Origin of the sequence: Pseudomonas sp. PDM32 (assembly GCF_019219225.1) — a bacterium.
In the GTDB taxonomy this organism is placed as follows: Bacteria; Pseudomonadota; Gammaproteobacteria; order Pseudomonadales; family Pseudomonadaceae; genus Aquipseudomonas; species Aquipseudomonas laurylsulfatiphila.
Genome location: NZ_JAHUWE010000011.1, coordinates 172,374 through 230,044, shown reverse-complemented (window position 1 = coordinate 230,044; position 57,671 = coordinate 172,374). Strand labels below are relative to the sequence as shown.

Annotated in this window: 47 protein-coding genes (2 of these 47 cut by a window edge); 22 read left to right on the top strand and 25 right to left on the bottom strand. The window is 61.6% G+C overall.

Translation table 11 applies throughout. From position 1 onward, the window contains the following. The 8 genes in view from KW846_RS21610 to arnB are tightly spaced (each overlapping or abutting the next) and all read right to left on the bottom strand, a layout consistent with a single transcriptional unit that may run on beyond the window. Positions 1–1,287 carry the 5' portion of a UDP-glucose/GDP-mannose dehydrogenase family protein gene (locus KW846_RS21610; RefSeq protein ID WP_218485089.1) on the bottom strand. 93 nt of this gene lie to the left of the window's left edge, so the window shows 1,287 of its 1,380 coding nt (coding positions 1–1,287); it begins with the start codon at positions 1,285–1,287; the stop codon falls past the left edge of the window. Next, a complete protein-coding gene (arnF, locus tag KW846_RS21605; RefSeq protein WP_218485087.1) occupies positions 1,284–1,685 on the bottom strand; it encodes a 4-amino-4-deoxy-L-arabinose-phosphoundecaprenol flippase subunit ArnF in 402 nt (133 codons plus the stop codon). Before arnF ends, KW846_RS21610 begins: the two co-directional genes overlap by 4 nt. Further along, on the bottom strand, positions 1,682–2,026 hold the full coding sequence (gene arnE / locus KW846_RS21600; RefSeq protein ID WP_218485084.1) for a 4-amino-4-deoxy-L-arabinose-phosphoundecaprenol flippase subunit ArnE: 345 nt from the start codon (positions 2,024–2,026) through the stop codon (positions 1,682–1,684). The genes arnF and arnE overlap by 4 nt, the downstream gene beginning before the upstream one ends. Next, complete coding sequence (arnT, locus tag KW846_RS21595) at positions 2,023–3,672, bottom strand: lipid IV(A) 4-amino-4-deoxy-L-arabinosyltransferase (RefSeq protein ID WP_218485082.1); 1,650 nt, start codon at positions 3,670–3,672, stop codon at positions 2,023–2,025. Before arnT (KW846_RS21595) ends, arnE begins: the two co-directional genes overlap by 4 nt. Next, complete coding sequence (arnD, locus tag KW846_RS21590) at positions 3,669–4,553, bottom strand: 4-deoxy-4-formamido-L-arabinose-phosphoundecaprenol deformylase (protein ID WP_218485080.1); 885 nt, start codon at positions 4,551–4,553, stop codon at positions 3,669–3,671. The genes arnT (KW846_RS21595) and arnD overlap by 4 nt, the downstream gene beginning before the upstream one ends. Beyond that, a complete protein-coding gene (gene arnA, locus KW846_RS21585) occupies positions 4,553–6,544 on the bottom strand; it encodes a bifunctional UDP-4-amino-4-deoxy-L-arabinose formyltransferase/UDP-glucuronic acid oxidase ArnA (protein ID WP_218485077.1) in 1,992 nt (663 codons plus the stop codon). The genes arnD and arnA overlap by 1 nt, the downstream gene beginning before the upstream one ends. Next, positions 6,541–7,560 (bottom strand): undecaprenyl-phosphate 4-deoxy-4-formamido-L-arabinose transferase, encoded by a 1,020-nt coding sequence (gene arnC / locus KW846_RS21580; protein ID WP_218485075.1) that lies wholly within the window; start codon positions 7,558–7,560, stop codon positions 6,541–6,543. Before arnC ends, arnA begins: the two co-directional genes overlap by 4 nt. Next, a complete protein-coding gene (gene arnB, locus KW846_RS21575) occupies positions 7,557–8,705 on the bottom strand; it encodes a UDP-4-amino-4-deoxy-L-arabinose aminotransferase (RefSeq protein ID WP_218485072.1) in 1,149 nt (382 codons plus the stop codon). The genes arnC and arnB overlap by 4 nt, the downstream gene beginning before the upstream one ends. A 391-nt stretch (positions 8,706–9,096) precedes the next feature. Here arnB and xerC point away from each other — a divergent pair, with 391 nt between their 5' ends. Next, entirely contained in the window at positions 9,097–10,035 is a 939-nt protein-coding gene (gene xerC, locus KW846_RS21570; protein ID WP_218485071.1) for a tyrosine recombinase XerC, read from the top strand. A gap of 4 nt (positions 10,036–10,039) precedes the next feature. Here xerC and KW846_RS21565 read toward each other — a convergent pair whose 3' ends face one another. The 12 genes from KW846_RS21565 to KW846_RS21510 form a co-directional block, all read right to left on the bottom strand. Continuing rightward, positions 10,040–11,110 carry an ABC transporter ATP-binding protein gene (locus KW846_RS21565; protein ID WP_218485069.1) on the bottom strand — a complete coding sequence of 357 codons (1,071 nt, stop codon included), beginning with the start codon at positions 11,108–11,110 and terminating at the stop codon, positions 10,040–10,042. Next, on the bottom strand, positions 11,107–12,705 hold the full coding sequence (locus tag KW846_RS21560) for an iron ABC transporter permease (protein WP_218485066.1): 1,599 nt from the start codon (positions 12,703–12,705) through the stop codon (positions 11,107–11,109). The genes KW846_RS21565 and KW846_RS21560 overlap by 4 nt, the downstream gene beginning before the upstream one ends. 3 nt (positions 12,706–12,708) lie before the next feature. After that, positions 12,709–13,722 carry an iron ABC transporter substrate-binding protein gene (locus tag KW846_RS21555; protein ID WP_218485064.1) on the bottom strand — a complete coding sequence of 338 codons (1,014 nt, stop codon included), beginning with the start codon at positions 13,720–13,722 and terminating at the stop codon, positions 12,709–12,711. Positions 13,723–14,146: 424 nt separating this feature from the next. Next, the gene (gene arnT / locus KW846_RS21550) at positions 14,147–15,868 is read right to left on the bottom strand and encodes a lipid IV(A) 4-amino-4-deoxy-L-arabinosyltransferase (protein ID WP_218485063.1); all 1,722 of its coding nucleotides are present in this window, start codon (positions 15,866–15,868) and stop codon (positions 14,147–14,149) included. A gap of 173 nt (positions 15,869–16,041) precedes the next feature. Next, entirely contained in the window at positions 16,042–16,698 is a 657-nt protein-coding gene (locus tag KW846_RS21545; RefSeq protein ID WP_218485060.1) for a histidine phosphatase family protein, read from the bottom strand. 528 nt (positions 16,699–17,226) lie between these two features. Next, positions 17,227–17,784 carry a membrane integrity-associated transporter subunit PqiC gene (locus KW846_RS21540; protein ID WP_007974319.1) on the bottom strand — a complete coding sequence of 186 codons (558 nt, stop codon included), beginning with the start codon at positions 17,782–17,784 and terminating at the stop codon, positions 17,227–17,229. Between the two features lie 17 nt (positions 17,785–17,801). Further along, on the bottom strand, positions 17,802–19,478 hold the full coding sequence (locus KW846_RS21535; RefSeq protein WP_218485058.1) for an intermembrane transport protein PqiB: 1,677 nt from the start codon (positions 19,476–19,478) through the stop codon (positions 17,802–17,804). After that, positions 19,459–20,115 (bottom strand): paraquat-inducible protein A, encoded by a 657-nt coding sequence (locus tag KW846_RS21530; protein WP_102700071.1) that lies wholly within the window; start codon positions 20,113–20,115, stop codon positions 19,459–19,461. The genes KW846_RS21535 and KW846_RS21530 overlap by 20 nt, the downstream gene beginning before the upstream one ends. Continuing rightward, positions 20,112–20,708 (bottom strand): paraquat-inducible protein A, encoded by a 597-nt coding sequence (locus KW846_RS21525; protein ID WP_218485056.1) that lies wholly within the window; start codon positions 20,706–20,708, stop codon positions 20,112–20,114. Before KW846_RS21525 ends, KW846_RS21530 begins: the two co-directional genes overlap by 4 nt. A gap of 243 nt (positions 20,709–20,951) precedes the next feature. After that, positions 20,952–22,253 carry an FAD-binding oxidoreductase gene (locus tag KW846_RS21520; protein ID WP_218485054.1) on the bottom strand — a complete coding sequence of 434 codons (1,302 nt, stop codon included), beginning with the start codon at positions 22,251–22,253 and terminating at the stop codon, positions 20,952–20,954. Then, positions 22,250–23,338 (bottom strand): polyamine ABC transporter substrate-binding protein, encoded by a 1,089-nt coding sequence (locus KW846_RS21515; RefSeq protein ID WP_218485051.1) that lies wholly within the window; start codon positions 23,336–23,338, stop codon positions 22,250–22,252. The genes KW846_RS21520 and KW846_RS21515 overlap by 4 nt, the downstream gene beginning before the upstream one ends. Before the next feature lie 77 nt (positions 23,339–23,415). Further along, positions 23,416–24,774: a glutamine synthetase family protein gene (locus KW846_RS21510; RefSeq protein ID WP_218485048.1), complete on the bottom strand. Its 1,359-nt coding sequence runs from the start codon at positions 24,772–24,774 to the stop codon at positions 23,416–23,418. A gap of 161 nt (positions 24,775–24,935) precedes the next feature. On the opposite strand from KW846_RS21510, the gene KW846_RS21505 reads away from it, so the two are divergent. Beyond that, positions 24,936–25,868 carry a helix-turn-helix domain-containing protein gene (locus tag KW846_RS21505; protein WP_218485046.1) on the top strand — a complete coding sequence of 311 codons (933 nt, stop codon included), beginning with the start codon at positions 24,936–24,938 and terminating at the stop codon, positions 25,866–25,868. On the opposite strand, the gene KW846_RS21500 is transcribed toward KW846_RS21505, so the two are convergent. Both KW846_RS21500 and KW846_RS21495 read right to left on the bottom strand, forming a co-directional pair. Then, on the bottom strand, positions 25,865–26,461 hold the full coding sequence (locus KW846_RS21500) for a cupin domain-containing protein (protein WP_007974332.1): 597 nt from the start codon (positions 26,459–26,461) through the stop codon (positions 25,865–25,867). The genes KW846_RS21505 and KW846_RS21500 overlap by 4 nt on opposite strands. Positions 26,462–26,638: 177 nt before the next feature. Next, positions 26,639–28,600 carry an FAD-dependent oxidoreductase gene (locus KW846_RS21495; protein WP_218485044.1) on the bottom strand — a complete coding sequence of 654 codons (1,962 nt, stop codon included), beginning with the start codon at positions 28,598–28,600 and terminating at the stop codon, positions 26,639–26,641. A 314-nt stretch (positions 28,601–28,914) separates the two neighbouring features. Between KW846_RS21495 and KW846_RS21490 the strand changes: the two genes are divergently transcribed. From KW846_RS21490 to KW846_RS21395, 20 genes are all read left to right on the top strand, one after another. Continuing rightward, complete coding sequence (locus KW846_RS21490) at positions 28,915–29,964, top strand: ABC transporter substrate-binding protein (protein ID WP_218485041.1); 1,050 nt, start codon at positions 28,915–28,917, stop codon at positions 29,962–29,964. A gap of 74 nt (positions 29,965–30,038) precedes the next feature. Beyond that, a complete protein-coding gene (locus KW846_RS21485; protein WP_218485039.1) occupies positions 30,039–30,827 on the top strand; it encodes a class II aldolase/adducin family protein in 789 nt (262 codons plus the stop codon). A 217-nt stretch (positions 30,828–31,044) separates the two neighbouring features. After that, positions 31,045–31,692 (top strand): TetR family transcriptional regulator C-terminal domain-containing protein, encoded by a 648-nt coding sequence (locus KW846_RS21480; RefSeq protein WP_007974341.1) that lies wholly within the window; start codon positions 31,045–31,047, stop codon positions 31,690–31,692. A 92-nt stretch (positions 31,693–31,784) separates the two neighbouring features. Beyond that, positions 31,785–32,501, top strand: a complete 717-nt coding sequence (locus tag KW846_RS21475) for a response regulator (RefSeq protein WP_218485037.1) — start codon at positions 31,785–31,787, stop codon at positions 32,499–32,501. 5 nt (positions 32,502–32,506) lie between these two features. After that, entirely contained in the window at positions 32,507–33,280 is a 774-nt protein-coding gene (locus tag KW846_RS21470) for an ABC transporter substrate-binding protein (RefSeq protein ID WP_218485034.1), read from the top strand. Beyond that, positions 33,277–35,532, top strand: coding sequence for an ATP-binding protein (locus KW846_RS21465; protein ID WP_218485032.1), 2,256 nt, complete (start codon positions 33,277–33,279; stop codon positions 35,530–35,532). The genes KW846_RS21470 and KW846_RS21465 overlap by 4 nt, the downstream gene beginning before the upstream one ends. 208 nt (positions 35,533–35,740) lie before the next feature. After that, complete coding sequence (locus KW846_RS21460; protein ID WP_218485029.1) at positions 35,741–37,165, top strand: amino acid permease; 1,425 nt, start codon at positions 35,741–35,743, stop codon at positions 37,163–37,165. A 360-nt stretch (positions 37,166–37,525) separates the two neighbouring features. Next, entirely contained in the window at positions 37,526–38,317 is a 792-nt protein-coding gene (locus KW846_RS21455) for an enoyl-CoA hydratase/isomerase family protein (protein WP_116579358.1), read from the top strand. Positions 38,318–38,357: 40 nt separating this feature from the next. Next, complete coding sequence (locus tag KW846_RS21450; RefSeq protein WP_007974349.1) at positions 38,358–39,518, top strand: acyl-CoA dehydrogenase family protein; 1,161 nt, start codon at positions 38,358–38,360, stop codon at positions 39,516–39,518. 18 nt (positions 39,519–39,536) lie between these two features. Continuing rightward, positions 39,537–41,636, top strand: a complete 2,100-nt coding sequence (locus KW846_RS21445; RefSeq protein WP_218485026.1) for an acetate--CoA ligase family protein — start codon at positions 39,537–39,539, stop codon at positions 41,634–41,636. Positions 41,637–41,646: 10 nt separating this feature from the next. After that, on the top strand, positions 41,647–43,254 hold the full coding sequence (locus tag KW846_RS21440; RefSeq protein ID WP_218485024.1) for a 5-guanidino-2-oxopentanoate decarboxylase: 1,608 nt from the start codon (positions 41,647–41,649) through the stop codon (positions 43,252–43,254). A gap of 24 nt (positions 43,255–43,278) precedes the next feature. Beyond that, a complete protein-coding gene (locus tag KW846_RS21435) occupies positions 43,279–44,469 on the top strand; it encodes a pyridoxal phosphate-dependent aminotransferase (protein WP_218485021.1) in 1,191 nt (396 codons plus the stop codon). After that, positions 44,462–45,877 (top strand): aldehyde dehydrogenase family protein, encoded by a 1,416-nt coding sequence (locus KW846_RS21430; RefSeq protein WP_218485019.1) that lies wholly within the window; start codon positions 44,462–44,464, stop codon positions 45,875–45,877. The genes KW846_RS21435 and KW846_RS21430 overlap by 8 nt, the downstream gene beginning before the upstream one ends. Positions 45,878–45,976: 99 nt before the next feature. Beyond that, positions 45,977–47,578: an ABC transporter substrate-binding protein gene (locus KW846_RS21425; protein WP_218485017.1), complete on the top strand. Its 1,602-nt coding sequence runs from the start codon at positions 45,977–45,979 to the stop codon at positions 47,576–47,578. A gap of 170 nt (positions 47,579–47,748) precedes the next feature. Beyond that, the gene (locus tag KW846_RS21420) at positions 47,749–48,708 is read left to right on the top strand and encodes an ABC transporter permease (RefSeq protein ID WP_218485016.1); all 960 of its coding nucleotides are present in this window, start codon (positions 47,749–47,751) and stop codon (positions 48,706–48,708) included. 3 nt (positions 48,709–48,711) lie between these two features. Beyond that, on the top strand, positions 48,712–49,539 hold the full coding sequence (locus tag KW846_RS21415; protein WP_218485013.1) for an ABC transporter permease: 828 nt from the start codon (positions 48,712–48,714) through the stop codon (positions 49,537–49,539). Positions 49,540–49,541: 2 nt separating this feature from the next. Then, the gene (locus KW846_RS21410; protein WP_218485011.1) at positions 49,542–51,188 is read left to right on the top strand and encodes an ABC transporter ATP-binding protein; all 1,647 of its coding nucleotides are present in this window, start codon (positions 49,542–49,544) and stop codon (positions 51,186–51,188) included. A gap of 9 nt (positions 51,189–51,197) precedes the next feature. Then, complete coding sequence (locus KW846_RS21405; RefSeq protein ID WP_218485009.1) at positions 51,198–51,908, top strand: NAD(P)H-dependent oxidoreductase; 711 nt, start codon at positions 51,198–51,200, stop codon at positions 51,906–51,908. Positions 51,909–52,254: 346 nt separating this feature from the next. Then, positions 52,255–52,710, top strand: a complete 456-nt coding sequence (locus KW846_RS21400) for a YMGG-like glycine zipper-containing protein (RefSeq protein ID WP_218485008.1) — start codon at positions 52,255–52,257, stop codon at positions 52,708–52,710. A 343-nt stretch (positions 52,711–53,053) separates the two neighbouring features. Further along, on the top strand, positions 53,054–54,670 hold the full coding sequence (locus KW846_RS21395) for a mechanosensitive ion channel family protein (RefSeq protein ID WP_218485006.1): 1,617 nt from the start codon (positions 53,054–53,056) through the stop codon (positions 54,668–54,670). Positions 54,671–54,752: 82 nt separating this feature from the next. Here the strand turns inward: KW846_RS21395 and KW846_RS21390 are convergent, their stop codons facing one another. From KW846_RS21390 to KW846_RS21380, 3 genes are all read right to left on the bottom strand, one after another. After that, the gene (locus KW846_RS21390; RefSeq protein WP_218485004.1) at positions 54,753–55,253 is read right to left on the bottom strand and encodes an outer membrane beta-barrel protein; all 501 of its coding nucleotides are present in this window, start codon (positions 55,251–55,253) and stop codon (positions 54,753–54,755) included. 70 nt (positions 55,254–55,323) lie between these two features. Further along, positions 55,324–56,919 (bottom strand): EAL domain-containing protein, encoded by a 1,596-nt coding sequence (locus KW846_RS21385; RefSeq protein WP_218485002.1) that lies wholly within the window; start codon positions 56,917–56,919, stop codon positions 55,324–55,326. Positions 56,920–57,153: 234 nt separating this feature from the next. Then, a protein-coding gene (locus KW846_RS21380; protein WP_218485001.1) for a helix-turn-helix domain-containing protein crosses the window boundary here: on the bottom strand, positions 57,154–57,671 show its 3' portion. Its footprint extends 505 nt past the window's final position; only the last 518 of its 1,023 coding nucleotides appear in the window; its start codon lies off the right edge, out of view; its stop codon occupies positions 57,154–57,156.

Here is a 57,671-nt window from a genome sequence, read left to right as displayed (position 1 = left end):
GCGCGCCAGTCGGTCCGCGTCGTACAGGTTACGGCCATCGAAGATCACCGGGGCGTTGAGGCGTTGGCGGATAAACTCGAAGTCCGGTGCCTTGAACTGTTGCCATTCGGTGCAGATGATCAGCGCATCGGCGGCGGACAAGACTGACTCAGGCGTCCCCATGAGCATCATTTTCGACTCATTCGGGTACAGCTTCTGGGTTTCCTGCATGGCTTCCGGATCGAACGCACGGACATTCGCCCCGGCGGCCCACAACGATTCGAGCAATACCCGGCTCGGTGCGTCGCGCATGTCGTCGGTATTGGGTTTGAAGGCCAGGCCCCAGACGGCAAAGGTCTTGCCACGCAGGTCGCCCTTGTAGAACGCGTTGATGCGCTCGAACAGCTTGTGCTTTTGCCGCTCGTTGATGGCTTCCACCGCTTGCAGCAGGTCGCTGGAGCAATGAGCCTCTTCGGCGCTGTGGATCAGGGCGCGCATGTCCTTGGGGAAGCACGAGCCACCGTAGCCGCAACCGGGGTAGATGAAGTGGTAGCCGATACGCGAGTCGGCGCCGATGCCCAGGCGTACCGATTCGATGTCTGCACCCAGGTGTTCGGCCAGTTCGGCGATCTGGTTGATGAAGCTGATCTTGGTCGCCAGCATGCAGTTGGCGGCGTATTTGGTCAGTTCGGCGCTACGCAGGTCCATGAACATGATGCGTTCGTGGTTGCGGTTGAACGGCGAGTACAGGTCACGCATCACCTCACGCACTTCATCGCGTTCGCAGCCAATGACGATACGGTCCGGGCGCCGGCAGTCGGCCACGGCAGAACCTTCTTTCAGGAACTCCGGGTTGGAGACGATATCGAACTGCAATACACGCCCGACGCTGAGCAGGCATTTGTCGATGTGTGCACGCAAGGCGTCGCCGGTCCCGACCGGGACGGTGGATTTCTCCACCAGGATCGCCGGCTGCTCGCGATGACGCGCCACGGCTTCGCCCACCGACATCACGTAGCGCAAGTCCGCCGAGCCGTCTTCCCGAGAGGGAGTACCGACGGCGATGAACAGGACCTGCCCGTGCTGGACGGCGAATTTTTCATCGCAGGTGAACTGCAACCGCTTGGCGTCAAGGCCTTCGCGTACCAGGCTGGCCAGGCCGGGTTCGAAAATGCTCACGTGTCCCTGTTGGAGCAGTTCGACTTTCTTCTCGTCAACGTCCATGCAGACCACGTCGTGGCCGACTTCCGCCAATACCGCTGCCTGCACCAGGCCAACATAACCGCTACCAAACACACTGATTTTCATGGGGCACTCCTTGATTCGGGCGCACGAGCAGGTCGGGAATTGATGGTAATGACGCCGAGGATGACCAATGCCACGCCTAGGCTTTTTGTAAGGCTGAACGCTTCGCTGAACAGCGGCAGGCTGGCGGCCAGCAGGTACACCAGCGCGTAGCTGATGCTCAGCAACGAGTAGGCACGTCCCAGGGGCAGGTCCCGCAGGGCGGCGAGCCAGCACAGCATCGACAAGGCGTAGGCGAGGATGGCCACGAGCACCACGGCAATGGCTGTGAGGTCGATGTGTGCGCTGAGCCACTGTTCCGGCGATGGCAGGTGACTCATGCTCCAGCGCATGCCCAGTTGGGCGGCACTGACCAGCAACACGCTGCCCAGGGCGAAGGTGATGCCGCGGCTGCGGTTCATGCGTGTTGCCCCAACAGAGCCACGCCACCGATCACCAATGCCACACCGATCCAGTGGCGGCGGTCGATGGTTTCGTGGAACACGAAACGCGCAACAAGGGTGATCAGCACGAAGTTCAGGCTCAGCATCGGATAGGCAACCCCGACTTCCAGGCGTTGCAGCACCAGCAGCCATACCAGCAGGCCCAGGCCCAACGCAGCCAGAGCCAGCCACAGCCAGGGCGAACGCAGTTTGTCCATCCACCCGGAAGGTTTGCCGCGCCAGCTTTCCACCGCATATTTCTGGGCGATCTGGCCCAGGCAGGTCAGCAGGCAGGCCATCAGTAGCAATAGCAGGCTCATGGTGCCGCCTGCGGGATAATCAAAATCACCAGATTGCCTTGTTCATAGCGCTTGCCCTCTTTGGGCAACTGTTCGAGTTCACGCAGCTCTTCCTCGCCCTTGACCCGCATCACCACACCGACCGAGCCTTGCTGGCGGGCATCGTGCATCCACTGCTGCACCTGATCCGGGTCGACGCGCTGCTTAAGCGAATCAGGATAGGCAAGGCCATATTTCAATTCGCCTATCGTGTTGAAAAAAGCCACTTGCGGCCGTTTCATCCGCCAGGACAGCGCCGAAGCGGCGCCCAGGTCGTTGCTCAGCAATTTGACGCTTTGGCCGAGCTCCTGGGCGTGATCGAGGATGAACTGGTCAGGTGTTTTATTGGCGACCACGGAATTGGGCAGACCGGCAGGCAACAGGCCGGCGAACAGCAGGCTGCCAAAAGCCGGGGCGGCCCAGCACTGCAATGGGCGGAAAGCTTGCAGCAGGTTGGCCATGATCCAGCCGATCAAACCGATGAACACCAACACCAGGTTGTGCAGTTCATGATCGTAGATCGGCTTTTTCAGTTGCACGTAAACCAGGGCCAGCAGGGTAACCACGCCCACCACCAGGTTCAGCAGGCCGTTGATGCCGAGCACGCGGCCTTGTTCGAGCTTCAACCGGTCAGCCAGCGCATGGCCGAGCAACAAGGCCAGGGGTAACAGGCACGGCAGGATGTAGGCCGGCAGTTTGCCTTTGCTCAGGCTGAAGAAGATCAACGGCATCCACAGCCATAGCAGCAGGAAGCCGATACCGGACTGACGTCGGGTCTGCCAGGCTTGCTTGAGCGCGGGCGGCAACAAGGCAACCCACGGCATGCTGAAAGCCACCAGCAACGGCAGGTAGTACCACCAGGGCGCGTTATGCTGGGCATCTTCCCCGGCAAAACGGCGGATGTGTTCGTGCCAGAAGAAAAACCGCCAGTAGTCGGGCTCCTGGGCGTGCACGGCGAACGCCCACGGCAGGCTGACGGCGATGGCGACCACGACCGCCACCGGGCCGTAGACCAGTAGTTCACGCCAGCGCTTTTGCCAGATCACCCAGGGCAGGGCGACCAACACGGGCAGCAACCAGGCCAGGAAACCCTTGGTCAGGAAACCCATGCCACAGGCCAGGCCCAGCACCGCCCACGCCGCCAACCGTTGACGGCGGCCGACACTGTCCAGCGCAAACCACAAGGCGACCAGGCTGAGGTTGACCCAGAAGGTGAATTGCGGATCGAGGTTGGCGTACCCGGCCTGCCCGGCGATGACCGTAAAGCTCATGTAAAGCAAGGCGCAGGCAAAACTCTTGCGCGGTTCGTTCCACAGGCGGCGGGCGATCAGGTAGCACAGCAGCACGCTCAAGCCGGTGCTCAGGGCCGAAGCGAAGCGCACCCCGAAAAGGTTCTGGCCGAACAGCGCCTGCCCGAGGGCAATCATCCAGTAGCCGGCCGCCGGTTTTTCGAAATAGCGTACGTCCATGAAATGCGGCGATACCCAGTTGCCGCTCAGGAGCATGCCCTGGCTGATCTGGGCGTAGCGGGTTTCGTCGGGAATCCACAAGCCATGACTGCCCATTGGCAGCAGGTACGCCAGCGCCACCATGGCCAACAACAACGGCAAAGCCCAGCGTTTGCTCATTCGCCTTGCACTCCCAGCCAGCCTTCGCGACCTTCGAGCGCACCGCGTACCACGCGGCCGACCGGCAGACTGTCAGGGGCCTGGGGCAACAAGTCGCCCAGGGGTTGAAAACGGATGTCCCGCTGACGCGCATCGCTCAGCAGTTGACGGAAATCGTTGGCCATCAGAATCCCTTCTACCTCGGCATGGATCGTGTAGACGTTGAGTGTTTCCGGAGTGAACCGGTCCAGGATGAACCTGTTGAAGTCCTTGGCGGCGACGCTCGGTCCGACCACCTCGTCGAAGGTCGGCAGGTCCACCGGAATTTGCGGTGCGCCCAGGCAACCATTGGCCAATCGCGGCTGGAACAGACTCTGGCCACGGCAATCGCTGTTGTAGCGAAAGCCGAACCCTTGCTTGGCCTCGATCACACGCTCGTCGGCACGCCAGCCGGCGGAGGCCGAGCAGGTGATCTTTGCCCCGAGAATGTCGCTGAGGGTGTCCACGCCACGGCGTATCTGTTCGACCAGTTGTGCATCGCTCCAACGCCCGGCATTGGCTTGCCAGCCGTGGTGGTCCCAGGCGTGCAGGCCGACTTCATGCCCGGCATCCCGGGCCTGCCGCATCAAGTGCCCCAGGTCGCGGCCGATCGGTTTTCCGGGCCATGCGGTGCCGGCCAGCAGAATGTCCCAGCCATACAGGCCGGCTGCATTGGAACGGAGCATTTTCCAGAGAAACCGTGGACGGATGAGACGCCACAAGTGGCGTCCCATGTTGTCCGGCCCGACACTGAAGAAGAACGTCGCCTTGACCTGTGCTTCATCAAGGATTTCCAGCAACCGGGGCACCCCTTCACGGGTGCCTCGGTAGGTGTCGACATCAATCCGCAGTCCCGCCTGCATCAACGCTTGTCCGCGATTTCGAACATGGCCTCACGCAGGAAGAAGTCCAGCGTGTTGCCGATGGTTTCGCTCATCTCCACGGTCGGCGTCCAGTCCAGCAGGCGCTTGGCGTTGGCGATGCTCGGTTTGCGATGGGACACGTCCTGGTAACCGGTGCCGTAGAACGCCTTGCTCTCGATATCGCGGAAGCCGGCGAACGGAGGGAAGTTGGCGCGCAGCGGGTGAGCTTCGAACTGGCGCAGCAACTCTTCGCCCAGCTGACGGATGCTGGCTTCGTTGTCCGGGTTACCGATGTTGATGATCTGGCCGTTGCAGACATCGTTGTCGTTGTCGATGATCCGTGCCAGGGCTTCCACACCGTCGGCGATGTCGGTGAAGCAGCGTTTTTGCTCGCCACCGTCGAACAGGCGAATCGGCGTGCCTTCCACCAGGTTCAGGATCAGCTGGGTAATGGCGCGGGAGCTGCCGATACGGGCCGAATCCAGGCGGTCCAGACGTGGGCCCATCCAGTTGAATGGACGGAACAGGGTGAAGTTCAGGCCCTTCTGGCCGTAAGCCCAGATGACGCGGTCGAGCAATTGCTTGGAGACCGAGTAGATCCAGCGCTGCTTGTTGATCGGGCCGACCACCAGGTTGGAGCTGTCTTCGTCGAAGTTAGGGTCCTGGCACATGCCATAGACTTCCGAGGTCGACGGGAAGATCACGCGTTTGTTGTACTTGACGCAGTAACGAACCAGTTTCAGGTTCTCCTCGAAGTCCAGTTCGAATACGCGCAACGGGTTGCGGGTGTATTCGATTGGCGTGGCGATGGCCACCAGCGGCAGTACCACGTCGCACTTCTTGATGTGGTATTCGATCCACTCGGAGTGGATGCTGATGTCGCCTTCGACGAAGTGAAAGTTCGGGTGGCTGCGCAGGCGCTCGATGGCGTCCGAACCGATGTCCAGGCCGTAGACTTCGTAGCGGTCGTCACGCAGCAGGCGCTCCGACAAGTGGTTGCCGATGAAGCCGTTGACGCCGAGGATCAGCACGCGGGTGCGACGCGGGGCACGACCGGATTCGGCACCGCGCAGCACGGAACCGTCCACCAGGCCCAGTTCGTTGGCCAGTTGCGGACCGCTCAGGTACAGGCCGTTGTCGTTGCGCTGACCGGCGTTGATGATCAGCGAGTCTTGACCGCAGGCGATGCGCAGAGGATCGACGCTGATCACACGGCCCGGTGCCTGGCCTTCGTTGCCCTTGGCGACTTCGGCGCTCCAGACAATCAGCTTGTGCTCGCCCACCGCGCAGAAGGCGCCCGGGTACGGCTGGGTCACGGCGCGCACCAGGTTGAACAATTCTTCGGCCGGCTTGGCCCAGACCAGTTTGCCGTCAGCCGGCGTGCGACGGCCGAACACCGTAGCCTTGGATTCGTCCTGTGGTGTTTCGCTGACTTTGCCTTGCAGCAGCGCCGGCAAGGTATCGCGCAACAGATCGGCGGCCGCCGTGCGCAGTTTTCCATGCAGGCTCAGCGCCGTGTCGCTGCGCTCGATTGCAACTTTTTGCTGGGCAACGATGGCGCCGGCATCGGCACGCTTGACCATGCGGTGCAGGGTCACGCCGGTTTCGGTTTCGCCGTTGACCAGCACCCAGTTGGCCGGTGCGCGACCACGGTAGCGCGGCAGCAGCGAACCGTGCAGGTTGAACGCGCCGTTGCGCGCCGTGGCCAGCAGCGGCTCGCTCAGCAGGTTGCGGTAGTAGAACGAGAAAATGTAGTCGGGATCGAGCTTGGCGATACGTTCGATCCACAACGGGTGGTTGGCGTCCTCCGGTGCATGCACGGCAATGCCGTGGCGGGCGCACAGCTGCGCGACGGAGCCGTAGAAGGCGTTCTCCTTCGGGTCGTCGGCGTGGGTGAACACCGCAGCGATCTCGAAACCTGAGGAGAGCAGGGATTTGATGCCGGCACAGCCAATATCGTGATAGGCGAAGACAACAGCTTTTGCACTCATGAAGGAACCTGATCTGAAGAAGTGGAAGTAAGGCCGTCGACGGTGACAACGGAAGCAGGGGAGGCGGGCTGGCTGCGCAGCACCTTTTCAATGAAGAAGCGCGGGCGTGCGCGCACATCGCTGTACATGCGGCCCAGGTATTCACCCAACAGACCCATGCCGATGAATTGCCCACCGGTGAAGACGAACAGCACGGCGAACAGGACGAAGGTACCGCCACCGGCCCAACCGGCGCCGAACACCAGGCGCAGCAGGACCAGGGCGATGGCGAACAGCATGCCCAGGGCAGCCATGCCGACGCCGACGATGCTCAGCAGTCGCAGGGGCGTGGTGGTCATGCAGGTGACCAGATCGAACATCAGGTTGATCAGGCGCATCGGGCTGTACTTGGAATCGCCGTGTTCACGCTCGGCGTGGGTCACGGGGATTTCCGTGGTGTGGCGAGCAAAACTGTTGGCCAGGATCGGAATGAAGGTGCTGCGTTCACGGCAGGCGAGCATGGCGTCGACGATGGTGCGGCGGTAGGCACGCAGCATGCAGCCGTAGTCGCTCATGGCCACGCCGGTGGAGCGTTGCACGGCGAGGTTGATCAGCTTCGATGGCCAGCGGCGCAACGCCGAGTCCTGGCGGTTGTTGCGCACCGTCGCGACGACGTCATAACCCAGCTCGGCCTGTTCGATCAGCCGCGGGATTTCTTCGGGCGGGTTTTGCAGGTCGGCATCGAGGGTGATGACGACATCGCCCTTGCACTGTTCGAAACCGGCCATGATCGCCGCGTGCTGGCCATAGTTGCGGTTAAGGATGACGGCCACCACCGGGCTGCCTTCGCGGGACGCGGCGTCTTCCAGGATCTGTGCGGAGTCGTCGCGGCTGCCGTCGTCGACCAGTACGATTTCGTAGGCATGGTGCAACTGCTGGCAGGCTGCTTCGGTGCGACGTAGCAACTCCGGCAGGCTGTCCTGTTCGTTGTAGACCGGAATGACGATCGACACGAAGTTGATTGGGTAAGGTCTCAAAGGCTTCTATCCATGCAGTTTTCAATGGCGCCGACGACGCGTTGGACATCATCGGTGGTCATGTCGGGGAACAACGGGATCGAACACAGCCGTGTCGAATTCCATTCGGTGTTGGGCAGGTGCAGGTTGGGGTAGCGCTGGCGGTAGTAGGTGTGCAAGTGGGTGGCAATGAAGTGAATGCCGGTGCCGATATGCTGCTCCTGCAGGGCTTTCATGAACGCTTCGCGATCCAGCCCGCACTGCTCGGCATCAATACGCAGGATGAACAGATGCCAGGCGTGCTGTTGCGAATAAGCGGGAACGGCCAGCGGTTGCACCGGCAGACCTTCCAGGCACTGCAGGTAGGCCTGGGCCAGTTGAGTGCGCTTGGCGTTGATCTCGCCCAGGCGTTCCAGTTGCACCAGGGCGATGGCTGCGTTGATATCGGCCAGATTGTACTTGAAGCCGGGCTCGACCACTTGGGCCTGGGGCATGCGGCCGTGGGTCAGGCGGTCGTAGGCATCGACCCCCAGCCCGTGAAACTTGAGCATGCGCACCCGGGACGCCAGGGCTTCATCGTCGCTGACGAACATGGCGCCTTCGGCGCAGGTCATGTTCTTGATCGCGTGGAATGAGAAGATGGCTGTGCCTTTGGCGCCGACGTGACGACCTTTGTAGAGCGTGCCTGCGGCGTGGGCGGCGTCTTCGATCACGGTAATGCCGTGCTTGTCGGCCAGGGCATAGAGCGGATCGAGATCGAATGCCGCACCGGCGTAATGCACCGGGATGATGGCTTTGGTGCGCGGCGTGATCGCAGCTTCGATGGTGCTCACATCGGTCATCAACGTGTTGCGGTCAACGTCGACGAACACCGGCGTGGCACCCAGCAGGGTGATCATGTTGGCGGTGGACACCCAGGTCTGCGACGGTGTAATGACTTCATCGCCGGGACCGATACCCAATGCCAGCAGGGTGATGTGCATGCCGCCCGTGGCCGAGGAAAGTGCCACGGCATGTCGGCAACCGACGTAGTTGGCAAAGTGTTCTTCCAGTGCCTGGTTCTTCGGCCCGGTAGTGATCCACCCGGAACGCAATACTTGCTCGACGGCGGCGATTTCCTCGTCACCGATACTGGGACGGGAAAAAGGGAGAAACGCCTGACTCATGGGCACCTCTGGGGCTGTCAACGTAAATAGCCTTTGAGGCTAAAGGGATCCAGAAATCAGCGTAGACGCTAAATCAGAACCTGCATCAAATCAAATAGTTACCGGTCGGCGGTAAAAAACTGCATCGGTTGACTTTTTTCGCCATGGGCGGCAGGTTGGACATCCATTCGGGTTGCGCCGACTTTATAGGAGGTTATGCCCGATTTTGTGAAAGGAACATGAAAAAACGGTTGGGGAATCGTTTTATCTGAAGCCCATTAAGCCGCTGTTCAGACTTCTTCCGTTTATCGTGAATTTTAGGAAAAGTCCTACAGCTGTAGTGCAATTTACATCATCGTTATTTCTCTTCTTAGTTGTTTCATTGAACTGTTTACATTCAAGGCCGTTTCGTTTGATTGACTTACCTGGTACTGATCCACGCACACCTCTCACCAATCCGCTGACCCTGTATCTGGCGCGACTGGCACCCTCCAGCCAGCTGACCATGCGCTATGTGCTGCAGGACGCCGCCGACCGCCTGGGCTTCGAAGACTGCGATATCGAGGAGATACCCTGGCACAACCTGCAGCCCGAAGACGTGATCGCTCTCGTGGCCACATTGCGATCAGACGGCTATGCGCCGAACACGTCTTCACTGTATGTCAACGCGGTGCGCGGAGTGATGAACGAAGCGTGGCGCATGAGCCTGATCTCTCAGGAGCACCTGTTGAAGATGCGCTCGGTGAAGGGCATCGCCGGTACACGGCTGTCCCAGGGACGCAACCTCAGGCGTACGCTGATCCAGGAACTGATGGCGGTCTGCGCCGCCGATCCGCGGCCACAAGGCTTGCGGGACGCCGCGATCATCGGGATTTTGTACGGCTCGGGAATGCGCAAGTCCGAATCGGTGAACCTGGAGCTGAATCAGGTCGACTTCACCCAGCGCAGCTTGCAGGTGACGGCCAAGGGCAACAAGCAGTTGATCAAGTACGCACCGGCCTGGGCCTTCGCCAAACTGCAAGCCTGGCTTGAATTGCGCCGCTCCCTGCTTAAGGACGGCGAGCCGGACGATCCGTTCCTGTTCAACCGCATCCGCCGTGGCAGCCACATCACCCGTGAGCGCATCACCAAACATGCGATCTACTACATCGCCCGGCAACGGGGCGCGCAGGTCGGGGTGAAAATCATGCCCCACGACTTCCGGCGTTCATTCATTACCCGGGTGATCGAAGAGCATGACTTGTCGATTGCGCAGAAACTGGCGCACCACAGCAACATCCAGACCACGGCCAACTACGACGTGCGCGACGACAACGAGCGGCGTCGGGCAGTGGATCGATTCGACTTGTGAACCATTACAGCTCGCTCAACACGTGGGCGTGGCCAATGGTCGAGACCTGAACCGCGCTGCCGGCGGGTGGTGCGTACATGCCGGAACTGCGCACCAGCAGTGATCGCCCAGGTTGCTCGCCGCTGGTCAATGACTGGAGTTCGACCGTCAGCGTGCAAGTGTTGCCGCTGAAATCCCGATCGGTGACCACGGCCCGGCAACCACCGGCTTCCGGGTCGCCGGGGTGGATACTGGCCAATTGCAGTTGTTCGGGGCGCAACATGATCTGCGCCGAGTTGTTGTTGCGGTGGTTGTTGACCGGGATCCGTCCCAGGTCGCAATGAGCCCAACCGGCCTCGATGCGTGCCGGCATCACCACCGCATCCCCCAGGAACAGGGCGGTCTGTTCGTCTTCTGGATAGCGGTAGAGGTCCAGCGGATGCCCTGACTGTACCAGTCGGCCCTGGCGCATCACTGCCAGCTGGTCGGCGAACGACAGGGCTTCACTCTGGTCATGGGTGACCAGAATGGTGGTGACGCCCGCGTCTTCCAGCAGCCGCGCGACCATCTTGCGCATCGCGGCGCGCAATCCGGTATCGAGCGCCGAGAACGGTTCGTCCAGCAGCATCAGCCGTGGCTGTTGTGCCAATGCCCGGGCCAGGGCCACGCGCTGTTGCTGGCCACCGGACAATTCGTGAGGCCAGCGCTCGGCCATCTTCGCGTCCAGCGCCACGCTATCCATCAGTTCGGCGACGCGCTGTTGTCTTTCAGAACCCTTGGTCGACAAGCCGAAGCCGATGTTCGCCGCCACGGTCATGTGCGGAAACAGGGCGCCGTCCTGCGGCACGTAGCCGATCAGGCGTTGATGGGCCGGCACTTCGTGGGTACCGTCGACCAGGGTCTGGCCATTGAGCGAAAGACGTCCGGAATCGGGGAATTCGAAGCCGGCAATCATTCGCAGCAAGGTGGTCTTGCCGGAGCCGGACGGGCCGACGATGACCGTGCGGCTGCCGCTTGGCACCGACAGGCTGACGTTGTCCAGCGCGCAATGGGCGCCATAGGACTTGTAGAGGGCATTGAGTTCAAGAGTGTTCATCGGCCAGCCGTTTTTTTCGATTGGTGATAAAGAAGTCCGGTCAGCGGCAGCGACAGTACGACCATCAATAGGGCGTAGGGCGCCGCGGCAGCGTAATCGATTTCGCTGGTCATGGCCCAGAATCCGGTGGCCAGGGTGCGCGTGCCGTTCGGGGCCAGCAGCAGGGTGGCGGTCAATTCGTTGGTGATCGCCAGGAACACCAGCGCCGCACCGGCGGCGGCTCCGGGAGCGGCCAGGCGCAAGGTGATCAGCCACAGTGCCCGGGCTGGCGAACGGCCAAGGCTGCGGGCAATGTTCTCCAGTTCCACCGGGGCTTGGGCAATGCCGGCGCGCAGGCTGACCAGGGCGCGGGGCAAGAACATCAGCAGGTACGCCAGCAACACGGTGAAGGTGGTCTGGTAAATCGGCCGGGCAAAATGGATCGTGACGGTGACCAGGGCCAACGCCACGATAATTCCGGGCAAGGAACTGGTGATGTAGTTGCAGCTTTCCAGCACGCGTTGCATTCGGCCGGGGTATCGGATCGACAGCCAGGCAATCGGGATCGCCGCTAACGTTGTCAGCGCTGCACCGGCGACGCCGAGCAGCAGGGTTTGCTCCAGAGCAGGCAACAACTCGGCCATGTCCCAGACTTCCACGCCGCCGGCGATCAGCCATTTGCCCAAGGTGATCAAGGGCACGCCCAGGGCCAGAGCACAGGTCACGATTTGCAGCGTCAACGAGAGCAGGGTGGATGCCGGTTTCAGGCACACGACCCGTTGCTCCCGGGCGCTCCCCGAGCCGACGCGAGCGTAACGTGCCGAACCCCGGGCGGCGGACTCGGCCGTCAACATGGCCAGGCAACACAACGCCAGCACGCTGGCCAGCATGTGCGCCGCTGCGCCGTTGAAGGTCGATTTGAACTGGTCGAAGATCGCGGTGGTAAAGGTGTCGAAGCGGATCATGGCGTACAGGCCATATTCGGCCAGCAGGTGCAGACCGACCAGCAACGCGCCGCCGCAGATCGCCAGGCGCAATTGCGGCAATACCACACGGAAAAACACTTTCCAGGGTTTGAGCCCCATGGACTCGGCGACGTCTTCGATGGCCGGGTCGAGCCGGCGCAACGTGGCCGCCACCGGCAAATACAGGAACGGGAAGTAGGCGATGACCGAGACCAGGACGCCGGCAAACAAGCCGTGAATCGGTGGCACCAGGCTGACCCAGGCGTAGCTGTGAACGAACGCAGGCACCGCCAGCGGTGCGGTGGCCAGCAACGACCACCAGCGCCGCCCCGGCAGATTCGTGCGTTCGGTCAGCCATGCCAGTGTCACACCCAGTGCCACGCACAAGGGAATCGTCAGCAGCACCAGCAACACGGTGTTGACCAGCAGTTCACCGACCCGAGGGCGGAACACCAGGGTCACGACGGTTGACCAGCCTGTCTGCAGGGACACGCCAATAACGTAAGCGATCGGCAGCAGTGCCAGTAACGAAACCAGCACCGACAAACCGATCACCCATACACCGCCACGCCCGGCGAATAGTCCGCGGGAGCGTCGACGCAATTGTGCGGGAGTCGCCTCGGCGACTTCCGCAGGCAGGGTTTCAGGCATCAATTAGAGCAGTCCGGCCTGTGTCATCAGCTCTACGGCTTTTTTGCTGTCGAGTTTTGAAGCATCGACAGTCGGCGCATCGAGTTGATTCAGAGGCACAAGTTTAGGGTTGGATTCAGCGCCTTTGCCGACGGCGTATTCAAACGACTTGCCGTTCTTCAGCACAGCCTGGCCGTCCTTGCCGGTAATGTATTTGAGGAACGCCTGGGCTTGTTCCTTGTGTTTGCTGGAAGCGAGGACGCCGCCGCCGGAGATGCTGACAAAAGCGCCCGGGTCCTTGTGCTTGAAGTAGTGCAGGACGGTGTTCTTGCTGTTTTCCCCGGTCTTGGACTGATCCACCAGGCTGTAGTAGTGGTAGATCACGCCGCTTTCGATCTGCCCGGCATTCACTGCCTTGAGTACCGCGCTGTTGCCACGGTAGCTGGTGTAGTTGGTTTTCATCCCCTTGAGCCATTCCAGCGTGGCGGCTTCGCCCTTTTGTTGCAGGATGGCGGCGACGATGGCCTGGAAGTCAGCACCGCCTGGCGACGCGGCCCAGCGGCCTTTCCAGCTTGGGTCGGCCAGGTCCATGATCGATTTCGGCAGGTTGGTTTCCGAGAGTTTGCTCGGGTTGTACACAAACACCGTGGAGCGTGCGGCGATCCCGACCCATTTGCCGTGGGCCGGACGGTAGGCCGGGTCAACCTGCTCCAGCGTGGCTTTATCGACAGGCGCGAACAGCCCGGCGTTGTCGACCAGCACCATGGCCGGGGAGTTTTCGGTCAGGAATACATCGGCCGGAGAGGCCGCGCCTTCCTGCACGATCTGATTGCCCATTTCGGTGTCATCGCCATTGCGCAAGGTGACCGGGATACCGGTTTCCTGGGTAAAGCCCTCGACCCAGGCCTTGGTCAGGCCTTCGTGTTGCGCGTTGTACACCACAAGGCCGACGGAGTCAGCGGCATAGGCCTGGCCAGCGCTCAGCAAAGCGGTGGCCAGCAGGGCTTTTTTCAAGAACGAAGGGATTTTGGGAATCATTCTGCGGGCTGCTCCTGGTGCATTTTTTGAAAGTCATGTGCATTGAAACGCCAGTTAACCAATGCGAATCATTTGCATGTCTGGAATTGCAGGGAATGTAGAGATCCAAATGAGAAAATAACGTCAAAAAAACCGTTAATACATGTAATTTTCATTCAGATTAGCAGCAGTGTGCCCACTGTGGCTCGACTCGTCGATCAAACGATGTCGTCGATCAGAATGTGACGCTGCCCCGACGGCCTTTTTTCACTCCCCTGAAGCCAGTTGCTGCTGGCCCCGCGTGGCGTTCATCGGGGTTGCGAAAGGATAGCTCGGTGATTGCCGGTGTGCCGGGGAACGGGGCCACGCGCTTCAACTCTTCGTCAACGGCCCAACCGGGGGGGCGTAGGGCGCAGGCCTTGTGGTGCTTTTTCTGGCCTGCCTGTCAGGGCTGGATTGGCGGGAAGATCAGGACCTGCAGGTTGCCACGCTGATAACGCGTGCCGTCGGCAGGTAGCGCCTCGACCTCCTGAACCTCATCGACGCTGTTGACCCGCATCACCACTCCGACCGAGCCTTTCTTGCGCGCTTCGGTCATCCATCGCCCGACATCTTGCAGGGTGACCTTGCGTTCGGCGGCAGCGGGATCCTGCAGACCGTATTTCATTTCGCCGACGACGTTGTAGAGCGCTATCTCCGGTCGGCCGGTCAGCCACGACAGGGCCGAGGCTGCCCCCAGGTCGTTGCTCAGCAGCGTGGTGGTCTGGTTCAGGCTGTCCAGGTGTTCGGATATAAACAGGTCGGGCATCTTGCTGTCGACGATCTGGCCCGGCATGGCGGCGGGTAGCAGCGCCACCAGCAGCCAGATGCCGAGGGCCGGCATTGCCCATAACGTCAATGGTCGCAGGATTTGCAGGGCATTGGCGATGATCCAGCCCAGCAGGACGATGAACGCCAGGGACAGGCTGAACATCTCGGTATTTTCGAATATTTCTTTGCTCAGTTGCAGGTACAGCAAGGCCGTCAGGGCCGTCGTGGCAATGACGACGTTGAGCCATCCGTTGAGGCGAATCGTCCGTCCCCGTGCCTGTTGCAGCAGGCGGGTCAGGGCATCCCCCATCAGCAGCGCCAGCGGCAACAGGCACGGCATGATGTAAGTCGGCAATTTGCCGCTGCTCATGCTGAAAATCAGCAATGGCAACAACAACCAGAGCAGGAGAAAACCGCTGACGGGCTGACGCTTGTTGTTCCAGGCCTGGATGAAGGTTGTTGGTAACAACACAGCCCAGGGCAGGACAGAAACGACCAGCATCGGCAGATAGAACCACCACGGACGGGCGTGTTGCGCGTTGTCGGCGGCGAAGCGGCGTACGTGCTCGTTCCAGAAGAAGAAATTCCAGAAATCCGGTTCTTGATGGTGAATGGCCAGTGCCCAGGGCAGGCAGACAGCCGCGGCGACCACAACAGCCAGTGGCCCGTAACGTAACAGCTCGCCAATACGACGCTGCCAGAGCATGTAGGGCAGGGCGATCACCGCCGGCAGCAGCCAGGCCAGAAAGCCCTTGGTCATGAATCCCATGCCGCAGGCGATGCCCAGGACCGTCCAGGCACCCATCCGGGCACGCGTGGTGCGACTGTCGATGGCAAACCACAGCGAGACCAGGCTCAGGTTGACCCACAGGGTGAACTGCGGATCGAGGTTGGCGTACCCGGCCTGACCGGCAATCAGCCCGAAGCTCATGTAAAGCAGCGCGCAAGCAAAGCTTTTGCGCGGATCGCCCCAGAACCGCCGGGCAATCAGCCAGGTCAGCCACACGCTCGACCCGGTGCTCAGCGCTGACGCTATGCGCACCCCGAACAAGTTGTCGCCAAACACTGCCTGACCGATGGCAATCATCCAGTACCCGGCAATCGGCTTCTCGAAATAACGAAGGCCCATGAAGTGCGGCGAGATCCAGTTCCCGCTCTGCAGCATTTCCTGGCTGATCTGGGCATAACGGGTTTCGTCGGGAATCCACAGGCCGTGGCTCATCAGCGGCAGCAAGTAGAACGCTATGAACCCCAGGACCAGGGCGAACAGCATCCAGCGCCCGTTGGCCGGTGTCGTTGGGGCGAGCAGGCGCGAAGATTGGCCGATAAAATCCGGCAGTGGCTGATTTGACGTCATGTCTCGACCTTGGCGCTGAAAAGGCTAATCGAAGAAAGAGATGAAAGTTGCAAGAGGGAAAAGCGGAATGATATTGAACAGCGAGAAGTTAAGTCATGTTTCTCGCCGTTTGTTCAGCTGTTATTCAGTCAACTTTGATGTAACTTGTTGCCAGAGTTTCGCCGAGTGATGATTCAGTTTTTTTCTTGTTGCAGAGTATTCCAATCTTCGGCATTCACAATGCCGAGTACTTGCAATTGCCCCTTGCCATCGATGTGGACAAACAACGAGCTGCCGTACTCGGCGTCCTTCGCCGCATGCTTGAGACCGGTCTGCTGTTCAAAGTCCGCGATGCAACCGCTGTGGGTCACCAGCACCAGGTTGCGATGGACCACCTTGTGCGCCACGACATCGTTACGCAGGGTCGTGCCGCAGGTGGCCAGCCATTCCTGGGTCCGAGGGTCGCTGTTGAACATGTAATGCGCAGTCTGCACGGTGCGTGTAACGGGGCTGGTCAGGATGTCGGTCTGCAACAAACCCAGGTGTGCCAGACCGCGCCCGACAACGGCGGCCGCTTCACTGCCAACACGGGTAATGCCGTCAGCCGGGCCCAGGCAAGGGTTGCTGGAACGGTCGCACCGCTCGGCATGGCGAACCAGCACCGCGATCTCGCCGGCATTCCATTGTTGCAGCAGTTGGGCCCGGGCTTGCGCATCTTCCTCGGCGAGGTTGGTCGGGGATTTCGGCCACAGGACAAAGCCGGTGACCAGCACGGCGATGGTCAGTGCGCTAATGGCCACGACCGATTTGGACAGGCGCGAAGACGGTTTACGCAAGACGGAGTCGACCAAGTTTGTCCACCATTGAAGCGCCAGGGAAAGTGCTGTTGAACAAAACCTTAAACAGCACAAAAAAATTCCACCGAAACCAAGTTCAGCGAATTAACGGGAGCCCAAGTTAAATCTGCGCAGGTGTCGGAACGGTGAACGGAATGTGAAAAAATTGCAGAGGAGGTTGTGGCGGGTAATTAGTCAACTATTGGGAATTGTTATCTTTTGCTCTTGCGTGGGATGGCAGCGCTGAAAAGAGGTTCTTCATGCAATCCCGGTAAACACTAACAACGCAATACCTGTAGGAGCCAGCCTGCTGGCGATGGACTCAAGCGCACCGCGTTTATGCAGGTTCACACGCGTCATCGTTAACGACCATCGCTGGCAAGCCAGCTCCCACAAAGGACCATGCCCACGCCGAAACTGTAGGAGCCAGCCTGCTGGCGATGGACTCTAGCGCGCCGCGTTTACCCAGTTCACACGCGTTATCGTTAACGTCGCTGGCAAGCCAGCTCCCACAGGAGCCAGCTTGCTGGCAATGCATGACCTTCAGGACGAAGGACAACTCGCCTGGGGTCGGGTGGCCGCCTGGCTGATCAGCGCGGCCAGGCGTTTGATGTTGTTTTGCTGGGCAAGTACCAACTCATCGACAGTTGCGCCTGACGGCGTTTGCAAGGTGCTGCGGCAAATCACCTGGGCCTTGTTGCCCGGCTCGGCACTGCGCAGACGCCATATCACGTCCATCAGCGCATATTGACCGGGGACAGAGTCAAAACGCTGCACATCGACCCGTACCGAATACTTGCCCTTTACGGGACTGTTGCTTAGTTGATCGGCCAGCGCACTGCGCAATTCCTCCACGAGGGTTGCACCCCACCAATGGCTTTCGAGGATCGCCAGGGTACTGTTGCCCTCGCGAATGACGATCTGCGCCCGATCGACCTGGGGCGGCAAGCTTATCGTCTCGATCTGAATCACCCCGACGGTGGTCGTCGAATGATTGCCCACCTGGGTCGGCGTCAGGGTATGGAACTGAATCGGATCACTGCGGCAAGCGGCGAGCAGCAGCAACGCGGTGAACACTGTGAATTTCAGCGGAAAAACCATGGGTGTTGCTCCTGTGCTCAATTGCGCGGTGGCCCTTGCAGATCCATGGGCGGGGCATTTTTCGGGCGGCCGCGAAGCAGCGACTCCGGATGCCGTCCCAGGTAATCCGATAGATCACGCAAGGATCTCGACGTGCGTCCCAGTTCATCCAGGGTCTGATTCAGTTTTTCCCGTTGCGGCGAGTCGTCGGCCAAGGTCGAACCGGCGGATTGCAAGGTCGTGTTGGCGGTTTCCATCGTCTTGCTGAAGTCCGACAGAGTGCTTTGCACGCCAGGCAGGATCTTGCCGTTGAATTGCGCCATGCCCTTGCGCAGTTCGACGAGATTGCCATCGAGATTGCCGGCGATTCGCTCGATCGGCAGTTTGTTGATCTTGTCGACCATGGCTTCGAGTTTTTCCTGCAATTGCTCGAGGCTGCCAGGAATGGTCGGAATCATGACCGGACGCGCCGTTGCATCGAAGGCGACTTTTTCTGCCTTGGGGTAGAAGTCCAGGGCAATGTACAGCTGGCCGGTCAGGAAATTGCCCGTGCGTGCCTGGGCACGCAGGCCATTTTCGATAAAGGTGCCGATCAGGCGTACGCCACCCGCTTCGTCATTGGGGTCATGATTGAGCGCCTTGAGCATCTTGTCGTGGGCCCTGCCCAGGCGTTGCGGGTAAATCACGATACCGACGTTGACCGGAAAGGAGCGAAGCTTCTCGTCGTAATCCAGATTGACCGACACCACCTTGCCGATTTCCACACCGAGGAATTCCACCGGCGCATCAACCTTGAGCCCGCGCATTGCCTGGTCGAAACGCATGGCCAGGTACTGCGGCTTGCCGTTTGGCGGGGCGAGGGCGGTTTGCTGGTCGTCAAACAGTTCGTAGGCGTACTCCGCAGCGGCCGGTTTATCGCCAGGGCTGTAGTCGGGGGCGCGGAAGGCAATGCCGCCCACCAGCAGGGAGGACAACGATTCGGTCTTGACCGCAAAGCCGTTGGCGCCGACGTTCACGTCAATGCCGCTGGCGTTCCAGAAACGCGTGTTTTCGGTAACGTACTTGTCGTTGGGGGCGTGGATGAACAGCTCGATGTTCACGCCTTTGCCATCCGGGTCCAGCGCGTAGGCCACCACCTGACCCACCGGGATCTTGCGGTAGTAGACCGGGGAGCCGATATCCAGCGACCCCAGGTCCTGGGTGAACAGGGTGAAACGTTTGCCCGGCTCGCCATAGGTGATGGGCGGCGGGTTTTCCAGCCCCGTGAAGTGTTTTGCCCGGCCGTTGGCCTGGCCGATATCGGCACCGATGTAATCGCCCGACAGCAGGGTATCGATACCGGACACGCCACCAGCGCCAATGCGCGGGCGCACGACCCAGAACTGCGAATCCTCGCGGGTAAAGCTTTCGGCCTGCTTGGCCAACTTGATGGTGGCGTTGACACTCTTCTGGTCATCGCTCAGTTCCACATCCGAGACTTGGCCAATCACCACATTACGGTACTTGACCTCGGTTTTATTCGCCGTCAGGCCGCTCCCTGTCTTGAACGTGACAACGATGGTCGGGCCTTGCTGCAGAATGCTGTGAACCACCAGCGAAATACCCACCAGCACCGCGACGATCGGTACGATCCAGACCAGCGAAACGCTGAAACGGCGGGTCTTGATCGGTGCCTGCCCAGGGGCTTGCGGCCCGTCAGTGGCTTGCGACTTCATCCGTGACCTCCTCATTGTGTGGGTTTTCCCGCTCTTTATCCCAGATCATGCGTGGATCGAAACTCATTGCCGAAAGCATGGTGAACACCACAACCAGACCGAAAAACAGAATGCCCAGGCGCGGCTCGATGTCGGCCAGGGCCTGGAATTTCACCAGCGAGGCCACCAGGGCCACGACTATCACATCGAGCATCGACCAGTAGCCGATGACCTCGACGAAGCGGTACAGCGTAGAACGCTCTTTGCGTGCCCACTCGCTGTCGCGTTGCACGGTGACCAGCAGCAAGGTGATGGCGACGAACTTGATGCCCGGCACCGCGATACTGGCAATGAAAATGATCAGGGCGATGTCCCAGGCCCCGGCCTCCCAGAACTCCAGCACGCCGCTCATGATCGTGCTGTCGGCACCATGGCCGACCATCTCGGTGTTCATCACCGGCAACAGGTTGGCCGGGATGTAAAACACCAGGGCCGCGATCATGTAGGCCCAGGTGCGGGTCAGGGAATTGGTTTTGCGCCGGTGCAGCGGCGCACCGCAACGCTCGCATTCGTGAGGTTCGCCAGTCATGTCGCAAGCCAGGCCGCAGGTGTGACACAGGCACAGGTTGAGCTCGTCGGCGTACGGAGGCGTGCTCATACAATGTCCCATAGTTCGCGGATGTCGCGCCCGGCGATGCGGATCATCATCAGGCTCAACACGGCCAGGGCAAACAAACCGATACCGGGCAGCACATCAAGCAACCCGGCGAGTTTGATCACGGCGACCATGGCGCCCAGCAGGCAGACTTCGAGCATGCTCCAGGGCCTCAGGCTTTCCAGCCAGCGCATGCAGAGCTTGAAGCCCGGTGAGCGTTGTCCGGCCAGTGCGAAGCCCAGCACCCAGATCAGCAGCAACAACTGGAAGATCGGCGCGATGATCATGGCGATCGCCGCCACCATGGCGATGAAGGTGATAGGCCCCAGGCTCAGGGCCAGCACCGAGTCCCAGAGGGTGGCGCTGTGCTTCGAGCCTTTGAGGCTGATGCTCATCACGGGATAGAAATTGGCGAAAATCCACAGCATGAGCGCGGTGAAGGTCAACGCAAGACGCTGTTCCACCGTGAGGCCGTTATAGCGCTGCAGCACGCCGCCGCAGCGCGTACACAAGGTTTTCTGATGTTTGGCGAGCGTGACTTTTTGGTAAACGCTGTCGCAGTGCTCGCAGATGATCAGCTGATCGGTAGTTGCCATGGGTCAAGCTCAACAAGAGGCAGGAAATTCAGAGCACCCCCTCAATATAGAAGTGCCTCGCGATTGAGCAAATCGAAAGTCGAAACAAGGGGATGGAGGGCGTACCGGATGTTGCCCAAAGCATTGTGGGAGCGAGCCTGCTCGCGAAAGCGGTGTGTCAGGTAGCCCATTCTCTGGATGCCAAACAGTCTTCGCGAGCAGGCTCGCTCCCACAGGGTGAATCTGCCTTTCAGGAGAATTGTTTCAGCCCAGCATTTCCCGCATCCGATACCAGAACATGCCCAGAGCCAGCAGTGGCGAGCGCAGGGCGCGTCCGCCGGGGAAGGTCATGTGCGGCACCGCGCTGAACACGTCGAAGCCTTTGCTGTGCCCGGCATGGATCGCTTCGCCCAACAACTTCGCGCACCAGTGGGTCACGTTCAGGCCATGGCCGGAGTAGCCCTGGGCGTAGAACACGTTCGGGTGCTGGCTCAGGCGCCCGACCTGCGGGAAGCGGTTGGCCGAGATGCCGATCATGCCGCCCCACTGATAGTCAATGCGCGTTTTGGCCAGTTGCGGGAACACCTTGAGCATCTGCGGGCGCATGTAGGCCGCGATGTCCGCCGGGTCGCGCCCGGAGTAATGACAGGCACCGCCGAACAACAGACGCCGGTCAGCCGAGAGCCGGTAGTAATCCAGTCCGACTTTCTGGTCGCACAGCGCGACGTTGTGCGGGATCAGTTGCCTGGCGGTGTCTTCCGACAAGGGTTCGGTGGCAATGATGTAGCTGCCCGCCGGGAGCACCTTGCCGCTGAGCTTCGGTTCCAGCTCTTCCAGGTGGGCATTGCAAGCCAGCACCAGCGTGGCCGCACGCACGGTGCCACCGGCACAGCGCACCTGCACGGTGCTGCCGTGGATCAACTCCAGCACCGGGCTTTGCTCGAAGATCTGCACCCCAAGGGACTCGGCGACTTGCGCTTCGCCCAGTGCCAGGTTCAACGGGTGCAGGTGGCCCGAGCCCATGTCGACCAGGCCGCCGGCGTAAACGCCGGAGTCCACCACGTGCTCGCGGATCTGGCCAGGTTCGATGAGGCGCGTTTCATGGGCGTAACCGGACTCGAGCAATTCGGCGTGTTCGGCCTTCAGCCCGGCAAAATGCGCCGGGGTGTTGGCCAGTTCACAGAAGCCCCAGCGCAGGTCGCAATCAATGCCGTGTTCGCGGATACGTTGGGCCACGACTTGCACCGATTCGACCCCGGCCTGTTCCAGGTACTGCACGCCTTCGGCGCCCACATGTCTGGCAAAGCCGCTGACGTCATGGCCGATACCGCGTATCAACTGGCCGCCGTTGCGCCCGCTGGCGCCCCAGCCAATCCGCCGGGCCTCCAGCAGGACCACCGAGAGCCCGCGCTGGGCCAACTCGATGGCGGTGTTGATGCCGGTGAAACCCGCGCCGACCACGCAGACATCGGCCACCAGGTCCGAGGCCAGCGCCGGACGCTGCCTCATGCCCTTGGCGGACGCTGCGTAATAGGAGTGGGTATGTTCCTGGGTGTACTGATTCATTTGTTGGACTTCACTTTGCTCCACGAGCGGGTCATCAGGCGCATGATCGACTGTGGCGGCGTGGTGGAGATGTAGAGTTTGTCGAGGACCTCCTGGGGCGGATACACCTCGGGATTGTTGACCAGTTCGGGGTCCATGTACTGCTTGGCGGCCGGGTTCGGGTTGGCGTAGCCGACCGACGCGCTGACCTTGGCAATCACTTGCGGGTCCAGCAGGTAGTTGATGAAGGCGTGGGCTTCTTTCGGATTGCTGGCGTCGGCGGGGATGGCCAGCAGGTCGAACCACAGGTTGGCGCCTTCCTTGGGAATGGCGTAGGCGATGTTCACGCCGTTGTTGGCTTCCTTGGCGCGGTTGGCGGCCTGGAACACGTCGCCCGAGTAACCGAACGCCACGCAGATGTCGCCGTTGGCCAGGTCCGACACATACTTGGAGGAGTGGAAGTAGGTGATGTAGGGACGGATTTGCAGCAGCTTGGCTTCGGCCTTCTTGAAGTCCTCAGGGTTTTCGCTGCGCGGGTCCATGCCCATGTAGTTGAGGATTGCCGGGAACACCTCATCCGCCGAGTCCATCATCGACACGCCGCAGGCGCTGAGCTTCTTGATGTTTTCCGGTTCGAACAGCACGGCCCAGGAGTCGATCTTGTCGATGCCCAGCACCGCCTTGACCTTGTCGACGTTGTAGCCGATGCCGTTGGTGCCCCACAGGTAGGGCACCGAGTGGGCGTTGCCCGGATCGTTTTTCTCCAGCAGCGCCAGCAGTTTCGGGTCGAGGTTCTTGAAGTTCGGCAACTGCTCGCGATCGAGCTTGAGGAACGCGCCGGCCTTTACCTGGCGGGCGAGGAAGTGGTTCGACGGAACGACCACGTCATACCCGGTGCGACCGGCAAGCAGCTTGCCTTCCAGGGTTTCGTTGGAATCGAAAACGTCGTAGATCACCTTGATCCCGGTCTTGGCCTGGAAGTCGGCGAGGGTGGTTTCGCCGATGTAGTCGGTCCAGTTGTAGACACTGACCTGGGGTTGAGCCTGGGCAATGGTGCTGAACAGAACCGCCAGTGCGGCCGGGACCACGGATTTCAATAGACGCATATCGATACCTTCTTGGAATTATTGGATTCTTCAGGCGATTTTTTGGTGTTCTGTGTCCTCCTGTGGGAGTGGGGGCCTCAGACGCTCAGCATCAGGAACTCACGCTCCCACGAACTGATCACGCGCTTGAAGTTCTCGTGCTCGGCGCGTTTGACTGCGACGTAGCCCCGTACGAACTTGCTGCCCAGGTAACGGCTGATGGTGTCGCACTCTTCCATCTGGGTCAGGGCGTCTTCGATGGTGATCGGCAGGCGCAGGTTGCGACGCTCATAGGCGCGGCCCTGTACCGCGGCACTTGGCTCGATACGCTCGACCATGCCCAGGTATCCGCACAGCAGGCTGGCGGCGATGGCCAGGTACGGGTTGGCGTCGGCGCCCGGCAGACGGTTTTCCACGCGCATGGCGTCCGGGCTGGACGTCGGTACGCGCAGGCCGACGGTGCGGTTTTCTTCGCCCCATTCGACGTTCACCGGTGCCGAGGTGTCCGGCAGGAAGCGGCGGAACGAGTTGACGTTCGGCGCGAACATCGGCAGCACTTTCGGGATGTACTTCTGCAAGCCACCGATGTGATGCAGGAACAGCTCGCTCATGTTGCCATCGGCATCGGCGAAGATCGGCTGGCCGGTGGTAATGTCCACCACGCTCTGGTGAATGTGCATGGCGCTGCCAGGCTCGTCGCCGACCGGCTTGGCCATGAAGGTTGCCGCCACGTTGTGCTTGAGCGCCGCTTCACGCATGGTGCGCTTGAACACGGTGATCTGGTCGGCCAGGTCCAGTGCGTTGCCATGACGGAAGTTGATTTCCATCTGCGCCGGGCCGTCTTCGTGGATCAGCGTGTCGAGGTCCAGGCCCTGCAGTTCGCACCAGTCGTAGACGTCTTCGAACAGCGGATCGAATTCGTTGGCCGCGTCGATGGAGAACGACTGGCGACCGCTTTCGGCACGGCCCGAACGGCCCATCGGCGCCTTGAGCGGCAAGTCCGGGTCTTCGCAGCGCTGGGTCAGGTAGAACTCCATTTCCGGCGCGACAATCGGCCGCCAGCCTTTGTCGGTGTAAAGCTGCAGGACTTTCTTCAGCACGTTGCGCGGCGACAGTTCGATCGGGTTGCCGAACTTGTCGAAGGTGTCGTGGATCACGATGGCGGTCGGCTCGATAGCCCACGGCACCACGTAGACGGCGTCGGCGTCCGGCTTGCATACCATGTCGATGTCGGCCGGGTCGAGCAGGTCGTAGTAGATGTCGTCGTCGACAAAGTCCCCGGTTACCGTTTGCAGAAGGACACTTTCCGGCAGGCGCATGCCTCGCTCATGCAGGAACTTGTTGGTCGGTGCAATTTTGCCGCGTGCAATGCCGGTCAGGTCGCTGACAACGCACTCGACTTCGGTAATCTTGTGATCTTTCAGCCAAGTGAGCAGCTGATCGAAAGGGACATTCATAAAGACCTCGTTATTGGTTTTATTAACGCCAGGAGAGGCCGGTTTCATCCGCCGGACACTTCCCCTGTAGCGCGTTGAGGTCTATCTTGGGCGAGCCTTGCGGTTCCATCTATCCACTTTAAGCAGCACAAAGCGCACCAAAAGAGTGCGTAAGGTCACCCATGACAGGTTCCAATTCCCTCCAGGTCCAAGCCTTCAATACCGCCGATGTCGCCGAGCAAATCCGCGCCACACCGGGTTGGATTCAGCATTACCAGCAGATGTCGCCGGGGCATTTCGCGGGGTTGGTGCGCTATCTGGATCTGCAGGGCGTGGAGATTTACGAAGAGTCGATGAACACCCGGGTCGAGCAGAATTTCAGTGCGCCCCAGGGCTCGTTGTCGTTCTGTTTCGATCGCGGCGACAACGCGCTGTACGTATTGAATGGCGAAAGTCGCAACATCTGGATTACCCCGGAGAACTACCAGGAAATCGCCGTGGTGTTCGGGCCGGAGTTTGTAAAACGCCACAGCCTCGACATCGCCCGGCTCGAAGGGCTGTTCATGGCGCCGCTCAACTCGCAGCAGAACGCGCTGTTCTGCCGCTGGCTCAGCGGGACCCTGACGCGGCTGTCGCAGACCTTCGATCCACCGAGCCGCGAAGCGCTGACCCAGCAATTGCTGGACGACTGTCTGTTCATTCTCGACAACGCCTGTGTCGGCCTCGACCAGGGCGCCTTGCAGCGCCGTGCCGGAGAGCGGGCGATCATGAAGCGGGTAGGGGAATGGGCGGCGGATACCCCGGAAGAACACCTCAACCTGCTGGAATTGTCCCATGTGGCCGGGGTTTCACTGCGCCAGTTGCAGCATGCGTTCAAGACCTATACCGGCATGGCGCCGACCCAATGGCTGCGCCTGCGCCGCCTCAACAGCGCCCGCCGCGAACTGCTGAGCCGCACGCCGACGCAAACCACCGTGGCCGAAGTGGCGATGCACTGGTCGTTCTGGCACCTGGGGCGGTTTTCCAGCAGCTATCGCGCGCTGTTCAAAGAGCTGCCGAGCGACACCCTCAAGCGTGCGAGTGTCGCGCAGCCCATCGGGCGCGGCCGGCGTTAAAACGTCGGCGGTGTAATCACCCAGATCACCACCGCGTCCACATCGCCGGGGTTGCCGTAGCGGTGCGGCTCCTGGCTGGAAAAGCTGAAGCTATCGCCTTCATTGAGCTGGAAATGGCGCTCGCCAACCCACAGCTCGAAACTGCCGGACAGCAGAAAACCGGCCTCTTCGCCGTCGTGGCTGTAGCTTTGCTGGCTGTATGTGCCGGGCGGGAAGCGTGAGTGGAGCATTTCCAGTTGGCGGTTGGCTTGTGGCGTCAGCAACTGATCGACGATGCCGTCTTCGTAATGCACGTTCAGGCGGCTGTTCTTGCGCACCACGACGCCATCGTCTTCGGGGGCGGTGACCGCTTCACTGGCGAAGAACCACTGGATGGTGACACCGAGGCTGCGGGCAATGTTGAACAGCGCCGGAATCGACGGGTAGGCGAGGTTGCGCTCCAGCTGGCTGATGTAGCCGGCGGTGAGTTCGCTCTGTTGCGCCAGTTCCGCCAGGGTCATGCCCCGGCGCTTGCGCAGGCCGCGAATGCGCGTGCCGAGGAAATGCGGTTCGGCGCTGCCGGGTGCGGGCTGTGTGGTGCTGCTGTTGCTCATGGTCAAATCCGAACCGGGAGGAGTGGCGCAAATCCCTGTAGGAGCGAGCTTGCTCGCGATGGTCGCCAACGATAACGCTGCAAGCCTGACACCCAGCGGTGTTCTCGGGTTCATCGCGAGCAGGCTCGCTCCTACAGGGGTGGTGTTAGCCGTCTAAGCCCCGGAGTATAAACAGCCTTAAAGCTCCCACGCGACTTTCAGCCCTTCATAAATCGCTTCTTCGGCGGTGCGCGGCGCCAGGCAGTCGCCGATGCGGCGAAACTCCACCAGCCCTTGCAGCTCGGCACCCAAGGTATCCACCGGTTGGTGACCCTGGCACAGCACCAGCGTATCGATGTTCTCCATCAGCATCGGCTCGCCGCTGGCGGTGTGTTGCAGGTAGACCGTGTTGTCATCGCAACCATACAGCCGCGCGTACGGCGTGATCGGCACGCCCAGTTTATGCAGCTCGCCGGCCAGTTGATCGCGCACGTACAGCGGCAGGTTTTCCCCGCAATGGGTGCCGTTGACCGCCAGTTGCACCTGATGCCCGGCGCGCACCAGGCGCTCGGCGATGCCGGGGCCGATCCAGTCGCAGCGCCAGTCGACCACCACTACCGAACGGCCGATCTGTACCTCGTCGCGCAACACCTGCCAGGCATCCACCACCTGCAATTCACCGCCACGCTCGAAGGGCGGCCAGTAAGGCTCGGCACCGGTAGCGACGATCACCATGTCCGGTTTTTCCTGCTCCACCAGCGCCCGGTCGACCCGGGTGTTACGCACCACGCGCACCCCGGCCAGCTGCATTTCCCGCTGCAGGTTGGTGCTGGCGCCGCCAAACTCGCTGCGCCGTGGCAGCAACTGTGCGAGCAACACTTGGCCGCCGAGTTGTGAACCGGCTTCGTACAGGGTCACGTCATGTCCGCGCTGGGCGCCGACAGCGGCGGCTTTCATCCCGGCCGGGCCGCCGCCGGCGATCATGATGCGTTTGCGTTGTGGCGCTTGTTGGCGTTCAGCAAAAATCAGCTCGCGACCGGTTTCCGGGTGCTGGATGCAGGAAATCGGCAAGCCCTTGTGGAAGTGCCCGATGCACGCCTGATTGCAAGCAATGCAAGCGCGCACGTCTTCGACGCGGCCGGTGTCGGTCTTGTTGGGCATCTGCGGATCGCAGATCAGCGCCCGGGTCATGCCGCAGACATCGGCCTGGCCGCGAGCCAGAATCAGCTCGGCTTCCTGGGGCTGGTTGATGCGCCCGGTGACGAACAGCGGAATGTTCAAACCGGCCTTGAACGTCCCGGCTTCCTTGGCCAGGTAAGCCGCTTCGATCGCCATGGGCGGCACGATATGCACCGCGCCGCCAAGGGAGGCCGAAGTCCCGGCGACGATGTGCACGTAGTCGAGCTGCGCTTGCAGTGACTGTACGGCGGCCAGGGATTCGTCTTCGGTCAGGCCTTCAGGGTCGCGCTCGTCGGCGGAAATGCGCAGGCCGATGATGAACTGCTCGTTGGTCGCCGCACGCACCGCGGCGATGACTTCGCGCAGGAAACGCAAGCGCTGGTCCAACTCGCCGTTGTAACCATCGGTGCGCCGGTTGACCCGCGGATTGATGAATTGCGCCGGCAGATAACCATGGCTGGCAACCACTTCGACGCCATCGATCCCGGCCTGATGCAGGCGGCGGGCGGCAGCGGCATAACCGGCGACGATCTCGTCGATCATGGCCTGATCGAGGGCGCGGGGCATCACCCGGAAACGTTCGTTGGGCACTGACGAGGCCGAATAGGCCACCGCCAGCAGGCCATCGCTGGACTCCATGATCTCCCGACCCGGATGGAACACCTGGGACAACACCACGGTGCCGTGGGCATGGCAGGTTTGCGCCAGTTTGCGATAGCCCTCGATGCACGCATCGTCGGTGGCCATCAGCACATGGGAGGTGTAGCGCGCACTGTCGTGCACACCGGCCACTTGCAGCACGATGAGCCCGGCACCGCCTTCGGCACGTGCCCGGTGGTAGGCGATCAGTTGCTCGTTGACCAGATTGTCGGTGGGCATCGAGGTGTCGTGACCGCTGGACATGATGCGGTTTTTCAGGCGCTTGCCACGGATTTCCAGGGGTTCGAACAGGTGCGCGAAGGCAGGTGTCGAGGTCGGCATGGTGCGGGTACTCCAGGCAGGCTGACCTGTGTAGGAGCGAGCTTGCTCGCGATGGACTTGAGAACGCCGCGGGGTGTCAGGTACCCAGCGTTATCGTTGACGTCCATCGCGAGCAGGCTCGCTCCTACAGAGGCATCAGGTTTTCGGTTGTTATTATTGGTCTATAGAAATTTACCTTCAGTAAAAAATCAACTTGTTTTTTTACTATGGCGTGGAGTAATTTCATTTCGAGCCCGTTCCCGGGCCGTACCTCACAACAATAAAAAGGGCTGCACCGGCCTCTGTCCGGGCGGCACCTGCAAGAGGAACCCTTGATGAAATCGCACACGCTCAAGCACGGTTTTTATCCCTTGGTGTTGTCCGTGGCCATGGGCCTGGGCAGCGCTCAGGCAGCATCGGACATGGTGGTGGTCGGGTACGGCGGAGCCGGACAAAAAGCCCAGGACGTGGCGTTCTTTCAACCCTTCGCCGCCGTGGATCAAAGCAAGGTGATCCAGAGTGAATACAACGGCGAGATGGCCAAGATCAAAGTGATGGTCGACACCGGCAACGTCGACTGGGACGTGGTGCAGATCGAAGGCCCGGACCTGATGCGCGGCTGCGAGGAGGGCATGTACGAGCGCCTGGACTGGACCCGCCTGGGCCACGCCGACCAGTTGATCCCCGACGCGGCGCAGGAATGCGGGTCTGCGGCGCTGGTGTGGAGCGTGGCGATTGCCTACGACACCGACAAGCTGGCCCAGGCCCCGACTTCGTGGGCAGACTTCTGGGACGTGAAGAAAACCCCCGGTAAGCGCGGGCTGCGCAAACGCGCGGTGTACAACCTGGAATTCGCCCTGCTGGCGGACGGGGTCAAGACCGAAGACGTCTACAGAGTACTCGGCACCCCGCAAGGCGTGGACCGGGCATTCGCCAAGCTCACTGAACTCAAGCCGTACATCCAGTGGTGGGAGGCGGGCGCGCAGCCGCCGCAGTGGCTGACCGCCGGCGACGTGGTGATGACCTCGACCTACAGCGGACGCATCGCCGACGCCGCGCAGAAAGGCAGTCACCTCGGCCTGGTCTGGCCCGGCAGCCTCTACGGGATGGACTACTGGGCGATCATCAAAGGCTCCAGGCACGTGGACCAGGCCAAGCGCTTCATCGCCTTCGCCAATCAGCCGGACGCCCAGGTCAACTACGTGCAGCAGATCCCCTACGGCCCGACCAACATCCAGGCCGCCGCACGGCTGGATGATAAACTGGCGCAATGGGTGCCTACGGCGCCGCAGAACCTCAAGGGCGCGTTGTCGATGAACGTCGGCTTCTGGGTCGATCATGGCGAAGAGCTGGAAGAGCGCTTCAACGCCTGGGCCAGCAAGTAAACGCGGATGGCTGGACGTGTCCAAGCGTCCAGCCTTACTGTCTGCCCAGCCGATCAGCCTGGAGTACCACGACAATGAATAAAATCGCCAGCCACCTGGCCCCTGAGCGCAGCGCCACCGAGCAGCGCCTGCGTGAGGAACTGGCGGCCTGCTACCGCCTGATTGCGCACTTTCGCATGACCGACCTGATCTTCACCCACATCTCGGTGCGCATTCCGGGGCCGGAGCATCACTTTCTGATCAACCCCTACGGGCTGATGTTCGACGAAATCACCGCGTCGAACCTGGTGAAGATCGACCTCGATGGCCACGCTGTGGAGCCATCGCCGTACCCGGTCAACCCGGCCGGTTTCGTGATTCACAGTGCCATCCACGGTGCCCGTGACGATGCGCAATGCGTGCTGCACACCCATACCAAATCCGGGTGCGCGGTGGCGGCCTTGAAGTGCGGGCTATTGCCGGTGAACCAGATTTCCATGGAGTTCTATGGCCGCGTTGCCTACCACGACTATGAAGGCGTGGCGCTGGACCTGAGTGAGCAGCAACGGCTGGTGGCGGACCTGGGTGACAAATCGGTCCTGATGCTGCGCAACCACGGATTGTTGACGGTCGGCGAGACGGTGAGCCAGGCGTTCCTGCGCATGTACTACCTGGAAAAAGCCTGCGAAATCCAGTTGGCTGCGCAAGCGGCCGGTGAAATTGTTTTGCCGTCGCACGAGGTCTGCGCGCACACCGAGCGGCAGTTCAATGATCCTGGGCGGCCGTTGGAAGAGGGCGAGTTGAACGATCCGGATGCCATGCAACTGGCCTGGGCGGCGTTGTTGCGGATGCTGGATCGGGTGGCTCCGGGTTATCGCGACTGATCCAGATCCTGTGTTGTTTGAGCTGGCCTCTTCGCGAGCAAGCCCGCTCCCACAGGGGATTTGCACCGTACGCATAACCCTGTGGGAGCGGGCTTGCTCGCGAAGCAGGCGCCGCGGTCCATCTGACTGGAGACAAGTCCCACTCTTGCTGTACAGTCGTTCAGCCCGCCGCCAACCCGCGCAGGCCCAAACGATTGAACCAAGGAGCGTGTCGCCCATGAACCAGGAAGCCCGTTTTTCCCGCATGGAACCGGAGCTGCGCAAAGCCAACCTGATCGAGGCGACGCTGGTGTGCCTCAAGCGTCACGGCTTCCAGGGCGCGTCGATCCGCAAGATTTCCGCCGAGGCCGGGGTCTCGGTGGGGCTGATCAGCCATCACTATTCCGGCAAGGATGAACTGGTGGCCGAAGCCTACATGGCAATCACCGGGCGGGTCATGACCCTGCTGCGCGACGCCATGGAGCAAGCCGCACCGAATGCCCGGGAGCGGTTGTCGGCGTTTTTCCGCGGTTCGTTTTCCGCCGAACTGCTCGATCCGCAACTGATCGATGCCTGGCTGGCGTTCTGGGGCGCGGTGAAAACCGCCGAGGCAATCAACAAGGCCCACGATCATTCCTATGGCGAGTATCGCGCCATCCTGCGCAAGGTGCTGGCGGAACTGGCCCAGGAGGAGGGTTGGGAGAACTTCGACGCCGACCTCGCCGCCATCAGCCTCAGCGCCTTGCTCGACGGCCTGTGGCTGGAGTCCGGGTTGAACCCCGGGACCTTTACCCCGGAGCAGGGCATCCAGATTTGCGAAGCCTGGGTCGATGGTTTGCAGGCCGGGGGACGCCAGCGCTTTTGCGTGCAGACGAGCGACTGTTGATCAGTTGTTCAACACTGGATACTCTCTGGCGCCGATGCGGGAAAACACTCTAATAAGAAACTGGCCTTCGGGCCTGAGCCGGACACCAAGCGATGACTCCTCGGGTACTGATCGTCGATGACGATCCGCTGATTCGCGATCTGCTGCACGCCTACCTGTCCCAGGAAGGCTACGACGTCCATTGCGCCGCCACGGCGGAACTGGCGGAAACCTTCCTCGCCAGCCAGAGCGTCGACCTGGTGATGCTCGACATCCGCCTGCCGGGCAAGGACGGCCTGACCCTGACCCGCGAGCTGCGGGTGCGTTCGGAAGTCGGGATCATCCTGATCACCGGGCGCAACGATGAAATCGACCGCATCGTCGGCCTCGAATGCGGCGCCGACGACTATGTGATCAAACCCCTCAATCCAAGGGAACTGGTGTCCCGGGCGAAAAACCTGATTCGCCGGGTACGTCATGCGCAAACGCCACAGCCAGCCGTTGCGCTGGCCAAACCGGTCAAGCAGTTCGCCGATTGGGCGCTGGACACCGACCGCCGTCGCCTGATCGATCCATCGGGCAACGAAACCCTGCTGACCCACGGCGAATACCAGTTGCTCAGCGTGTTCCTGCGCAACAGCGGCCACACCCTCAGCCGCGATCAATTGATGGACCAGATCCGCAACCGCGAATGGGTGCCCAACGACCGCTCCATCGACGTGCTGGTCGGGCGTCTGCGTCGCAAGTTGCACGACGATCCGGCCGAACCGCAGTTGATCATCACCATTCACGGCGCCGGTTACCTGTTCACCGCCGGCGTGGCGGCCTGAGCCGGATGGCGCGATGGCTTTGCCTGCTGGCGCTGCTGGTGAACGGCCATGCTGTCTCGGCGGAAAGGGTTCGCTATTGCGATTACCCGGTGTACCCGCCGATTTCCTGGAGCGATGGCAAACAGGTGCGCGGCCTGGCGCCGAGCGTGGTGAAGCACCTGTTCGGTCAGTTGGGTTATGAGGTCGAGGTAGTCGTGCTGGGCAACTGGAAACGCTGCCTGCTGGACGCCGCCGAAGGTCGGGTCGATGTGGTGCTGGCCTACAGCACCGCGCAACGGGAGCAGAGCATGCTGTTCTCGACGGTGCCGGTACTGCGTGAAGAAGTGGCGCTGTTCATCAACCGTCAACACCCGGTGAAATTCGAACAGCTGGACGACCTGGCCCATTACCGTGGCGGCCTGTTGTTCGGTGAGAGCTACGGGGTGGAGTTCGATCGCATGGTCGCGCGCAACAACAACATCGAATGGGTGTCCGACAGCCACCAGAACTTCGGCAAGCTGATTCGCGGGCGCATCGACTTCATCACCCAGGAGCGGCGCACCGGCCAGTTGTACGCGGAAAACCTGCCCGGCGGCCAGGACATCGTCGCCTTGCCCAAGGCGTTGAATGTGGACTATCTGCGGGTTGCCGTGTCGCGGCGCTCGCCCCTGGCCAACCGCATGCCAGAGATCAACGCGCAATTGCAGCGCATGGTCGATGCCGGCGACATCGAGCGCTGGCTCAACGAAAGCGAAGTGACCTACCGCGACATGATCAACCTGCCGGCGGATGCGCAATGATCCGTGCGCGTCCTGGTGGACTGTTGCGACGCCTGTTGCTGTTCATTCTGTTGTTCAGCCTGTGCTTCACCGTGCTGGCCAGCAGCGTGCAACTGTACATCGAGTATCGACGGGAAATGCGCGACATCGATTCGCGTATGGAACTGATCCGCGCCGGCTACCTGGCCAGCCTGGAACGCAGCCTCTGGGACTTGAACCAGGAGCAGTTGAACGTGCAGTTGCGCGGGCTGGTGGACTTCTCCGACGTCGCCCGGGTGCACTTGACCAGCGCCGATTTCGACCTGATACAGGGCAACCCCGAGCCGGTCGGGCCGCTGCGTATCGAACGCTTTGCCCTGGACTATCAGCCGCCGTCCGGCCCGTTGCGCCAGCTGGGCGAACTGGAAGTCAGCACTGACCTGGGGGCAGTGTACCAACGTCTCTACGCCACCGGTTTGACCAGTCTGTTGTGGATGGCGGTGTTTCTCTGCGGTCTGGCCGTGGCGTTGTCGGGCTTGTTTTATCGCCTGGTGACCCGGCACCTGAAAGTCATGGCCGAGTTCGCCCGGCGCATCGCCGCCGGTGAATGGCAGGAACCCCTGCAACTGGACAAGCGCCGCGGCAGCGACGAAATCGACACCGTGGCCCATGCCCTGGACGACATGCGCCGGGCTATCCTGCACGACATCGAGCGCCGGGAAAGCGATCGCCTGGCCTTGCAGGACAACCGCGACGAGCTACTGAAAATGGTCGAGCGCCGCACCGCCAGCCTGATGCGCGCCAAGGATGAAGCGGAAGCGGCCAACCTTGCCAAATCGCGGTTTCTGGCGACCATGAGCCACGAACTGCGCACGCCCCTAAACGGCATCCTCGGCATGGCCGAACTGTTGCGCGGCGCGCGTCTGGATGCCCGGGACGGCAAACGCCTGGATGCCTTGCACAAGGCCGGCGAAGGCCTGTTGACGATCCTCAATGAAGTGCTGTATTTCGCCAAGCTGGAGGAGGGCGTCAGTCATCCCGAGCCGGTGGATTTCTCGCTGCGCCAGTTGCTCGACGAGGTGCTGACGCTGCTGGAACCGCGAGCCTTGAACAACGACACCATCCTCAGTTGCCGGGTCGATCAACGGATTGCCGAGCATCACCACGGCGCCGAGCAGTTCCTGCGCCAGGTGCTGAGCAACCTGCTGGCCAACGCGATCAAGTTTACCGAAGGTGGCGAAGTCAGTGTCCAGGTGGCGCTTCTCAGCGAAACCGGCGAACAGACCGGGCAGCGGCTGCGGGTCAGTGTCACTGACGACGGCATCGGCATTGCCCCGGCGATGCAGGCGAAGATTTTCGAGCGTTTCACCCAGGCCAGCGAAGAAGTCGCGCAACGTTTTGGTGGCACCGGGTTGGGGCTGGCGATCTGCAAACACCTGGTGGAACAGATGGGCGGCTGCATCGGCGTGGACAGCGAGGAGGGGCGCGGCAGTTGTTTCTGGTTCGAGCTGTCCTTGCAGTCGGCCAGCGGCGTGGCTGAGGCCCGGCCGGTTCGGGCGGCGGGGCCGGCACTGGATATCCTGGTGGTCGAGGACGTGGCGCTCAACCGCGAAGTGGCCAAGGGTTTGCTGCAGCGAGACGGCCACCGGGTGTGGTTCGCCGAAGACGCGGAGCAGGCGCTGCAACACTGCACAACGCAGGTTTTCGATTTGCTGTTGCTGGACGTGCATCTGCCGGGCATCAGCGGTGTCGAGTTATGCCGGCAGATCCGTCACAGCGACGGGCCGAACCGCCATACCCGCATTTTCGCCCTGACCGCCAGCGTGCAACCGGCGCTGGTGCGCGGTTATCTGGAAGCCGGTATGGACGGTGTCCTGGCCAAGCCCTTGAAGCTGGAAAACCTGCGCCAGGTGCTGGAAGGGCGTACTCACAGCGCCGGGGCGCTGATGAGCGATGAAGCGATGGACTGGCCGCTGTTGCAGACCCATCGCACCTTGCTCGGTGAGCAGAAGGTCCAGGGCCTGCTGGCGGTGCTGCGCGACTCGATCCTTCAGCACCGCGATGCGCTGCATGAAGCCATGGCCGCCGATGACTGCACCGAGGTCGCGCAACTGGCGCACCGTCTGGCCGGCAGCTGCGATTCCCTGGGTTTTCGGGCGTTGGCCAGCACCTTGAGGACACTGGAAACCCTGGCGTTGGCCAACGAAGAATCGGACATCCAGCGCATGAACCCGGTGCTGGATGAGCAATTGCAGCACTCGCTCGATACCCTCAAAGGCCTGTTGCAGAGCTGACGTACAAATTTGTTACGACTTTCTACAACTTCGATCCTTGCGGTCAACGCGAACTTACATGGCTTTCCAATAATCGACGCAACCGCCGCAGCGCGGTCTTCGAAGCTTATTGGAGATAATAATAATGAATTGCCGTAAAGCTGATCCCTCCCTGCGCCGTGACGTCCTGTCATGCGCTGCGCTCCTCACTGACTGCTGAGGTGCCGACATGAACGAAAATACAGATCGCAGCACCCAACAAAAAGGCATACAGCTGACCCGCGCCCTCAAGAGCCGGCACATCTTCATGCTGTCCCTGGGCGGCGTCATCGGTACCGGCCTGTTCATGGGATCCGGTGTGACCATCAACCAGGGTGGCCCGGTGGGGGCGATCCTGGCTTACCTGGTCGCGGGTTTCCTGATGTACCTGGTGATGGTCTGCCTGGGCGAACTGTCGGTGCAGATGCCGGTGTCCGGTTCGTTCCAGACCCATGCCACCAAGTACATCGGCCCGGCCACCGGGTTCATGATCGGCTGGGTGTACTGGATGAGCTGGGCCACCACCGTCGGCCTGGAATTCACCGCCGCCGGCATGTTGATGACCCGCTGGTTCCCGGCGGTGCCGATCTGGTATTGGTCGGCGCTGTTCGTGGTGGTGCTGTTCGGCATCAACGCCATGGCCACCCGCGCTTTCGGTGAAGCCGAATACTGGTTCTCGGGGATCAAGGTCGCGGCCATTCTCGGTTTCATCGTGGTGGGCGTGCTGGTGATCTTCGGCGTGATGCCCCTGAGCAGCGGCGCACCGGCACCGATGGCGACCAACCTGATCGGCGATTCGCTGTTCCCCAACGGTTTGTCCGCCGTGTTCGCGGTGATGATGACTGTGGTCTACGCGTTCCAGGGTTGCGAGATCATGGGCGTGGCCGCCGGTGAAACCGACCAGCCGGAAAAGAGCATTCCCCGCGCCGTGCGCAACGTGGTGTTTCGCGTACTGATTTTCTACGTGCTGGCGATTGTCGTGCTGTCGGCCATCGTGCCGTGGCAGCAGGCAGGACTGATGGAAAGCCCGTTCGTGCAGGTGTTCGACATGGTTGGCATTCCCTACGCCGCCGACCTGATGAACTTCGTGATCCTCACCGCGATCCTGTCGGTGGGCAACTCCGGCCTGTATGCCTCGACGCGCATCCTGTGGGCGATGTCGAAAACCGGCATGGCGCCGAAAAGCCTGTCGCCCTTGAGCAAGCGTGGCGTGCCGTTGCGGGCGCTGAGCATCACCCTGTGCTTCGCGCTGGTGTCGCTGATGACCAGCTTCGTCGCCGCCGACACCTTGTTCATGGTGCTGATGGCAGTGAGTGGCATGTCCGGCACCGTGACCTGGATCGTCATCGCCCTGGCGCAGTACAAGTTCCGCAAGGCGTACCTGCGTGACGGCGGCAAACTCAGCGACCTGAAATACCGCGCACCGTGGTTCCCGGTATTGCCGCTGATGTGCATCACGCTGTGCTGCTCGCTGTTCGTGTTCCTGGCCCTGGATGAAACCCAGCGTCCGTCGCTGTATTGGGGCTTTGGCTTCATTGCGCTGTGCTATGGCGCGTACTTCCTGATTCATCGCAAGCGTCAGGGCGTGCTGGCACCGAGCTTGCCGACAGCCTGATACCTCGAACTAAACACTTCCCCCTGTGGGAGCGGGCTTGCTCGCGAAGAGGCCCTGTCAGTCACCATCAATGTTGACTGACAGGGCCTCTTCGCGAGCAAGCCCGCTCCCACAGTTGTTTTGTGTTCCTGCCGCAGGCTGCGATCCTGGCGTCGTCGTGTCCACAGTTGTTCAAAGTTGTAACAAAGCCACTTCGCTATGCGTCAGCAAAAGAATTAAAACCAATAAAAACAATATGTTATATCTATTCTCAAGCTGTTACAGCCCATTTCCCCACCGATTGCCGCCTTACTGAACACTCGTTTAGTATGGCCTCAAGTCGCATCACCTCAGACCAATCACAATAATTCGAGGATTCCCATGACCACTCAATCGTCGCTGCTCAGCCAGGTCGAAGCAGGCGTTGCCTGGATCACCCTCAATCGCACGGCCCAGCGCAATGCGCTGGACGTTCCGACGCTGAAAAACCTGCACGCCTTGCTCGACGGTTTCAACGCCGATCCAGCGGTGCGCGTGGTGGTGTTGACGGGCAGTGGCCGCAGCTTCTGTGCGGGTGCCGACCTCGATGAATGGGCGGATGCCGAAGCCCGGGGCGCACTGGAAACCTACGGCTGGACCGAGACCGCCCACGCCTTGATGACTCGCCTGCACAGCCTGGAAAAACCCACCATCGCCGCCATCAACGGTACCGCCGTCGGCGCCGGGATGGACCTGACCCTGTGTTGCGACCTGCGCATTGCCGGGCAGTCGGCACGCTTCAAGGCCGGCTACACCAGCATGGCGTACTCGCCGGATGCCGGCGCCAGTTGGCACCTGCCACGCCTGATCGGCAGCGAACAGGCCAAGCGCCTGCTGTTCCTCGATGAACTGTGGGGTGCTGACCGTGCCCTCGATGCCGGCTTGGTCGGCGATGTCTGTGCCGACGATCAGTTGTTGACGGTCACCAGCGAACTGGCCGCACGCCTGGCCGCCGGGCCGACGTTCGCCTTTGCCCAGACCAAAAAACTCATGCGCGAAGGCGCCGACCGCAGCCTGGCGGAACAACTGCAAGCCGAACTCGCCGCGGGCCTGTTGTGCGGGCGCAGTGAAGACGGCAACGAAGCCCTGCGCGCCGCCATGGAAAAACGCCCGGCACGTTTCGTCGGCCGTTGATTCCCACACTTCTTTCAGCACACGAACAACAGGTAGCAGCATGAATTTCCAACTGACCCAAGAACAAGAAATGTTGGTGGACTCGGTACGCAGCTTCGTCGAGAAGGAACTGCTGCCCTATGAAGAGCAAGTCGACCGCGCCGACGAGGTGTCCCCGGAGCTGGCGGCGCAGATTCGCGGCAAGGCGATCGCCGCCGGGTTCTACGCCTTCAACATGCCCGAAGAAGTGGGCGGCGGTGGCCTGGACTACCTGTCCCAGGCACTGATAGAACGTGAGCTGTCCAAGGTCTCCTGGGCGCTGCACGTGTTCGTCGCGCGACCATCGAAAATCCTCATGGCCTGCACTGGCGAGCAGATCAACGACTACCTGTTGCCGTGCATCCAGGGCGAGAAAATCGACTGCTTCGCCCTGACCGAACCGGGTGCCGGTTCCGATGCCAATGCGATCAAGACCCGTGCCGTGCGTGAAGGCGACGACTTCATTCTCAACGGCAGCAAGCATTTCATCAGTCACGCCGGGCATGCCGACTTCGCCATCGTCTTCGCCGTGACCGACACCTACGAACACAACGGCAAAAAGCGTAACGCCGTGACCTCGTTCCTGGTCGACCGCAACACCCCGGGCATGACCATCCGCCGTGGACCCAAGTGCGTGAGCAACCGGGGTTACCACACCTTCGAAATGTTCTTCGACGACTGCCGCGTACCGGCCAGCAAAGTGCTGGGCGAAGTCGGCAAGGGTTGGGACGTGGCCAACGCCTGGCTGACCGCCGGGCGGGTGATGGTCGCGGCCAACTGCGTCGGTCAGGCCCAGCGAGCACTGGACGTGTCGCTGCAATGGGCGGCGGACCGCAAGCAATTCGGCCAGCCGATCGGCACCTACCAGGGCGTGTCGTTCAAGTTGGCCGACATGGCCACGCAGATCCGCGCCGCCGAACTGCTGACCCTGCACACCGCGTGGAAAATGGACCAGGGCACCATGACCGATGGCGAGGCCGGCATGGCCAAGCTGTTCGCCAGTGAGGTGCTCGGCCGTACCGCCGACGAAGCGGTGCAGATCTTCGGCGGCATGGGCCTGATGGACGAAGGTCCGGTGGAGCGCATCTGGCGCAACGCACGGATCGAACGGATCTGGGAAGGCACCTCGGAAATCCAGCGCCACATCATTTCCCGCGAGCTGCTGCGGCCGCTGCTGCGCTGATCAGCCCGGAGAACTCCCATGTCCCAAACCATTCGTGACAACCTCAAACGCATGCTCGCGCCGCAACACGTGGCGTTCGTCGGCGGCCGCAGCATGGCGCGCGCCCTCAAGCGCTGTGCCGAGGGCGGCTACCCAGGGCAGATGTGGCTGGTCAATCCGCAGCACGACAGCCTTGAAGGTGTGCCGTGTGTGCGCAGCGTTGCCGAGCTGCCTTGCGGCCCGGACGCGGTATTCATCGCCACCAACCGCGAACTGACCCTGACCTGCGTGGCCGAACTGGCCGCCATCGGTGCGGGCGGCGCGATCTGCTACGCCTCGGGTTTCGCCGAGACCGGCGCCGAAGGCCAGGCCCTGCAACAGCAACTGCTCCAGGCCGCTGGCGACATGGCGCTGCTCGGCCCTAACTGCTACGGCCTGCTCGACTACCTGCACAGCTCCGCGCTGTGGCCGGTGGCCCATGGCGGCAAAGCGGTGGAGAAGGGCGTGGCGGTGCTGACCCAGAGCGGCAACTTTGCCTACAACCTGTCCATGAGCGACCGCTCGTTGCCGGTGGCCTACATGGCGTCGGTGGGCAATCAGGCGCAACTGGGCGTGGCTGAATTGATGGACGTGTTGCTCGACGAACCGCGGGTCACCGCCATCGGCCTGCACCTGGAAGGCCTGAAGAACGTCCCGGGTTTTGCCCGCGCCGCACACAAGGCGCTGGAGAAGGGCATCCCGATCATCGCCCTGAAAACCGGCGTGTCGCAGATCGGCGCCGAACTGGCCCTGAGTCACACCAGCTCGCTGTCCGGCTCCGATGCGCTGTACGACGCGCTGTTCGACCGTCTGGGGGTGATCCGCGTCAGCGGCCCGGTGAGTTTTGTCGAAACCCTCAAGGCCGCGGCCTGCGGCAACCTGCCAGCGGGTAACAACCTGATCGCACTGGCCTGTTCCGGCGGCGACGCCGGCCTGATTGCCGACTACGCCGAACGTAACGACCTGGGCCTGCCGAAACTCGATCAAGGACAGGTCGGCGAACTCGCGCAGGTGCTGCCGACCTACGCCAACCTGGTCAACCCGCTGGATTTCACCACGGCGATCTGGGGCGACGGCGAAGCCTTGAACCGCATGCTCGACGGCGCCCTGCGCACCGAAACTGACGCGGCGATGCTGGTGCTCGACTACCCGTCGGAGTTCACCGGCGAGCGCAAGGAGTGCGACTTGCTGCTGGAGCTGTACTGCGCGGCGCTGCAGCGCCACGGCAAGACCGGTTTCGTGACTTCGGCCTTCCCCGAATTGCTGCCGGCCCATGCCCGTGAGCGTCTGCACGCCCAAGGCGTCGCGGCATTGCAGGGTGTTGAAGACGGGCTGGCCGCGTGGGGCCGCATCGCCGGTTATCAGCGCAATCGCCAGGCCTTGCTGGCTCTGGGCGAATCGGCGCTGGTGCCGCTGTGCCCGCACGCGCTGGAAGGCGAGGGGCGTCTGCTCAATGAATGGGATTCCAAACAGGCGTTGAAAGCCTTTGGCCTGCCGACGCCAAACGGCGTATTGAGCACCCCGGAACAGGCCCTGAAGGATGCCGAGTCACTGGGCTATCCGCTGGTCTTGAAAGCCGTCAGCGCACAGCTGCCGCACAAGACCGAGGCCGGTGCCGTGGCGCTGAACCTCAAGGATGGCGTGGCGTTGAGCGCAGCCCTGGAAAAAATGCACAGCAGCATCGCCGCCTACGCCCCGGGCGTAGCCTTCGATCAACTGTTGCTCGAGCCAATGGCCAAACCGCCACTGGCTGAGCTGATTGTCGGCATCAAGCGCGAAAACGATTTCGGCCTCGCGTTGGTGATCGGTGCCGGCGGCATTCTGGTGGAGTTGCTCAAGGACAGTCGCAGCCTGTTGCTGCCGACCACCGACGGTGCGATCCACAATGCCTTGCTCAGCCTGCGCAGCGCCGCGTTGCTGCAGGGTTTCCGTGGCCGCGAGTCTGCTGACCTCGACGCCCTGGTGACGGCGATCCGCGCCGTGGCCGATTACGCCTGCGAAAACGCCGCGCAACTGCTGGAACTCGATGTGAACCCATTGTTGGTCGGTGCCCAGGGCACGACTGCGGTCGATGCGTTGATTCGCCTCGGCCACGAGTGAGGACATGAACATGCAAAGCAAAACCTTGACCGGCGGCCAGGCCCTGGTGCGCCTGTTGGCCAACTACGGCGTCGACACCGTGTTCGGCATCCCCGGCGTACACACCCTGGAGCTGTATCGCGGCTTGCCCGGCAGTGGCATTCGCCACGTCTTGACCCGCCATGAACAGGGCGCCAGCTTCATGGCCGACGGTTATGCGCGGGTCAGCGGCAAACCCGGCGTGTGCTTTGTCATCACCGGCCCCGGCGTGACCAACGCCGCCACCGGTATTGGCCAGGCCTATGCCGATTCGATTCCGATGCTGGTGATCTCCAGCGTCAACCACAGCGCCAGCCTCGGCAAGGGGTGGGGCAGCCTGCACGAGTGCCAGGACCAACGGGCGATGACCGCGCCGATCACGGCGTTCTCGGCTGTGGCGCTGACCGCCGAAGATTTGCCGGAACTGGTCGCCCGTGCCTACGCGGTGTTCGACAGCGAGCGACCGCGCCCGGTGCACATCTCGGTGCCGCTGGACGTGTTGGCGGCGCCGATCGCCCGTGACTGGAGTAACGAGGTGGTGCGTCGACCGAGCCGTGGTCCGGCATCCGCCACTGCGCTTGACCAGGCCGTGGCCAAACTCAAAGACGCGAAACGGCCGATGATCATCGCCGGTGGCGGTGCACTCAATGCCGTGCAGGAACTCAGTGAACTCAGCACGCGTCTCGCTGCGCCACTGTTCACCAGCGTCGCCGGCAAGGGCCTGCTACCACCGGATGCACCGCTCAACGCCGGTTCCTCCCTGTGTGTGGAGCCGGGCTGGAACCTGATCGCCGAGGCCGACGTGGTACTGGCGGTCGGCACTGAAATGGCCGACACCGACTTCTGGCGCGAACGCCTGCCGCTCAAGGGTGAACTGCTGCGCGTCGATATCGACCCGCGCAAATTCAACGACTTCTATCCCTGCGCAGTGGCTTTGCAGGGCGATGCACAACAAACCCTCAGCGGTTTGCTTGAGCGCCTGCCATCGGACGTTCGGGATGCCGGAACGGCGATAGCCTCGGTTGCCGCGCTGCGCGAAGCGGTCAAGGCCAGCCATGGCCCGCTGCAGTCGATCCATCAGGCGATTCTCGAGCGTATTGCTGTAGAGCTGCCGGAAAACGCTTTCATCAGCACCGACATGACCCAGCTTGCGTATACGGGTAACTACGCCTTTGACAGCCTGGCCATCCGCAGCTGGTTGCACCCGACCGGCTACGGCACCTTGGGTTATGGCTTGCCGGCGGGGATCGGCGCCAAGTTCGGCGCACCGCAACGGCCCGGTCTGGTGCTGGTGGGCGACGGTGGTTTCCTCTACACCGCGCAGGAACTGGCGACGGCGGTCGAAGAGCTGGACAGCCCGCTGGTGGTGCTGCTGTGGAACAACGACGCCCTGGGGCAGATCCGCGACGACATGCTCGGCCTGGACATCGAACCCATCGGCGTACTGCCGCGCAATCCGGATTTCGCTGCCCTCGCGCGTGCATTCGGTTGCACGGTGAGCCAGCCGCAAAGCCTGGCCGAGTTGCAGACCGACTTACGCCACGGCTTCAAGCGTAACGGCGTGACCTTGATCGAACTCAAGCATGCCTGCGCGCACTGATCTGTATTTGAAGGGGACGAAGCCATGCGCTTTTCCGATCTGACTCAACGTATCGCCGGTGATGGCGCTGCCGCGTGGGATATTCATTATCGCGCCCTGGCGCTGCGCGAGCAGGGCCAGGACATTTTGCTGCTGTCCGTGGGCGACCCGGATTTCGACACGCCACAGCCCATCGTGCAGGGCGCTATCGACAGCCTGCTGAGCGGCAACACCCATTACGCCGAGGTGCGCGGCAAGCGTGCCCTGCGTGAGGCCATTGCCAGGCGCCATCAACAACGCAGCGGTCAAAGCGTTTCGGCCGATCAGGTCACCGTGCTGGCCGGGGCGCAATGTGCGCTGTTCAGCGTGGCCCAATGCGTGCTCAATCCCGGTGACGAGGTGATCGTCGCCGAACCGATGTACGTCACCTACGAAGCCGTGTTCGGTGCCTGCGGCGCCGTGGTGGTGCCGGTGCCGGTGCGCTCGGAAAACGGCTTCCGCGTATTGCCTGAAGATGTCGCCGCACGCATCACGCCGCGCACCCGGGCCCTGGCGTTGAACAGTCCGCACAACCCGTCCGGCGCCAGTCTGCCGCGCAGCACCTGGGCCGCTCTGGCCGAGTTGTGCATCGGCCACGACCTGTGGCTGATTTCCGACGAGGTCTACAGCGAACTGCTGTTCGAAGGCGAGCACGTCAGCCCGGCGAGTCTGCCGGGCATGGCCGAGCGTACCGCGACCCTCAACAGCCTGTCGAAATCCCACGCGATGACCGGCTGGCGCGTCGGCTGGGTGGTGGCGCCACCGTCCCTCGCTGCGCACCTGGAAAACCTCGCGCTGTGCATGCTCTACGGCTCGCCGGATTTCATTCAGGACGCTGCCGTGGTGGCCCTGGAAAGCAACCTGCCGGAGCTGGAAGCCATGCGCGAAGCCTATCGCCAGCGTCGCGACCTGGTGTGCGACAGCCTGGCCGATTGCCCAGGCGTGCGGGCGTTGAAACCTGACGGCGGCATGTTCGTGATGCTCGATATCCGCCAGACCGGGCTCAGTGCCCAGGCGTTTGCCGACCGTTTGCTGGATCGCCACGGTGTGTCGGTATTGGCCGGCGAGGCCTTTGGGCCGAGCGCGGCGGGGCACATTCGCCTCGGTCTGGTGGTCGGCGCCGAACCCTTGCGCGATGCCTGCCAGCGGATTGCCCGTTGTGCCCAGGAATTGATGGAGACCCAGGTTCATGCTTAACCACAACGCACTGTTTATTGATGGCCGCTGGCAAAAACCGTCGGGGCAGGGCATCGCCGAGGTGATCAACCCGGCCACCGAAGAAGTGGCTGGCAGCGTGCCGCTGGGCGATGAGCGCGATGTTGAAAACGCCGTGGCGGCTGCACGCCGGGCCTTCGATTCATGGTCGCGTACGCCGTCCTGCGTACGCGCCGGTTACATTCGCGCCCTGGCCGGGCAATTGCGTGCCCGCGCTGACGAGATGGCCTCGGTCATCACCACTGAGTTGGGCATGCCGGTGCAATGGTGCCGCTCGGTGCAGGTCGACGGGCCGATCGCTGGCCTTGAGCAGTATGTCGAACTGGCTCATCTCATGGACGAGGTGCGCGAAGTCGGCAATTCGCTGGTGATCCGCGAGGCCGTGGGCGTCTGCGCGTTCATCAACCCGTGGAATTACCCGCTGCACCAGTTGATCGGCAAACTGGCCCCGGCCCTGGCCGCCGGTTGCACCGTGGTGGTCAAGCCGAGCCAGGAAACGCCGCTGCATGCCTTCCTGTTGGCGCAAATGATCGAGGACATCGGTTTGCCGGCCGGAGTGTTCAACCTGGTCAGCGGGCCGGGCTCGAAAGTCGGCGAAGCGCTGGCCAAACACCCCGGCGTGGACATGGTGTCGTTCACCGGCTCCACCGGTGCCGGAGTACGGGTCGCCCAAGCGGCGGCGCCTTCAGTGAAGCGTGTGTGCCTGGAGCTGGGCGGCAAGTCGCCGCTGCTGATTGCCGAGGATGCGGACCTCGACGCGGCCGTGCGCTACGGCGTGCAGGACGTGATGATCAACTCCGGCCAGACCTGCACCGCACTGACCCGCATGCTGCTGCCCGCCAGCCGTTATGCCGAAGCCGTGGAAATCGCCCTGCAGGAGACCCTGAGCCTGCGCATGGGCGATCCCCTGGACCCGCAAAGCTTTCTCGGCCCGATGTGTTCAGCGGGGCAAAAACGTACCGTGCTCGATTACATCAAGGTCGGCCAAGAGGAGGGCGCACGGCTGCTGTGCGGCGGGGACGCGCCGTCGGCCTTCGAGCGCGGCTTCTATGTCAGCCCGACGCTGTTCGCCGATGTCGACAACCGCATGCGCATCGCCCAGGAAGAGATCTTCGGCCCGGTGCTGTGCCTGATTCCCTACACCGACGAGGCGCAAGCGGTGCAGATCGCCAACGACTCGCCGTTCGGCCTGTCCAGTGGCGTCTGGGCCGGCAGTACCGAGCGTGCCTTGCACCTGGGCCGGCAGATGCGCGCCGGCCAGTGCTTCCTCAATGGCGCGGCGTTCAATTACCAGGCGCCGTTCGGCGGCTACAAACAATCGGGCAATGGCCGGGAGTGGGGTGAGGAAGGACTCAACGAGTTTGTCGAAGTGAAGGCGATCCAGGTGTGACGGTTGGCGATTCGAACGTTGTATGCACCGGGCCCTGGCCCGGTGTCTTGCGTGGTTTTGAACCGGTAATTCATTAGCTTTTTGATCAGGGGCAATGCAATGAGCGATAACAAAAACAAGATTACTCAAGCGAACCATGAATTCAGCTTCCCGCGCAGGGACTTCCTGAAGTACAGCGCGGCTGCCGCGGCGGTGGCCGGGGCGTTCTCCATGGGGCTGCCGTTTGGCGCCCTTGCCGGGGAGGCCACGCCAAAACCGGGTGGCGTGTTGCGTCTGGGCCTGGCAGGTGGCAGCACCACGGACTCTAAAGATCCGGGTTCCTGGTCCGACACCTTTACCTTTGTCGGCTTCTCGGCGGTCTATAACACCCTGACCGAAATTGCCGTCGACGGCAGCGCCATCCCCGAACTGGCCGAAAGCTGGACCTCGACCCCGGACGCGCGCGTCTGGACGTTCAAGATTCGTCAGGGCGTGACCTTCCACAACGGCAAGACCCTGACCGCCGAGGACGTGGTGGCGTCGATCCAGCATCACCTCGGCGAGAAATCCACTTCGGCGGCCAAGACCGTGCTGGGCGACGTGGCCAAGGTCAGCGCCAACGGCAGCGACAGCGTGGTGTTCGAACTGCACTCGGGCAACGCCGACTTTTCTTATGTGGTTGCCGATTACCACCTGGCGATCATGCCGAGCAAAGATGGCGCGGCGGACTGGCAGACCGGCGCCGGCACCGGTGGCTATCGCCTCAAGGACTTCGAACCGGGCGTGCGCATGACCCTGGAACGCAGCCCCGATTACTGGAAATCGGGGCGCGCGCACTTCGCCAGCGCCGAGTTGATCGCGATCTCCGACGGCGCGGCACGGGTCAATGCGCTGGTCACCGGGCAGGTGGATGTGATCAACAAGGTCGACCTGAAAACCGTCGCGCTGCTCAAACGCAACCCGAACCTGGTCATCGAAGAAACCAAAGGCGCCCAGCACTACACCTTCCCGATGCTCACCGACAGCCAGGTATTCCTGAACAACGACGTGCGCCTGGCGATGAAACACGCGATCAACCGCGAAACTCTGCTGGCCTCGGTGCTGCACGGCTATGGCCTGGTGGGCAACGACCACCCGATCCAGCCCGGCAGCCGTTTCATCAACACCGCGCTGGAACAACGCACCTACGATCCGGACAAGTCGCGCTTCTACCTGAAGAAGGCCGGTCTGGATTCGCTCAAGGTCCGTCTGCAAGCCTCCGACGCGGCCTACACCGGCGCCGTGGACGCCTCGGTGCTGTTCAAGGAGCAGGCCCGCGCTGCCGGGATCGACATCGACGTGGTGCGCGAGCCGGCCGATGGCTTCTTCTCCAACGTGTGGATGAAGCAACCCTTCACCACCTCGTTCTGGTACAGCAGCCTGACCGCCGACCGCATGTTCAGCATCGGCTACGCCAAGGGCGCGGCCTGGAACGAAACTCACTGGGACAACCCGCGCTTCAATCAACTGCTCAACGCCGCTCGCGGCGAAATGAACGACCCGCTGCGCCGCGAGATGTACAACGAAATGCAGGCACTGTGCCGGGACGAGGGCGGGGCGATCGTGCCGCTGTTCGCCAGTTCCGTGGCGGCGCGTTCCAACCGGGTGGTTCATGGCGGGCAGACGGCGCCCTACGGTGAACTGGATGGCCTGCGAGTGATCGAGCGCTGGTGGCAGGCATGAAACCGGGATCTATCGAACGGTGAAGATCAACTGTGGGAGCGGGCTTGCTCGCGAAAGCGGTGTGTCAGTCGCCCAATGCGTCAACTGACAGATCCTGTTCGCGAGCAAGCCCGCTCCCACAGTAGAAATTTAGTGTCTTCAAAGGCGTGCCCAATTCAAGGAACTGCACGATGAGAAGTATTTTCAAGCTGTTGGGACAGCGCCTCGCATTAGGCCTGCTGTCCCTGTTCGCCGTCTCAGTGATCATCTTCCTGGCCGTCGGCATGCTCCCGGGGGACATCGCCCAGGCCATGCTCGGCCAATCGGCCACCCCGGAAACCGTGGCGGCCTACCGGGCGCAACTGGGGCTGGATTTGCCGCCGATCACCCGTTTCGGCCACTGGATCTGGCAGCTGTTGCACGGTGACCTTGGCGTGTCGCTGGCCAACCAGCGGCCCATCGCCGAACTGGTCGGCTCGCGCCTGGGCAACACCTTCAGCCTCGCCTTGCTGGCGGCCCTGGTGTCGGTGCCGCTGGCGTTGTGTCTGGGGATGCTCGCCGCGTTGTACCGCAACAGCTGGTTCGACCGCTTGCTCAACACCTCGGCCCTGAGCGCGGTGTCGTTCCCCGAGTTCTTCGTTGCCTACATCCTGATCCTGGTGTTCGCGGTGAAGCTCAACTGGTTCCCGAGCATTTCCAACCTGGCGCCGGACGCTTCGTTGGGCACGATTCTGGAGCGCTCGGTACTGCCGGTGGCGACCCTGAGCCTGGTGGTGATCGCGCAGATGATGCGCATGACCCGCGCCTCGTTGATCAACCTGCTGGCCAGCCCCTACATCGAAATGGCCCGGCTCAAGGGCATCAGCCAGTCGCGGATCATCTTCCGCCACGCCTTGCCCAATGCCCTCGCGCCCATCGTCAACGTGGTGGCGTTGAACCTGGCGTACCTGGTGGTCGGCGTGGTGGTGGTCGAAGTGGTGTTTGTCTATCCGGGGCTCGGCCAGTTGCTGGTGGACTCGGTGGCCAAGCGCGACATCCCGGTGGTGCAGGCCTGCAGCCTGATCTTCGCCGCGACCTACATCCTCCTCAACACAAGCGCCGATGTGCTGTCGATTGCCAGCAACCCACGCCTGATGCATCCGAAGGGGTAGACCATGAGCCTGTTTAAACACCTGTGGCGGGCGCCCCTGAGCGCCCAGTTCGGTTTGTTGATGATCCTGCTTTACGTGCTGGTGGCGGTGTTTGCGCCGGTACTGGCGCCGTTCGGCGAAACCCAGGTAGTAGGCGGGGGCTTTGAGCCGTGGGGCGGGCAGTTCCTGTTGGGCACCGACAACCTGGGGCGCGACATGTTCAGCCGCCTGGTCTATGGCGCGCGCAATACCCTGGGCATTGCCTTCCTCACCACGGTGCTGGCGTTTTTGCTCGGTGGGTCCTGCGGCTTGATCGCGGCGATCAAGGGCGGCTGGGTCGATCAGGGATTGTCGCGGGTGGTGGACATCCTGATGGCCATTCCGCAACTGATCTTCGCCTTGCTGATCCTCAGCGTCGTCGGCACCACGGCGACGTCGCTGGTGTTGGTGATTGCGCTGCTGGATGCGACCCGGGTGTTTCGCCTGTCGCGTGCGGTGGCCATGAACGTGGTGGTGCAGGACTTCGTTGAAGCTGCGCGCCTGCGTGGTGAGGGCCTGTGCTGGCTGGTGACCCGCGAAGTGTTGCCCAACGCCGCCGCGCCGCTGATTGCCGAGTTCGGCCTGCGCTTCTGCTTTGTATTCCTGTTCATCAGTGCGCTGTCGTTCCTCGGCCTGGGCATTCAACCGCCCACTGCCGACTGGGGCAGCATGGTGCGCGACAACGCCGTGCTCATCACCTTCGGCGACATCAGTCCGTTGCTGCCCGCCCTGGCCGTGGCCTTGATCACGGTGAGCGTCAACTTCGTCGTCGACTGGATGCTGCACAAATCCAGCGGCCTCAAGGAGTGCTGAACATGACGACTGCAAATCCTTTGCTGGAAATCCGCGACCTGCACATCGAAGGCCATTACGAAGACGCCTGGCATCCGCTGATCAAGGGCATCGACCTGACCCTGCAACGGGGCGAAGTGCTGGGGCTGATCGGTGAGTCCGGCGCGGGCAAGTCGACCCTCGGCCTGTCGGCCATGGGCTACACCCGCGACGGTTGCCGGATCACCGGCGGCTCGGTGCACTTCGACGGCATCGACCTGCTCAAGGCCAAGCCTGAAGCCCTGCGCAAACTGCGGGGGCTGCGCATTGCCTATGTGGCACAGAGTGCGGCGGCTTCGTTCAACCCGGCCCATCGACTGATCGACCAGCACGTCGAAACCGCGGTGAAAAACGGCGGCATGAGTCGCGAGCAGGCCAAGCGCGACGCAGTGGAACTGTATCGGGTGCTGCGCCTGCCCAACCCCGAAACCATCGGCCAGCGCTATCCGCATCAGGTCTCCGGCGGCCAGTTGCAGCGGGTCATGACCGCGATGGCCATGGCTTGTCACCCGGACCTGATCATCTTCGACGAACCGACCACGGCGCTGGACGTCACCACCCAGATCGAAGTCCTTGCCGCCATTCGCGACGCCGTGGCGACCTATGGCAGCGCGGCGATCTACATCAGCCACGACCTGGCGGTGGTTGCGCAGATGGCCGACCGCATCATGGTGCTGCGCCACGGCAAACTGGTGGAAGAGGCCGAGACCCGCAAGATGCTCGGTGACCCGCAGGAGGACTACACCAAGTCACTGTGGGCGGTGCGCAGTTTCCGCACTGAGCCCAAGGCAAGTCCGCAACAGGAACAACCGCTGCTGGAACTGCGCAACAGCTGCGCCAGTTATGGCCGGCAACCGGTGCTGCACGACGTTTCCCTGAAGCTCTACCGTGGTCAGACCCTGGCGGTGATCGGCGAATCCGGTAGCGGCAAGAGCTCCACGGCGCGGCTGATCACCGGTTTGCTGCCGCCGACTTACGGCCAGGTGCTGTACGACGGCGAACCCTTGCCTGCGGACTTTCGCCAGCGCAGCAAGGAGCAACTGCGGCGCATCCAGATGATCTACCAGATCCCCGACACAGCGCTGAACCCGCGTCAGCGCATCGTCGATATCATCGGTCGGCCATTGACGTTTTATCTGGGCCTCAAGGGCAAGGCCATGCGCGCCCGGGTCGCTGAACTGCTGGAGATGATCGAGCTCGACCCGGCGACCTTCATGGAGCGCCAACCCCGGGAACTGTCGGGCGGGCAGAAACAACGCATCTGCATCGCCAGGGCCCTGGCGGCCGATCCGCAACTGATCATCTGCGACGAAGTGACCTCGGCCCTGGACCAACTGGTCGCCGAAGGCGTACTGAAATTGCTTAACCGCATCCAGCAACAACTGGATGTCGCCTATCTGTTCATCACCCATGACGTCGCCACTGTTCGGGCGATTGCCGATGAGGTATTGGTGATGCAACGGGGCAGGGTGGTGGACCACGGCTCGCGCAGCCAGATCTTCACCCCGCCGCATCAGGACTACACCGGGCTGCTGTTTTCTTCCGAACCGCAAATGGACCCCGACTGGCTCGACCGCTTGCTGGCCACACGCGCTTGCACACCTTCAACCGATACGCTGGAACAAGTCTAAGGAACCACCATGAAAGTACTGATCGTCCACGCTCACCCGGAGCCGCAATCCTTCACCGCCGCCCTGCGTGACCAGGCCGTCGCCACGCTCGAAGCCCAGAACCACGAAGTGCAGGTCAGTGACCTGTACAAAATGAACTGGAACCCGGTGGCCAGCGACGCCGACTTCTCGAATCGGGAAAACCCCGAGTACCTGGTCTATGCCCTGGAACAACGCCTGGGCGTGAAGAGCCAGTCGCTGGCGCCGGACATCCAGGCCGAGCTGGACAAACTGCTGTGGGCCGACCTGCTGATCCTCAACTTCCCGATCTTCTGGTTCTCCACCCCGGCCATGCTCAAGGGCTGGATCGACCGGGTGCTGGTGTCGGGCATCTGCTACGGCGGCAAGCGCTTCTACGATCAGGGTGGATTGGCCGGCAAGAAAGCGCTGGTGACCGTGACCCTGGGTGGCCGCGAGCACATGTTCGGTGAGGGCGCGATCCACGGTCCGTTGGAGGACATGCTGCGGCCGATCCTGCGCGGTACGCTGGCTTATGTCGGCTTCGATGTGCTGGAGCCCTTCGTGGCCTGGCATGTGCCGTACATCAGCGAAGAGGCGCGCCAGCAATTTCTGGTTGATTACGGCCAGCGTTTGCAGCACTTGAGCGACGACCAACCACTGGTATTTCCGAAGCTGTCACAGTTCGATGACAAACTCTATCCGCTGACCACCAAGGCCTGATCAACACCGCTAACCCTGTGGGAGCGGGCTTGCTCGCGAATACGATGGCACAGTCAACATTGAAGTCGGCTGACCCACCGCCTTCGCGAGCAGACTCGCTCCCACAGTTTCATCTTCAGTGCATTCGAATCCCCCGCGCCATTGTTCTGAATACACGTCATACCTTGCTTTCGGCCTCATGCCCCTTCGGGGGATTGGCGCCTGATAAAAATGATGATGCCGGCGCGTTGGGTCGACGACCGGCTGGTGATGGAGATCGAGCCCACCGCCGGTCAGTAATCGGGTGGCTGATGGGGGCTGATCTAAACTCCTGTTGGGGGTGAACCAGGTTCATCCGGAGGTCATCATGAAAAAATTGTCACCCATCAGCCTATGTCTCGCCTTGTCGGTTTTGAGCGCCCCGGGATGGGCGCAATCGGTGGTGCCGATGAAAGGGCAAAATTCGCAACAAACCCAGGCCGACATCAACGAATGCAACAGCATTGCCGCCAGCCAAAGCACCTCGACGGCTTCCACGCCTTCCGGCGGGCGGGTCAAGGGCGCTGCTGCCGGGGCTGCCGCTGGCGCGGTTGGGGCCCAGGTGCGCGGCAATCAACATGACGAGGTTTATGATCGTGTCGACGATGACAGGAAACAGGACTATCGCCAGAACCGCGCCAAGGAAACAGCGGCGGCCGGCGCCGTAGTCGGTGCGTCACGTCAGCGCCAGGAACGCCGGGAGCAATCGAAAACCACACAGGCGAACACCGCGTCGGCTTACACCAGCTGTTTGCAGGGCAAGGGGTATCAGGTGAACCCTTGATCAGATACTGAACACACCGTAACTGTAGGAGCGAGCCCGCTCGCGATGGTCGCCAACGATAACGCTGGCTGGCAGGTGCCCCGCGGTGTTTTCCGGTTTATCGCGAGCAGGCTCGCTCCTACAGAGGGCAATGGTCGCCGGCGAAAACACAAACCCTGTAGGAGCGAGCTCGCTCGCGATGGTCGTCAACGATAACGCGGGCTGGCAGGTGCCCCGCGGTGTTCTCTGGTTTTTCGCGAGCAGGCTCGCTCCTACAGAAGCACCCATCTGACAACCGTTCATCGGTGAACTACGCTGCGGTATGTACACTCGACCAGAAATTTGTGAAGTAGGGATCTGACAGATGCGGAGCAGGCTGCTCGTTGTATTGTTCACTGTTTTCGGGTTGTTCTGGTCGTTGCAGCTGTGGGCCGAGGATTCACCAAAGGTGGCCGATGCGCCTGCTGAACTGAAAGTGGCCAACCGCAGTGTCGTGGTGTTTCGCGCGACTCTCCTCGGTGAAGCCCCGGCCTCGCGGGTCAAACGGGCGAAAGCGGTGATCGGAGAGGCGCTGGACGAGGCCGACGACCTGAAGGTTACCCTCGACCCGATCATGACAAGCTACATGGTGCTGCTCGGTTCTCGCCGCGCTTTCATCGTTACGCCCAACGATTTCGATGCCACCGAATTCGACTCGGTGCGGCAAGCCGCCGAAGCCGCCGCTGAACGCCTGCGTCAGGTGGTGGCCGAAACCCAGGAAGCTCGCAGCCTGCACTTGATACTCCGGTCGCTGGGCGCCGCGCTGCTCGCCACCGGTATCTATCTGGGCCTGCTCCTGGCCATGGTTTTTCTACGGCGCAAACTGCTGAAAAAACTGCCCGACCTGATGCATCGGCACACCCAGGCCCTGAAGGTCGGGCGGGTGCCGCTGATCGACGCCAACTTCCTCTATCCCTTGGTCAGCCGCGTGCTGGAAGTGCTGCGCTGGGTCATCGTGCTGTTGCTCACCTACGAATGGCTGGGTTTTGTCCTGTCGCGTTTTCCCTACACCCGGCCCTGGGGTGAAAGCCTTAACAACTATCTGCTGGAAGTCGCCGACTATTTGCTGCAAGGGATTCTCGGGGCTATCCCCGGACTCGGTGTGGCGCTGGCGATCTTCTTCATTGCGCGAGGCGTGACCGCCTTCTCTCGCCGGATACTGCGGCGCATGGCCACGCCCGGCACCTTCAACTGGCTGAACCACGAAACCCTGAAACCCACCCAGCGCCTGACGTCGCTGGCGATCTGGCTGTTTGCCCTGGCCATGGCTTATCCCTACTTGCCGGGTGCCGGTACCGATGCGTTCAAAGGCTTGTCGGTGCTGGTCGGCCTGATGATCTCGCTGGGTGCTTCCAGCGTCGTCGGGCAGGCGGCGGCCGGGTTGATCCTGACGTACACCCGAACCCTGCGCCCCGGTGAATTCGTGCGCATTGGCGAGCACGAAGGCACGGTCACTGAACTGGGCATGTTCACCACCAGCATTCGTACCGGCCTGGGCGAAGTGCTGACCTTGCCCAACTCGATGATCACAGGCACCGTCACCAAGAACTATTCACGGGTGGTACAGGGCCCCGGTTATGTGGTCGACACCGTAGTCACCATTGGTTATGACACCCCCTGGAGACAGGTCGAAGGGATGTTGCTGGAAGCCGCCAGACGCACGCCCGGCGTCCTCGAAACCCCACCGCCGCAGGTATTCCAGACGGCGTTGTCGGACTTCTACCCCGAGTACCGGTTGGTGGCCCAGGCCATCCCCAGCCAGCCACGGCCGCGAGCGGTGCTGCTGAGCATGCTGCACGCCAACATCCAGGATGTGTTCAACGAGTACGGCGTACAGATCATGTCGCCGCACTACCTGGGTGATCCGCAACAGGAGAAATGGGTGCCCAGGGACAAGTGGTACATGGCGCCGGCGCAAGAGTCGAAGGATACGTTGAAGTAATGGCAGGGGGGGGCAGGGCCAGGTCGGGCATTGCGGCAAGTGCGATGAGCGACCGAGGAACGGTCGCTCATTTGTATCGGTATTAAAAAAGCATGTAGGCGGATGCAGTCGTCTGATTCAGGTCGATCTCTCCGACCTCCAGCACTTCGTATTCAGCGCGCACACCGATGTTGCGAAAGACATCGAACTCCACGCCGACGCCGTAGGTCAGGTCAACTCCGGTATCGTCGTCGGTGGCATTGCCGTCGGCGTCCCAGGCGTGGGCACCGACACTACCGAACAACCGCACCCGATCACCCAGCGGAAAGCCGACATGGGCGGCAGCCTGAGCCGACTTGCCGTCGAAATCGATGTTCTTGTCCTTGAATTGACCGAGATCGACGTAGGCACCTTCGAAGGCCAGGTAGCTGTTGACGCGATAGCCGGCATAAACTTTGTAGCTGGTGTCCTCGTCGTCCAGCCGGGATTCTTCGGTCTGGATGCTGCTTACGCCAGCTCCAAGATACAAACCTTTGTCATCAGCGAGCGCCTGGAAAGACAGCAGCGATAGCAGTGAAGCGAAGCCAAGGTTTCGAAGTAGCATGTGTAGTGGAGTCCTTGTACAGGTTTGTCAGGTGTTAGGGTTCGGCGAGCATTTGAGGGGCCAAGAGGGGTTAATAGAAGTCATTGATTGATATTTTCGGGTCGTTAGGCGGGTTGTTTGCCGGGCATTGAAAGTAGCGTCTTGCCAACGCCTGGACAGGCAGCGCTTTGCAGAACAACCAGCCTTGTGCCAACAGGACACCCTCCGACACCAGATGCGGCAGTTGCTCCGCAGTCTCGACACCTTCGGCCACGACCTTGAGTCTTAGCGACCTGGCCAACTGGGCAATGTGTCGCCACAGGGCATCCTCGGCCGTGATCCTGTCACCGGCGATGAACGAGCGATCTATTTTCAGAATGTCGAAAGGCACTGAATCGAGGAGCGAGAGGTTGGAATAGCCGATTCCGAAGTCGTCCACGGCAATGCGATGGCCGCACGCCCGAAGCCGGCGCAACTGCATGGCGGCAGGCTTCTGGTCGAGCATGGTTCTTTCGGTGATTTCAAAGGCCATGGCTGACACAGGCATGTTGTAGGTTGCCAGTACGCTGGCCACATAGTCTGGAAAGTCCGGGTCCTGAATATCCTGGGCGGACAGATTGACCGTAATGTAGAAATCCTTGCACGCCCAAAGGTAAGTGCTGTAATCCTCCGCTACCTGTCGAATCACCGAACGCGTCAGTTCGCGGATCAGGTCAGACTTCTCCGCCTCGGCAATGAACACGTCCGCAGGCACAGGGGTGCCGTTGTCGCTCCAGTGAGACAGTGATTCGGCGCCAACCAGATAACCCGTCGTCAAATTGACGATGGGCTGATAGTGAACGCCCAGCCTGTTGGCTTTCAGGGCTTTGCGAAGTCGTACGGCGGTAGAGGTGCAATGCCGTTGGATACACCTTGCGAGCAACAGCAGCGCTGCGAACACGCACGCAAGGCCAATGAATAATTTGAATTTGAGACCTGTCAGGTAACTCGACGGAAGCGAAATGACCGAGATGAGTTCGTTTCGGTTGCCTGCAAAGGCGATGAGGACCTTGTCTGCCGAGGCAACCAGTTCTTCAAGGTGGAACGGCTTCAGCATCTGCAGGGGCTTGAGGCCGGTTGAGGCAATGGGTACTGCGCCGCCGGGGCCGATGAGGTCCAGTTGCAGGTCCTCGGGAAACTTCAAGTTGTCGAGCAGGATCTTCTTGTTTGCCCAGACGTAGGTCGACTGTTCCGACACGATGATAAAGTCGGTGTCCGCAGAAACGACGTGGCCGGAATCAACCCAATAGGTTCGCTTGCCAACGGAGAATTTGCGCTTCTCATTACCGGCCAGTATCGACGGGAGTTCTTGTCCATAGGAAGAGCAGATCTTGCCATTGGGCAACTGGATTGCCGCTTGATCAACAAATCGCAGGTCTTTAACCAGGTCAGCCAGTTGTGAATACTGCTCGACGGAGCATTCCTGACCTGAGCGATCAAGATCGCCGAGGGCTTCCAGTACCTTGTCGATCTGCGCATTGGGCTCCACTTGAGCCGCACGCAGGTCGGCATAAACGTTACTCAACTTCCGTGCAATGACTGACTCCGCCAAACCTGCGGCGCAGAACCATGCGGCCCAGCCCGCTGCAGCAATCAGACATACAGTGATTGCGTGCCTTACAGATAACGCTTTATATACGGCAATCATCGAAAACCCCGAGGTATCATTATTTCACTGTGCACCTTGCAGTCGCGAGTTAAACCTCTTCAGTACCAGTCAATGACCCAGGCCAATAAGATGCCGCTGACATAGACGGTCATGCACAGCATGATTTTCTGCTTGAGTGGCAGCGTGTTTATTCGATGAAGCATGCTTATCTCCTTGAGTGGGAAAACATGCAATTGTCGGCATCCATCATTAATCAACGGAAATTATTAATCCTCATTTTCCGGGGTTTGATGGACACGTGCCAACGACCTGGTTGTAAAGGGATGAGGTGATGTTCCTGGGCCTGTCTGAGTTGCGTCTGGCCGTTTCTGACGGTGTCTCTCCGTAAGCAGTCTGATAGGCTTTGGAGAATCGGCCCAGATGATGAAAGTTCCAGTACATCGCGGTTTCCGTCACGGTGGGCCATGTTTTATTGATCAGGTCGCGGCGGGCACTGGCGAGTCTCAAGTTTCTGATATAGGCGATTGGCGACATCCCGAATGTCTCGATAAAGCCAAAATGCAGGGTGCGGGTGGTCGTCTCGAGTTGCCTTACGAGTGACTTGATGGTGAGCGTTTTCTTGATATTGTCATGAATGTACTCGATGGCTTCTATCGCCACCTTGCGTCTGGTCGGGACTTTACGGCTGAAGCCACCAGCGGGGGTCAATGATTGCAATACAGACGCAAGTACTGCAGTTTCAATCGTTGAGCGTTCTGCTTCAGCGTACTGTGGCGAGGCAGCGTCATTGA

Bases quoted from the DNA above. Each gene is read 5' to 3' on its own strand.
- KW846_RS21455 (WP_116579358.1), top strand. From the start codon at position 37,526: ATGACCACTCAATCGTCGCTGCTCAGCCAGGTCGAAGCAGGCGTTGCC.
- KW846_RS21395 (WP_218485006.1), top strand. From the start codon at position 53,054: ATGCGGAGCAGGCTGCTCGTTGTATTGTTCACTGTTTTCGGGTTGTTC.
- KW846_RS21440 (WP_218485024.1), top strand. From the start codon at position 41,647: ATGCAAAGCAAAACCTTGACCGGCGGCCAGGCCCTGGTGCGCCTGTTG.
- KW846_RS21485 (WP_218485039.1), top strand. From the start codon at position 30,039: ATGAATAAAATCGCCAGCCACCTGGCCCCTGAGCGCAGCGCCACCGAG.
- KW846_RS21560 (WP_218485066.1), bottom strand. From the start codon at position 12,705: ATGCCTGAAACCCTGCCTGCGGAAGTCGCCGAGGCGACTCCCGCACAA.
- KW846_RS21390 (WP_218485004.1), bottom strand. From the start codon at position 55,253: ATGCTACTTCGAAACCTTGGCTTCGCTTCACTGCTATCGCTGCTGTCT.
- arnA (WP_218485077.1), bottom strand. From the start codon at position 6,544: ATGAGTGCAAAAGCTGTTGTCTTCGCCTATCACGATATTGGCTGTGCC.
- KW846_RS21415 (WP_218485013.1), top strand. From the start codon at position 48,712: ATGAGCCTGTTTAAACACCTGTGGCGGGCGCCCCTGAGCGCCCAGTTC.
- KW846_RS21450 (WP_007974349.1), top strand. From the start codon at position 38,358: ATGAATTTCCAACTGACCCAAGAACAAGAAATGTTGGTGGACTCGGTA.
- arnT (WP_218485082.1), bottom strand. From the start codon at position 3,672: ATGAGCAAACGCTGGGCTTTGCCGTTGTTGTTGGCCATGGTGGCGCTG.
- KW846_RS21425 (WP_218485017.1), top strand. From the start codon at position 45,977: ATGAGCGATAACAAAAACAAGATTACTCAAGCGAACCATGAATTCAGC.
- KW846_RS21400 (WP_218485008.1), top strand. From the start codon at position 52,255: ATGAAAAAATTGTCACCCATCAGCCTATGTCTCGCCTTGTCGGTTTTG.
- KW846_RS21420 (WP_218485016.1), top strand. From the start codon at position 47,749: ATGAGAAGTATTTTCAAGCTGTTGGGACAGCGCCTCGCATTAGGCCTG.
- arnB (WP_218485072.1), bottom strand. From the start codon at position 8,705: ATGAGTCAGGCGTTTCTCCCTTTTTCCCGTCCCAGTATCGGTGACGAG.
- KW846_RS21495 (WP_218485044.1), bottom strand. From the start codon at position 28,600: ATGCCGACCTCGACACCTGCCTTCGCGCACCTGTTCGAACCCCTGGAA.
- KW846_RS21410 (WP_218485011.1), top strand. From the start codon at position 49,542: ATGACGACTGCAAATCCTTTGCTGGAAATCCGCGACCTGCACATCGAA.
- arnT (WP_218485063.1), bottom strand. From the start codon at position 15,868: ATGACGTCAAATCAGCCACTGCCGGATTTTATCGGCCAATCTTCGCGC.
- KW846_RS21515 (WP_218485051.1), bottom strand. From the start codon at position 23,338: ATGCGTCTATTGAAATCCGTGGTCCCGGCCGCACTGGCGGTTCTGTTC.
- KW846_RS21465 (WP_218485032.1), top strand. From the start codon at position 33,277: ATGATCCGTGCGCGTCCTGGTGGACTGTTGCGACGCCTGTTGCTGTTC.
- KW846_RS21540 (WP_007974319.1), bottom strand. From the start codon at position 17,784: ATGGTTTTTCCGCTGAAATTCACAGTGTTCACCGCGTTGCTGCTGCTC.
- KW846_RS21405 (WP_218485009.1), top strand. From the start codon at position 51,198: ATGAAAGTACTGATCGTCCACGCTCACCCGGAGCCGCAATCCTTCACC.
- KW846_RS21535 (WP_218485058.1), bottom strand. From the start codon at position 19,478: ATGAAGTCGCAAGCCACTGACGGGCCGCAAGCCCCTGGGCAGGCACCG.
- arnE (WP_218485084.1), bottom strand. From the start codon at position 2,026: ATGAGCCTGCTATTGCTACTGATGGCCTGCCTGCTGACCTGCCTGGGC.
- KW846_RS21490 (WP_218485041.1), top strand. From the start codon at position 28,915: ATGAAATCGCACACGCTCAAGCACGGTTTTTATCCCTTGGTGTTGTCC.
- KW846_RS21505 (WP_218485046.1), top strand. From the start codon at position 24,936: ATGACAGGTTCCAATTCCCTCCAGGTCCAAGCCTTCAATACCGCCGAT.
- KW846_RS21480 (WP_007974341.1), top strand. From the start codon at position 31,045: ATGAACCAGGAAGCCCGTTTTTCCCGCATGGAACCGGAGCTGCGCAAA.
- KW846_RS21430 (WP_218485019.1), top strand. From the start codon at position 44,462: ATGCTTAACCACAACGCACTGTTTATTGATGGCCGCTGGCAAAAACCG.
- KW846_RS21530 (WP_102700071.1), bottom strand. From the start codon at position 20,115: ATGAGCACGCCTCCGTACGCCGACGAGCTCAACCTGTGCCTGTGTCAC.
- KW846_RS21445 (WP_218485026.1), top strand. From the start codon at position 39,537: ATGTCCCAAACCATTCGTGACAACCTCAAACGCATGCTCGCGCCGCAA.
- arnD (WP_218485080.1), bottom strand. From the start codon at position 4,553: ATGCAGGCGGGACTGCGGATTGATGTCGACACCTACCGAGGCACCCGT.
- KW846_RS21565 (WP_218485069.1), bottom strand. From the start codon at position 11,110: ATGAACACTCTTGAACTCAATGCCCTCTACAAGTCCTATGGCGCCCAT.
- KW846_RS21460 (WP_218485029.1), top strand. From the start codon at position 35,741: ATGAACGAAAATACAGATCGCAGCACCCAACAAAAAGGCATACAGCTG.
- KW846_RS21470 (WP_218485034.1), top strand. From the start codon at position 32,507: ATGGCGCGATGGCTTTGCCTGCTGGCGCTGCTGGTGAACGGCCATGCT.
- KW846_RS21510 (WP_218485048.1), bottom strand. From the start codon at position 24,774: ATGAATGTCCCTTTCGATCAGCTGCTCACTTGGCTGAAAGATCACAAG.
- KW846_RS21520 (WP_218485054.1), bottom strand. From the start codon at position 22,253: ATGAATCAGTACACCCAGGAACATACCCACTCCTATTACGCAGCGTCC.
- KW846_RS21385 (WP_218485002.1), bottom strand. From the start codon at position 56,919: ATGATTGCCGTATATAAAGCGTTATCTGTAAGGCACGCAATCACTGTA.
- KW846_RS21525 (WP_218485056.1), bottom strand. From the start codon at position 20,708: ATGGCAACTACCGATCAGCTGATCATCTGCGAGCACTGCGACAGCGTT.
- KW846_RS21475 (WP_218485037.1), top strand. From the start codon at position 31,785: ATGACTCCTCGGGTACTGATCGTCGATGACGATCCGCTGATTCGCGAT.
- KW846_RS21435 (WP_218485021.1), top strand. From the start codon at position 43,279: ATGCGCTTTTCCGATCTGACTCAACGTATCGCCGGTGATGGCGCTGCC.
- KW846_RS21555 (WP_218485064.1), bottom strand. From the start codon at position 13,722: ATGATTCCCAAAATCCCTTCGTTCTTGAAAAAAGCCCTGCTGGCCACC.
- arnF (WP_218485087.1), bottom strand. From the start codon at position 1,685: ATGAACCGCAGCCGCGGCATCACCTTCGCCCTGGGCAGCGTGTTGCTG.
- KW846_RS21500 (WP_007974332.1), bottom strand. From the start codon at position 26,461: ATGAGCAACAGCAGCACCACACAGCCCGCACCCGGCAGCGCCGAACCG.